Annotated in this window: 47 protein-coding genes (1 of these 47 running past the window's edge); 19 read left to right on the top strand and 28 right to left on the bottom strand. The window is 75.8% G+C overall.

Translation table 11 applies throughout. From position 1 onward, the window contains the following. A protein-coding gene (locus tag HL054_RS10970) for an SDR family NAD(P)-dependent oxidoreductase (RefSeq protein ID WP_369139022.1) crosses the window boundary here: on the bottom strand, positions 1 to 69 show its 5' end (the start). Its footprint begins 741 nt before the window's first position; 69 of the gene's 810 nt are visible here — the first part of the coding sequence; the start codon lies at positions 67 to 69; its stop codon lies beyond the left edge, outside the window. Between the two features lie 124 nt (positions 70 to 193). Between HL054_RS10970 and HL054_RS10975 the strand changes: the two genes are divergently transcribed. From HL054_RS10975 to HL054_RS10995, 5 genes are all read left to right on the top strand, one after another. Beyond that, positions 194 to 412: a hypothetical protein gene (locus HL054_RS10975; protein WP_369139023.1), complete on the top strand. Its 219-nt coding sequence runs from the start codon at positions 194 to 196 to the stop codon at positions 410 to 412. Between the two features lie 92 nt (positions 413 to 504). Then, entirely contained in the window at positions 505 to 1,719 is a 1,215-nt protein-coding gene (locus tag HL054_RS10980; protein ID WP_369139024.1) for an MFS transporter, read from the top strand. Between the two features lie 106 nt (positions 1,720 to 1,825). Continuing rightward, positions 1,826 to 3,490, top strand: a complete 1,665-nt coding sequence (locus HL054_RS10985) for an FAD-dependent oxidoreductase (RefSeq protein ID WP_369139025.1) — start codon at positions 1,826 to 1,828, stop codon at positions 3,488 to 3,490. Continuing rightward, on the top strand, positions 3,487 to 4,938 hold the full coding sequence (locus tag HL054_RS10990) for an ATP-binding protein (RefSeq protein WP_369139026.1): 1,452 nt from the start codon (positions 3,487 to 3,489) through the stop codon (positions 4,936 to 4,938). The genes HL054_RS10985 and HL054_RS10990 overlap by 4 nt, the downstream gene beginning before the upstream one ends. Before the next feature lie 11 nt (positions 4,939 to 4,949). Next, positions 4,950 to 5,225 (top strand): UBP-type zinc finger domain-containing protein, encoded by a 276-nt coding sequence (locus HL054_RS10995; protein WP_369139027.1) that lies wholly within the window; start codon positions 4,950 to 4,952, stop codon positions 5,223 to 5,225. A 239-nt stretch (positions 5,226 to 5,464) separates the two neighbouring features. Here HL054_RS10995 and larA read toward each other — a convergent pair whose 3' ends face one another. Further along, a complete protein-coding gene (gene larA, locus HL054_RS11000) occupies positions 5,465 to 6,733 on the bottom strand; it encodes a nickel-dependent lactate racemase (protein WP_369139028.1) in 1,269 nt (422 codons plus the stop codon). A 117-nt stretch (positions 6,734 to 6,850) separates the two neighbouring features. Here larA and HL054_RS11005 point away from each other — a divergent pair, with 117 nt between their 5' ends. After that, complete coding sequence (locus HL054_RS11005; RefSeq protein WP_369139029.1) at positions 6,851 to 7,222, top strand: PaaI family thioesterase; 372 nt, start codon at positions 6,851 to 6,853, stop codon at positions 7,220 to 7,222. A 9-nt stretch (positions 7,223 to 7,231) separates the two neighbouring features. Here the strand turns inward: HL054_RS11005 and HL054_RS11010 are convergent, their stop codons facing one another. Further along, a complete protein-coding gene (locus HL054_RS11010) occupies positions 7,232 to 8,902 on the bottom strand; it encodes a CocE/NonD family hydrolase (RefSeq protein ID WP_369139030.1) in 1,671 nt (556 codons plus the stop codon). A 68-nt stretch (positions 8,903 to 8,970) separates the two neighbouring features. Then, on the bottom strand, positions 8,971 to 9,426 hold the full coding sequence (locus HL054_RS11015; protein ID WP_369139031.1) for a hypothetical protein: 456 nt from the start codon (positions 9,424 to 9,426) through the stop codon (positions 8,971 to 8,973). A 215-nt stretch (positions 9,427 to 9,641) separates the two neighbouring features. On the opposite strand from HL054_RS11015, the gene HL054_RS11020 reads away from it, so the two are divergent. The 5 genes from HL054_RS11020 to HL054_RS11040 all read left to right on the top strand — a co-directional run bounded on the left by HL054_RS11020 (position 9,642) and on the right by HL054_RS11040 (position 18,816). Beyond that, positions 9,642 to 10,439: a TetR/AcrR family transcriptional regulator gene (locus tag HL054_RS11020; protein ID WP_369139032.1), complete on the top strand. Its 798-nt coding sequence runs from the start codon at positions 9,642 to 9,644 to the stop codon at positions 10,437 to 10,439. A 173-nt stretch (positions 10,440 to 10,612) separates the two neighbouring features. Continuing rightward, positions 10,613 to 11,452 carry a DUF2382 domain-containing protein gene (locus tag HL054_RS11025; protein WP_369139033.1) on the top strand — a complete coding sequence of 280 codons (840 nt, stop codon included), beginning with the start codon at positions 10,613 to 10,615 and terminating at the stop codon, positions 11,450 to 11,452. Positions 11,453 to 11,531: 79 nt separating this feature from the next. After that, a complete protein-coding gene (locus HL054_RS11030; RefSeq protein ID WP_369139034.1) occupies positions 11,532 to 12,191 on the top strand; it encodes a hypothetical protein in 660 nt (219 codons plus the stop codon). 188 nt (positions 12,192 to 12,379) lie between these two features. Then, the gene (locus HL054_RS11035; protein WP_369139035.1) at positions 12,380 to 12,619 is read left to right on the top strand and encodes a hypothetical protein; all 240 of its coding nucleotides are present in this window, start codon (positions 12,380 to 12,382) and stop codon (positions 12,617 to 12,619) included. 146 nt (positions 12,620 to 12,765) lie between these two features. Continuing rightward, positions 12,766 to 18,816, top strand: a complete 6,051-nt coding sequence (locus HL054_RS11040; RefSeq protein ID WP_369139036.1) for a DUF3320 domain-containing protein — start codon at positions 12,766 to 12,768, stop codon at positions 18,814 to 18,816. 120 nt (positions 18,817 to 18,936) lie between these two features. On the opposite strand, the gene HL054_RS11045 is transcribed toward HL054_RS11040, so the two are convergent. Genes HL054_RS11045 through HL054_RS11065 form a run of 5 tightly spaced genes read right to left on the bottom strand, consistent with a single transcriptional unit; the run spans position 18,937 to position 23,974 of the window. After that, positions 18,937 to 19,845, bottom strand: coding sequence for a phosphotriesterase family protein (locus tag HL054_RS11045; RefSeq protein WP_369139038.1), 909 nt, complete (start codon positions 19,843 to 19,845; stop codon positions 18,937 to 18,939). Further along, positions 19,842 to 21,035 carry a M20 family metallopeptidase gene (locus HL054_RS11050; protein WP_369139039.1) on the bottom strand — a complete coding sequence of 398 codons (1,194 nt, stop codon included), beginning with the start codon at positions 21,033 to 21,035 and terminating at the stop codon, positions 19,842 to 19,844. The genes HL054_RS11045 and HL054_RS11050 overlap by 4 nt, the downstream gene beginning before the upstream one ends. After that, positions 21,025 to 22,185: an NAD(P)/FAD-dependent oxidoreductase gene (locus HL054_RS11055; protein WP_369139040.1), complete on the bottom strand. Its 1,161-nt coding sequence runs from the start codon at positions 22,183 to 22,185 to the stop codon at positions 21,025 to 21,027. Before HL054_RS11055 ends, HL054_RS11050 begins: the two co-directional genes overlap by 11 nt. Further along, entirely contained in the window at positions 22,182 to 23,594 is a 1,413-nt protein-coding gene (locus HL054_RS11060) for an NAD(P)/FAD-dependent oxidoreductase (protein WP_369139041.1), read from the bottom strand. Before HL054_RS11060 ends, HL054_RS11055 begins: the two co-directional genes overlap by 4 nt. A gap of 17 nt (positions 23,595 to 23,611) precedes the next feature. Beyond that, complete coding sequence (locus HL054_RS11065) at positions 23,612 to 23,974, bottom strand: 2Fe-2S iron-sulfur cluster-binding protein (protein WP_369139043.1); 363 nt, start codon at positions 23,972 to 23,974, stop codon at positions 23,612 to 23,614. Positions 23,975 to 24,049: 75 nt separating this feature from the next. On the opposite strand from HL054_RS11065, the gene HL054_RS11070 reads away from it, so the two are divergent. After that, on the top strand, positions 24,050 to 25,078 hold the full coding sequence (locus tag HL054_RS11070) for a LacI family DNA-binding transcriptional regulator (protein ID WP_369139044.1): 1,029 nt from the start codon (positions 24,050 to 24,052) through the stop codon (positions 25,076 to 25,078). Here HL054_RS11070 and HL054_RS11075 read toward each other — a convergent pair. From HL054_RS11075 to HL054_RS11115, 9 genes are all read right to left on the bottom strand, one after another. Continuing rightward, a complete protein-coding gene (locus HL054_RS11075) occupies positions 25,042 to 25,953 on the bottom strand; it encodes an ATP-binding cassette domain-containing protein (RefSeq protein ID WP_369139045.1) in 912 nt (303 codons plus the stop codon). The two genes, HL054_RS11070 and HL054_RS11075, sit on opposite strands and share 37 nt — an antisense overlap. Then, the gene (locus tag HL054_RS11080) at positions 25,950 to 26,759 is read right to left on the bottom strand and encodes an ATP-binding cassette domain-containing protein (protein WP_369139046.1); all 810 of its coding nucleotides are present in this window, start codon (positions 26,757 to 26,759) and stop codon (positions 25,950 to 25,952) included. Before HL054_RS11080 ends, HL054_RS11075 begins: the two co-directional genes overlap by 4 nt. Beyond that, positions 26,756 to 27,691, bottom strand: coding sequence for an ABC transporter permease (locus tag HL054_RS11085; protein ID WP_369139047.1), 936 nt, complete (start codon positions 27,689 to 27,691; stop codon positions 26,756 to 26,758). Before HL054_RS11085 ends, HL054_RS11080 begins: the two co-directional genes overlap by 4 nt. Beyond that, positions 27,688 to 28,698, bottom strand: coding sequence for an ABC transporter permease (locus HL054_RS11090; RefSeq protein ID WP_369139048.1), 1,011 nt, complete (start codon positions 28,696 to 28,698; stop codon positions 27,688 to 27,690). Before HL054_RS11090 ends, HL054_RS11085 begins: the two co-directional genes overlap by 4 nt. Positions 28,699 to 28,804: 106 nt before the next feature. After that, on the bottom strand, positions 28,805 to 30,370 hold the full coding sequence (locus HL054_RS11095) for an ABC transporter substrate-binding protein (RefSeq protein ID WP_369139049.1): 1,566 nt from the start codon (positions 30,368 to 30,370) through the stop codon (positions 28,805 to 28,807). Between the two features lie 73 nt (positions 30,371 to 30,443). Next, positions 30,444 to 32,216, bottom strand: a complete 1,773-nt coding sequence (locus HL054_RS11100; RefSeq protein ID WP_369139050.1) for a hydantoinase B/oxoprolinase family protein — start codon at positions 32,214 to 32,216, stop codon at positions 30,444 to 30,446. Continuing rightward, positions 32,213 to 34,261, bottom strand: coding sequence for a hydantoinase/oxoprolinase family protein (locus tag HL054_RS11105; protein ID WP_369139051.1), 2,049 nt, complete (start codon positions 34,259 to 34,261; stop codon positions 32,213 to 32,215). The genes HL054_RS11100 and HL054_RS11105 overlap by 4 nt, the downstream gene beginning before the upstream one ends. Then, a complete protein-coding gene (locus tag HL054_RS11110) occupies positions 34,258 to 35,451 on the bottom strand; it encodes an amidohydrolase family protein (RefSeq protein WP_369139052.1) in 1,194 nt (397 codons plus the stop codon). The genes HL054_RS11105 and HL054_RS11110 overlap by 4 nt, the downstream gene beginning before the upstream one ends. Positions 35,452 to 35,787: 336 nt before the next feature. Beyond that, on the bottom strand, positions 35,788 to 36,384 hold the full coding sequence (locus HL054_RS11115) for an HD domain-containing protein (protein WP_369139053.1): 597 nt from the start codon (positions 36,382 to 36,384) through the stop codon (positions 35,788 to 35,790). Between the two features lie 94 nt (positions 36,385 to 36,478). On the opposite strand from HL054_RS11115, the gene HL054_RS11120 reads away from it, so the two are divergent. Next, positions 36,479 to 37,378, top strand: a complete 900-nt coding sequence (locus HL054_RS11120) for an SMP-30/gluconolactonase/LRE family protein (protein WP_369139054.1) — start codon at positions 36,479 to 36,481, stop codon at positions 37,376 to 37,378. 35 nt (positions 37,379 to 37,413) lie between these two features. On the opposite strand, the gene HL054_RS11125 is transcribed toward HL054_RS11120, so the two are convergent. Continuing rightward, entirely contained in the window at positions 37,414 to 38,280 is an 867-nt protein-coding gene (locus HL054_RS11125; protein ID WP_369139055.1) for an NmrA/HSCARG family protein, read from the bottom strand. Positions 38,281 to 38,352: 72 nt separating this feature from the next. On the opposite strand from HL054_RS11125, the gene HL054_RS11130 reads away from it, so the two are divergent. After that, the gene (locus HL054_RS11130; RefSeq protein WP_369139056.1) at positions 38,353 to 38,823 is read left to right on the top strand and encodes a MarR family winged helix-turn-helix transcriptional regulator; all 471 of its coding nucleotides are present in this window, start codon (positions 38,353 to 38,355) and stop codon (positions 38,821 to 38,823) included. A 28-nt stretch (positions 38,824 to 38,851) separates the two neighbouring features. Here HL054_RS11130 and HL054_RS11135 read toward each other — a convergent pair whose 3' ends face one another. Beyond that, the gene (locus HL054_RS11135) at positions 38,852 to 39,322 is read right to left on the bottom strand and encodes an NUDIX domain-containing protein (RefSeq protein WP_369139057.1); all 471 of its coding nucleotides are present in this window, start codon (positions 39,320 to 39,322) and stop codon (positions 38,852 to 38,854) included. Positions 39,323 to 39,435: 113 nt separating this feature from the next. Here HL054_RS11135 and HL054_RS11140 point away from each other — a divergent pair, with 113 nt between their 5' ends. After that, positions 39,436 to 40,599, top strand: coding sequence for an RtcB family protein (locus HL054_RS11140; RefSeq protein ID WP_369139058.1), 1,164 nt, complete (start codon positions 39,436 to 39,438; stop codon positions 40,597 to 40,599). 37 nt (positions 40,600 to 40,636) lie between these two features. Here HL054_RS11140 and HL054_RS11145 read toward each other — a convergent pair whose 3' ends face one another. From HL054_RS11145 to HL054_RS11155, 3 genes are read right to left on the bottom strand one after another with little or no spacing between them, the layout of a single operon-like run. Continuing rightward, positions 40,637 to 41,095, bottom strand: coding sequence for a hypothetical protein (locus tag HL054_RS11145; protein ID WP_369139059.1), 459 nt, complete (start codon positions 41,093 to 41,095; stop codon positions 40,637 to 40,639). Then, positions 41,082 to 41,696, bottom strand: a complete 615-nt coding sequence (locus HL054_RS11150; RefSeq protein WP_369139060.1) for an RNA polymerase sigma factor — start codon at positions 41,694 to 41,696, stop codon at positions 41,082 to 41,084. Before HL054_RS11150 ends, HL054_RS11145 begins: the two co-directional genes overlap by 14 nt. Positions 41,697 to 41,734: 38 nt before the next feature. Then, on the bottom strand, positions 41,735 to 44,341 hold the full coding sequence (locus HL054_RS11155) for a CHAT domain-containing protein (protein ID WP_369139061.1): 2,607 nt from the start codon (positions 44,339 to 44,341) through the stop codon (positions 41,735 to 41,737). A gap of 217 nt (positions 44,342 to 44,558) precedes the next feature. Here HL054_RS11155 and HL054_RS11160 point away from each other — a divergent pair, with 217 nt between their 5' ends. Next, on the top strand, positions 44,559 to 45,704 hold the full coding sequence (locus HL054_RS11160; RefSeq protein ID WP_369139062.1) for a S8 family peptidase: 1,146 nt from the start codon (positions 44,559 to 44,561) through the stop codon (positions 45,702 to 45,704). 105 nt (positions 45,705 to 45,809) lie between these two features. Then, complete coding sequence (locus HL054_RS11165) at positions 45,810 to 45,965, top strand: hypothetical protein (protein ID WP_369139063.1); 156 nt, start codon at positions 45,810 to 45,812, stop codon at positions 45,963 to 45,965. A 13-nt stretch (positions 45,966 to 45,978) separates the two neighbouring features. Here the strand turns inward: HL054_RS11165 and HL054_RS11170 are convergent, their stop codons facing one another. Then, a complete protein-coding gene (locus tag HL054_RS11170) occupies positions 45,979 to 47,805 on the bottom strand; it encodes a metallophosphoesterase family protein (protein WP_369139064.1) in 1,827 nt (608 codons plus the stop codon). 118 nt (positions 47,806 to 47,923) lie between these two features. Between HL054_RS11170 and HL054_RS11175 the strand changes: the two genes are divergently transcribed. Beyond that, positions 47,924 to 48,760, top strand: coding sequence for a hypothetical protein (locus HL054_RS11175; protein WP_369139065.1), 837 nt, complete (start codon positions 47,924 to 47,926; stop codon positions 48,758 to 48,760). A gap of 22 nt (positions 48,761 to 48,782) precedes the next feature. Here HL054_RS11175 and HL054_RS11180 read toward each other — a convergent pair whose 3' ends face one another. Next, entirely contained in the window at positions 48,783 to 49,841 is a 1,059-nt protein-coding gene (locus HL054_RS11180; RefSeq protein WP_369139066.1) for a DUF3048 domain-containing protein, read from the bottom strand. Positions 49,842 to 50,185: 344 nt separating this feature from the next. On the opposite strand from HL054_RS11180, the gene HL054_RS11185 reads away from it, so the two are divergent. Beyond that, a complete protein-coding gene (locus HL054_RS11185; protein WP_369139067.1) occupies positions 50,186 to 51,739 on the top strand; it encodes a M20/M25/M40 family metallo-hydrolase in 1,554 nt (517 codons plus the stop codon). Between the two features lie 63 nt (positions 51,740 to 51,802). Here the strand turns inward: HL054_RS11185 and HL054_RS11190 are convergent, their stop codons facing one another. The 3 genes from HL054_RS11190 to HL054_RS11200 form a co-directional block, all read right to left on the bottom strand. After that, complete coding sequence (locus tag HL054_RS11190; RefSeq protein ID WP_369139068.1) at positions 51,803 to 52,675, bottom strand: alpha/beta hydrolase fold domain-containing protein; 873 nt, start codon at positions 52,673 to 52,675, stop codon at positions 51,803 to 51,805. A gap of 10 nt (positions 52,676 to 52,685) precedes the next feature. Beyond that, positions 52,686 to 53,264 carry a GNAT family N-acetyltransferase gene (locus HL054_RS11195; protein WP_369139069.1) on the bottom strand — a complete coding sequence of 193 codons (579 nt, stop codon included), beginning with the start codon at positions 53,262 to 53,264 and terminating at the stop codon, positions 52,686 to 52,688. A gap of 132 nt (positions 53,265 to 53,396) precedes the next feature. Further along, positions 53,397 to 54,320 (bottom strand): HNH endonuclease signature motif containing protein (locus tag HL054_RS11200; RefSeq protein WP_369139070.1); only part of this gene is annotated, 924 nt, incomplete at its 5' end.

Raw genomic sequence — 54,320 nt, forward strand, 5'->3', positions numbered from 1 at the left:
GATGCCGCTGGAGGCACCGGTGACCAGGGCGAGCGGTCGGGACTGCGGCTCGGTGATGTTCTGTGTCATGGCCGTCCGGATACCCGGCCGACCGGCAGGACGAACGCCGGACCCGGGGGCAGGGGGCACGGCACCAGGACGGTCGCACGCCCCCCTGACAGTTCCCTGGACGCCGGCGGGGAGACTGCTGCACGTGGGCGGTGACACGGGCGGGGCCGAAGTCGTGACCGGGCCGGTCTGCTCGGCGAAGGGCTGCCGCGCACCGGCCGGCTTCGCGCTGGTGTGGAACAACCCGCGGCTGCACACCCCCGACCGGGAGAAGGTGTGGACGGCGTGCCCCGCCCACCGCGCGTCGCTGTCGGACCACCTGGCGGCACGGTCCTTCCTCCGCCGGGTCGACCCGCTCCCCTGACCCCGGCTGCGCCGACCTCGCTGTCCTCACCCGCCGGCGGGTCAGCCGGGCGCCGACGGCGGGCGCGCCCCGGCGTGTGAGGATCGACCCTCGTGCGACGACGCGGTGAGGACCTGCCCCTGCCGCGCGAGGTCCGAGTGCTGGCGATCGTCGCCTTCGTGGTGGCGCTGGGCTTCGGCGTCGTCGCCCCGGCGATCCCGCTCTTCGTCCGGGACTACGGCGTGGGCACGACCGCGGTGGGCTTCGCCGTCAGCGCCTTCGCCTTCTTCCGGTTCGTCTCCGCGTTCGGCAGCGGCAGCCTGGTCGAGCGGGCCGGGGAACGGGTCGTGCTGGCCGCCGGGCTGGTCGTCGTCGCGGTGACCACCGGCGCGGCCGGGTTCGCCGGCAACTTCCCGCTCTTCGTCGGGTTGCGCGCCGCCGGCGGGGTGGGCAGTGCGATGTTCACCGTCGCGGCGCTGTCGCTGCTGCTGCGCACCGCTCCGGCGGCGCAGCGCGGCCGGGCCGCGGCCACCTACCAGGGCGGCTTCATCCTCGGCGGGATCGCCGGCCCGGCCGCCGGCGGCTTCCTCGCCGAGATCTCCCCCCGGGTGCCGTTCTTCGTCTACGCCGGCTTCCTGCTGGTCGCCGGCGCGGTCGCGCTCGTGCTGCTGCGGCCCGCCGCGCTGCCCCCGGTGGGCACCCCGCCCGCCGCCACCGCCGCCGCGGACGAGGACCGCGCCCCGGCGCCCGGCCTGCGGTCGGCGCTGCGCTCGCGGGCCTACCTCGCCGCACTGGTGGCCAACCTCGGCGTCGGCTGGGTGCTCTTCGGCGTCCGCAACTCGCTCGTGCCGCTGTACGTCACCGAGGAGCTGGGCCAGACGGTCGCCTGGGCCGGCGCCGGGCTGCTCGCCGGGTCGGTGGCGCAGGCGGTCGGGCTGCTGCGCGCCGGCCGGCTGTCGGACAGCTGGGGACGGCGCCCGTCGCTGGTCCTGGGCACCGGGCTGGCCACCGCCTCGATCGCGGTCCTCGTGCTGCCGCCGTCCACCGTGGTGTTCCTGCTGGCGATGGCCACCTTCGGGCTGGGCGCCTCCCTGCTGGCCAGCGTGCCGGCCGCGGTCGTCGGCGACGTCAGCCCGGCCCGCGGCGGCCGGGTGGTCGCGGTGTTCCAGATGGTCGCCGACCTCGGCGCGGTCACCGGGCCGCTGGTGGCCGGCTGGCTCACCGACGCCTTCTCCTTCCAGGTGGCCTTCGCGGTCAGCGCCGGCGTCCTCGGGCTGGGCCTGCTGGCCGCGCTGGCGATGCCCCGCACGGTGCGGCCGGCCGCCTGAGCGGCACCGGGACTACCGCTGGCGCCGCTTCGCGGGTTGGATGGAGAGGCCGCCGGGAGCCTGCACCGTGGGGCGGCCACCCGCGACGGCACCGACCGGAGGTGCTGTGCCTGCTCGACCCGTCCTGCTCACCGTCGACGACGACCGCGCCGTCAGCCGCGCCATCGCCCGTGACCTCCGCCGCCGCTACGGCGACCGCTTCCGGGTGGTCCGCGCCGGGAGCGGCCCCGACGCCCTGGCCGTGCTCCGCGAGCTGACCGCCCGCGGGGAGATGACCGCCCTGCTGCTGGCCGACCACCGGATGCCGGGCATGACCGGGGTGGAGTTCCTGGAGCAGGCGATGGACCTCACCCCCACCGCCAAGCGGGTGCTGCTCACCGCCTACGCCGACACCGACGCCGCGATCCGGGCGATCAACGACGTCGACCTCGACCACTACCTGCTCAAGCCCTGGGACCCGCCGGAGGAGCTGCTCTACCCGGTCCTCGACGAGCTGCTGGAGTCCTGGAAGCGGGCCGCCCGGGCCCCCTTCGACGGGCTGACCCTGCTCGGCCACCAGTGGTCGGCGGAGACCCAGGAGCTCAAGGAGTTCCTGGCCCGCAACCAGGTGCCCTACCGGCACCTGCAGGGCGAGGACGCCGCCGGCATCCGCAAGGCCGCCGAGCTGGAGGACGACGCCGCACTGCCGGCCACCGTCTTCCCCGACGGCACCGTGCTGCGCCGGCCGTCGCTGCGGGAGCTCGCCGAGAAGTGCGGGCTGGCGACCACCGCGGGCAGCCCGTTCTACGACGTCGTCGTGGTGGGCGCCGGCCCGGCCGGGCTGGGCTCGGCGGTGTACGCCGGCAGCGAGGGGCTGCGCACCCTGCTGGTCGAGCGCACCGCCACCGGCGGCCAGGCCGGCACCAGCAGCCGGATCGAGAACTACCTCGGGTTCCCGCGCGGGGTGTCCGGCGCGGAGCTGGCCAAGCGGGCCCGGGACCAGGCGGTGAAGTTCGGCGTCGAGGTGCTCACCACCGCCGAGGTCACCGCGGTCGCGCCGCAGGGCGACGGCCGGGTGGTGCGCTTCGCCGACGGCAGCGAGGTGACCGCGCACGCCGTCGTGCTGGCCACCGGGGTCGAGTGGACCCGGCTGCCCGCGCAGGGCGCCGAGGAGTTCGCCGGCCGGGGCGTCTACTACGGCGCCGACCCGCACGAGGCGCTGGGCTGCCGCGGAGAGGAGGTGTACGTCGTCGGCGCGGCGAACTCGGCCGGCCAGGCTGCGCTGCACTTCGCCAAGTTCGCCAGCAAGGTGGTGATGCTCTGCCGCGGGCCGGACATCCGGCGGGGCATGAGCGAGTACCTGGTGGCCCGGATCGAGGCCTCCGAGGTGATCGAGGTGCGCACCTGCACGCAGGTGGTGGCCGTCGAGGGCGACGGCCACGTCGAACGGCTCGTGCTGTCCGACACCGTGTCCGGGGAGCAGGTCACCGTGCCGGCGTCCCGGCTGTTCGTCTTCATCGGCGCCCAGCCGCCCACCGAGTGGCTGGGCGACGCCTTCGCCCGCGACGCCCGTGGCTTCCTGCGCACCGGGCCGTCGCTGCTCGACGCCGAGGGCCGCCCGCCGGCGGAGTGGCCGCTGTCCCGCGCTCCCTACCACCTGGAGTGCTCCGTGCCCGGCGTCTTCGTCGCCGGCGACGTCCGCGCGGAGTCGGTCAAGCGCGTCGCGGGCGCCGTCGGCGAGGGCGCCATGGCCGTCACGCTCGTGCACCGCTACCTGGAGGCCACCACATGACCGCGACCACCCCGCAGCTCGGCAGCCCGGGCATCAGCACCGACGAGCTGCGCACGCTGTTCCTGTTCGAGTCGCTGCGGGACGAGGACCTGCAGTGGATCGCCGACCGCGCCGAGGTCCGGGTGTTCGACGGCGACACCGTCGTCTTCGCCCAGAACGACCCCTCCGACGCCCTCTACGTGCTGCTGGACGGCGGGCTGCGGCTGACCAAGACCGCCGACGGCGAGGACGTCCTGATCAACGAGACGACCCACCGCGGCGCCTACTCCGGCGCGACCCGGGCGTACGCCACCGGCCACCCGCAGGAGTACCAGTCGACGCTGAGCACCACCCGGCCCAGCCGGTTCCTGCGGCTGCCCGCCGAGGACTTCGCCGCCCTGGTGCACCAGCAGTGCCCGATGGCGGTGCACCTGCTCGACGGCCTGTACGAGGGCGTGCGGGCCACCGAGTCGGCGATGCGGCAGCGCGAGCACCTGGTGCAGCTCGGCCACCTGTCGGCCAACCTCGCCCACGAGCTGAACAACCCCGCGGCCGCCGCCGTCCGGGCCACCGAGCAGCTGCGCGGCCGGATGAGCTCGATGCGGCACAAGCTCAGCCTGCTGGCCAACAGCGGGCTGTCCCCCGAGCTGGTCACCCGGCTGGTCAAGACCCAGGAGCTGGCGGTCGAGCGGGCGGCGAAGGCCCGGCCCGACCTCACCGCGCTGGAGGAGAACGACCTCGAGGACGCGATCGCCGAGCGGCTGGAGGAGGTCGGCGTGGGGGTCGACCAGGCCAACGACCTCGCGCCGGTGTTCGCCACCTCCGGCATGGACGCGCAGTGGGTGGACTCCGTGGTCGAGGAGATCGACTCCGGCCTGGAGTGGAGCTCGGCGTTCGGCTGGCTGCGCTACACGCTGGAGACCGAGACGCTGATGGACGAGATCGAGGAGGCGGCCACCCGGATCTCCTCGCTCGTCGGCACGGTGAAGCAGTACTCGCACATGGGCCAGGCGCAGTTCCAGGAGTTCGACGTCAAGCCCGGGCTGGAGAGCACGCTGGTGATGCTGGCCCGCAAGCTCAGCGGCATCGAGGTGCGCCGGGAGCACGCCGCCGACCTGCCCGCCGTGCCCGGGTACCCGGCGGAGCTGAACCAGGTGTGGACCAACCTGATCGACAACGCCGCCGACGCCATGGCAGGGGGCGGTGTGCTGACCGTGCGCACCCGGGCCGACGACGAGGCGGTGTTCGTCGAGATCGGCGACGACGGGCCGGGCGTGCCCGAGCAGGTGCGGGCCACCCTGTTCGAGCCGTTCGTGACCACGAAGCCGGCCGGCGCGGGCAGCGGGCTGGGCCTGGAGACGGCCCGCCGGATCGTCGAACGCCGGCACGGCGGCTCGCTGACCTACTCCACCGGACCGGAGGGGACCACGTTCTGCGTGCGGCTGCCGCGCCGCCGACCCCGCGGGTGAGCTCCTGGGCGGTGGCCGAGGGGGCTGCCTGCGGCCACGCCGCGGACGCCCCGCCGTCGCCGGGCCCGGCGACGTCCTGCGTGGACTGCCTGCGGGTCGGTGGCCGGTGGGTCCACCTGCGGCGGTGCCTGACCTGCGACCACGTCGCGTGCTGCGACTCCTCGCCGCACCGGCACGCCGCCGGGCACGCCGCGGCGGCCGGCCACCCGGTGGCCGCCTCCGCCGAACCGCGCGAGCACTGGGCCTGGTGCTACCCCGACCAGGCCCTCCTGCTCCCCGCGCCCTAGCGCCCCGCCCGCGCTTTCGCGCGCCTTCCCACGCCCGCGCTCCCGCGCGCCTTCCCACGCGCCGCGGTTTCGCGCGCCGCGGTTTCGCGCGCCTTCCCACGCGCCGCGGTTTCGCGCGCCTTCCCACGCGCCGCGGTTTCGCGCGTCTTCCCACGCGCGGTTCTCACGCGTCTTCCCACGCGCGGTTTCGCGCGTCTTCCCACGCGGGGTTCGTGCGGTCGGGTGCGGCCGGTGGCGGGCTACGCCACGTACGGGATGGTCTGCGGGCCCTCGGGGAGGACGCACAGCCGCGCGCCGGGTCCGGCCTCCCCCATCGCCTCGGCCACCGTCGCGGCGATGTCCGTGGTCTGCTCCAGGTGCGCCTCGGCCAGCTGCGCGTCGCTGAGGTGGTCGGTGCGCATGACCACCCGGTGCGCGGACTGGATGCGCGCCTGGATCTGCACCTGCCACTGGTCGGGCACCGTCTGCTCGCGGGCGGAGATCAGCTCCAGCAGCGCCTCCGGGGAGGCGGCCGAGGTGAGCACCTCGCGGTAGGAGCCGTGGTCGGGGAAGCCGTCCTCGCAGGCCGCGGCGCAGACGATGAGCCCGCCGGGGCGGGTGACCTGGGCGGCGGCCGACATGCCCTTCACGGACTGGTAGAGGTTCTGGTCCAGCGGGAAGCCCGAGCCGGTGGTCACGACGACGTCGAACGGCGCGTCCACCGGGGCCATCGCCACCTCGCGGGCCCGCTCGATCGCCGTCGCGTGCATCTCCAGCACGTCGCCGCCGAACGCCGCGATGACCTCCTGCCGGGTGTTCAGCACGACGTCGAAGGCGTAGGTGACGCCGGTGGCCGCGGCGATGGCCCGGACGTCGTCGTGCACCGGGTTGCCCTGGGTGACGCCCCAGGTCGACCGCGGGTCACCGATCCGCTTCGCGTCGTGCAGCACCAGCACGGTGTCCAGGGCGGCGAGCCCGGGCGCCACCATCTTCGGCCCGCCGGAGAACCCGGCGAAGAAGTGCGGCTCGACGAAGCCGGTGGTCAGCCGGACGTCGGCGTCCACCCACTGCTCGTTGAGCCAGACCGGCACCCCGTCGCCGAAGGTGCCCACCCAGCGGTGCGTGTCACCGGCCCGGGAGTCGTGGTTGACGATCCGCACCGAGTCGACGACCTCGTCGCCGAACATGGCCCGCAGCTCGGCGTCGGTGTTGGCCCGGTGGGTGCCCGTGGCGACGAGCACGACGACGTCCTCGAGCGGCACGACGCCGTCGAGCTCCTCGAGCACCGCTGGGATCATCAGGTGCCGGGGCTGGGCGCGGGTGCCGTCGCAGGCGGAGATCGCGACCGTCTGGCCCTTCCGCACCCGCTCGCGCAGCGGCGGACCGGAGACCGGCTCGCGCAGCGCGCGGCGCAGTTCGGCCGGGACGTCGGGGGCGGCCGGGTGCTGCACGGGCGTGATCACCGCGGCGTCGTCGGGCAGGTCGACCGTCAGCCCCTCGCGGCCGTAGGCCAGCGTCACCTGCCGCACGGTGTCCTCCTCGACGTCGCGTGACCCATCAGACCACCCTGCGGTCGGCTCCGGGTGGCCGGGTCGGGATGTCGACCTGCGGGCATGTCGACATGCCGACCCGGGTAGCGGCAGCCGATGACGGACACCAGCTTCGTGGACACCCTCGGCGTGTCCAAGGACCTCCGTGCCCCCCGCCGCTCGCAAGCTCGCGACGGGCCCCTGCACGAAGGCCGAGACGAGGCCGGCACCGTGCACGGCGGGGTGCTGGCCACCCTCGCCGACACCGCGATGGGGCAGGCGGTGCGCAGCCGCACCGGCGAGGACGACGTCCCGGCGACCAGCCAGCTCACCGTCACCTACCTGCGCCCCGGGAAGCCGGGGCGGCTGGAGGTCACCGGGCGGGTGAGCAAGCAGGGCGAGCACCTCACCGTCTGCGAGGCCGACATCGAGCAGGACGGCCGCACGCTGGTGCACGCCGTCGCGACCTTCGCGGTGCTGCACACCTGAGCAGGCTCGTCAGCGCGGCCGCAGCACCGGCACCTGCAGGGCGGAGTCGTAGCGCCCGCCGGTGTGCACCACCGTGCGGCCGCGGTTGACCGTCTCCGCGTGCCGGGCGTAGGTGAGCGGCTCGGGGTAGCGCATCACGTCGCTGCCCTGCACGACCAGCAGCAGCTTCTCGCCCGCCTCGAAACGGGTGCCCGACGGCAGCACCTCGACGTCCAGCCGGGTCGGCCCGCCCTCCTCGAGAGGGAGCAGCCGCTGGTGCGCCAGCACCGGCAGGTACGCGGTCGAGCGCTCCGGGTCGAGCTCGCGGTGCGAGGCGCGCTGCCAGCCGACGGCGACCGGGCCGTCCTCGAACTGCCCGTAGTAGGGGAAGCCGACCTGCCGGCCGGCCGCGTCGAGCTTGAACACGGCGAGGAAGACGTCGACGTCCTCGGCGTCCTCGGCGGACACGTGCAGGACCGCGCGCATGTGCCCGACGAGTTCCACCGCCTCGGCGAAGGTGATCTCGAAGGTCGCCCGGCGCGGTGCCAGCCCGGAGCCCAGGCCGTCGTAGCCGACCTGCTCCTCGGCGGCGACCGGCTCCCAGCCCAGCGACCCGTCGCCGGCCCGCAGGTGCAGCCGCCGGTACTCGACGTCCTCGAGCGGCCACTGCTCCGCGTCCCGCCAGGTGCCCTGGTAGAACGACTCGCGCACCTCCGCGGTGACCCGCGGCCAGGAGTCCACGCCGGTGTCCTTGCCGAGCAGGAAGTGGTCGAAGAAGGCGCGCTGCCGCTCGACGTTCTCCGGCTCGTAGTAGTAGGCCCACTTCTTCCGGCCGTGCACGTCGAGCCACTTGTGCTCCGACGAGATCCGCCGGAAGCCCTCCAGCGTGCCCCGGCTGTGCAGCCCCTGGTCGGCCCAGCTGGCGACGACGAACGCCGGGACCCGGACAGCCTCCAGGTCGGGGACCTTGGACGCCCAGAAGTCGTCGAAGAAGGGGTGCTCGGCGGTCTCGGTCGCCAGGTCCTCGATCTCGGTGGTGCTGGCGCCCCACCGCTCCCAGATGTAGGGCCAGAACGACGTCTCCGGGATGCCGCCGTGCCGGGCGACCTCCCGGTAGGTGTCGTTCCACCCCTCCCACGGGTTGATCGCCGCCAGGTGCGGCGGGTTCAGCTCGGCGACCCGCCACTGCAGGCTGGCCAGGTAGGAGACGCCGGACAGCCCGACCTTCCCCGCGCTCCACGGCTGGGTGCCGGCCCACTCCACCAGGTCGGCGAAGGCCGCGCCCTCCTCGGCCGAGTGGTAGGTGGCCCGGCCCTCCGAGTACCAGGTGCCCGGGACGTCGGCCAGCACGAGGGCGTAGCCGTGCGGCAGCCAGTACTCCGGGTCCGGCGCCTCGAAGGTGGTGAGGTCCGACGTCCACTCCGGCCGCACCCCGCTGGCGGGGTAGATCTGGCCGATCGGCGCCGGGTTGTGCTTGCCGTAGGGCGACCAGCTGACCAGCGGCGCGGCCGGCACGTCGGTGTCGGGTCGGTACACGTCGACGTACAGCACCTCGCGGGCCGACCCGAACGGGACGGCGACGTCGCGCTCGATGACCATCCCGGGCCGCCGCTCCACCCGCGGCCGGGGCGGCTGACCGCCCCGCGACTCCGGCGTGCTCCGCGGCGGGCGGAACAGGTACTCGACGGGCTTCTCGGCCACGGGGCTCCTTCGACGGTCCGCGGAGCCGGCCAGCGGCGCGCGACGGTGGGTGTCGGAGGAGTCCTACCTCATGGCCGGCGGCCGGCCGCCTGGCGGGCTGCGGCGAGCTCCTCGTCGTCCAGGGCGGTGACGTCGCCGGCGCGGCGGGCGGTGGCCTGCTGCTCCAGCCAGCCGACGTGCCGCTCCCAGGCGGCGCGCGGGGAGGCACCCATGGCCCGCCCGATGGCGGTCCAGTCGGCGCCACCGCGCAGGGCGGCCCGGATGCCCAGCTGGCGGTGCTCGTGCGCCTTGCGCGCGACGACCTCACCGAGGGCGAGCAGCTCGAGCGCCTCGTCCACGTCCAGGGTGGTGGTGACGTCCTTGATCCGCATCCAGTCGTCGTCGTCGTCCGCGCCGTCGTCGGTCTGCTCGACGGCGACGTTGTCGCGGCGGCTCAGGAAGTCCAGCCGGGTCACGGCGGTCAGGAGCGAGAACTCGCTCTCCAGCACCTCGGGGGTGGTGGCGACCTCGGGCAGCATGGTCATGACCGTCAGTATCTCCGGATGTGTCCCTGATGTAACGCAACGTGAGGTTCCTCTCGCGCCATGCCGGATCGCGCTCGCCCACCGTGCCCGGGCGGGGACGCCCGGCGAGCAGCGGCGGGGGCGGGCGCCTACCTCACCCGGGGTAGGGGCTCAGGGCACCCTCACCACGTCCGGTGGACGGCGAGGACAGTGTGGGGTCACACGAAGGGTGGACCATGGCGACCACGAGCGACGACGCACGCGATCCAGACCTGGTGGCCGTCACCGACGGCCCGCAGGCGGCGCTCGAGCTGACCCGGCCCGCCGGCCTGGACCGGGACCGGATCCTGAAGGCCGCGATCGACTTCATCGACGACCAGGGGCTGGCCGCGCTGACCATGCGCCGGCTGGGCTCCTCCCTCGGCGTGGAGGCGATGGCGCTCTACCGCTACGTCCCCGGCCGCGAGGACCTGCTGGACGGCGTCGTGGAGCGGGTGGTCGAGACGCTGTTCGACAACGACGACGGCGACGACGTCTACATCGGCGAGCACAGCGGCTGGCAGGACTACCTGGTCCGGCTCGCCCACGGCATGCGGCGGATCGCCCTCGCGCACCCGGCGGTGTTCCCGCTCATCGCCAGCCGCCCGCCGGCGGCGCCGTGGGTGCGGCCGCCGCTGCGCAGCCTGCGGCTGGTCGAGTCCTTCCTCGGCACGCTCACCGAGGCCGGCTTCTCCGACCCGGCCGCCGTCGCCGCCTACCGGGCGTACTCCAGCTTCCTGCTGGGCCACCTGCTGCTGGAGGTCACCCAGATCGGCGCGCAGGTCAGCCTGCTCGACCAGCCCGAGGGCGACCCGGAGGCGCAGGCCAGGACCGACATGGGCGAGTACCCCAACCTCGACCGCACCGAGTCCCTGCTCGGGCAGGACAAGTCGGCGGCGGAGTTCGAGGAGTCGCTGGAGAACCTGCTCGACCGCCTCGAGCGGGTGCTGCACGAGGCGCAGAACAACGACGGCGAGGTCGGCGACCTCGCCTGACCCCCTCCCGGGGTCCCCGCGCCTCGCGGTGGCCACCGGGTGTTCGGCGAGCCGACCTCAGGAAAGCCGTTTACGGCGTAAACGGCAGGGCACAGAGGTGTCTGACGGACACGGCGCACCAGCGCTGGTCGTCCGCAGAGCACCCAGACCAGACCCCCCTGGAGGACATCCCCGTGATCAGCACGCAGGACATCAGCAACATCATCGGCAGCAACGCCGTGGACAACGACGGCGACAAGCTCGGCAAGGTCGGCCAGGTGTACCTCGACGACCAGACCGGCAACCCGGAGTGGGCCACGATCAGCACCGGTCTGTTCGGCACCTCGGAGACCTTCGTCCCGCTGACCGACGCCACCGTCAGCAGCGGCACCCTCCGCGTGCCCTACGAGAAGGCCAAGGTCAAGGACGCCCCCCGCGTCGACGCCGACTCCGGCCACCTCTCCCCCGCCGAGGAGGAGGAGCTCTACCGCTACTACGGCATCGGCACCGGCACCGCCGGCTACACCGACACCGACACCACCACCGGCACCGCCGGCTTCGTCGACACCGACCGCGACGGCACCAACCGGCACGGCACCGTGGGCCACGACACGTCCGGCCCCACCACGGACAACGCGATGACCCGCTCGGAGGAGCAGCTCCGCGTCGGCACCCAGCAGGTCGAGGCCGGCCGCGCCCGGCTGCGCAAGTACGTCGTCACCGAGAACGTGACGACGACCGTCCCGGTCTCCCACGAGGAGGTCCGGATCGAGCGCGAGCCGATCACCGACGCCAACATCGGCAACGCCCTCGACGGCCCGGCCATCTCCGAGGAGGAGCACGAGGTCGTCCTGCACGCCGAGCGCCCCGTCGTGGCCAAGGAGGCCGTCCCGGTCGAGCGCGTCCGGCTGGACACGCAGACCGTCACCGAGCAGGAGACGGTGACCGAGACGGTCCGCAAGGAGCAGATCGAGGCCGACACCGACGGCATCACCGGCACCAACGGCATCGCCGACGCCGACCGCCGCCGCTGATCTCCCCCTCTTGACCCGGTGCGGCCGGCGAGCGGCTGCTCGCCCGCCGGCCGCACCGCCCTCCACCCAGAAGGACGTCATGGCCACCAGCTCGACCCCGGAGTCCTCGAGCGCCACCGGCGCCCGGGAGACGACGTTCCGCAACAACACGGCCGGCGCCCGCGCCAGCAAGGGCGCGGCCCGTGACGCCGTGGACGCCCAGCACCAGCGCTTCGGCGGGATCAAGTGGGGCGCGGCATTCTTCGGCTGGCTGTCCGCCAACGGCCTGGCCGTCCTGCTCATCGCGGCGCTGTCCGCCGCCGGGGTGGCCCTGAGCCTGACCGACGTCGTCCCGTCGCCGGACCAGGCAGCCGACGCCGCGGCCGGCAACGCCGGTGGCATCGGCATCGGCGGCGGCATCGCGCTGCTCGTGGTGCTGTTCCTGGCCTACCTCGCCGGCGGCTACGTGGCCGGTCGGATGGCCCGCTTCGACGGCGCCCGGCAGGGCGTCGCCGTGTGGCTCGTCGGCCTGCTGGTGGTCGTGGCCCTCGCCGTGCTCGGCGCGGTGCTGGGGGCGGAGTACAACGTCCTGTCGCAGCTGAACCTGCCGCGCATCCCGATCGACGAGGGCACCGCCACCACCGCCGGGATCGTCGCGCTGGTCGCCGTCCTGCTGGTCACGCTGCTCGGCGCCGTCCTCGGCGGCAAGCTCGGCGAGCGGTTCCACCGCAAGGTCGACCGGGCGGGCTTCACCGCCTGACCGGTTGCACGGCCGAGCCGTGCCGTCACCGTGCGCCTGGGGGAAGGCGCACGGGGGCGGCACGGCTCTTGCACGTCCCCGTCGCTGTGGGTCCGACCGCTGTGACGGCTGGGGACGATGGGGCACCAGCACGGGCGCGGTGAGCGTGTTGCGCCGACCTTGCCCCCGCCGCCTCCCATGGTGGGGGCATGGGCTTTCCGTACCGCACGGCGCGCGCCGTGATGATGGTCGGGTCGCTGAGCGATCCCGCCGGCCAGACGGCCCGGCTCATCGGACCCGCGCACGCCACCCTGGGCCTGTCCGGCGTCCGCGGCCGCAAGGCCCTCTGCGGCGCCTACGTCGCCCGCGACGAGCAGGTCGCCTGGCCGCCGCAACCCGACGTCGGCGACGCGCTCTGCCCGGACTGCGACCAGCTCGCCCGGCTCTGACCCGGCTGCCCTGATCGGCGGGCCGGCAACCCGCCGCGACCGCCTCCCGGGCGGATCCCGCCACTCCCGGTCCCTGCTGTCCCAGCAGTCCCACCCGACCGCCCGGCCTGACGGGAACGGTCCGTCCGACCGGGTAGACAGGCTCCATGGGGAACGCCGCAGACCTGCAGTGGGCCACCGAGGGCCCGGTCCCGCCGCCGGCTCCGACCGTCGCGGTCGAGGTCACGGTGGCGCCGGTGGTGAGCTGGGCACTGGCCCGCACCGCCGTGCCGGTGGTCTCCCGGCTAACCCTGACCAGCGGTGACAGCGCCGTCCGCGGCGCCACCCTGCGGCTGACGGTGACCGACGCCGAGGGCGCCATCGGCGCCGGTGTCGAGCGGCTGGTCGACCTGGACGCCGGCCGGACGACGGTGCTCGACGACGTCGGCCTGGCGCTGGACCCCTCGGCGATGCTCCAGGTCGAGGAGCGCCGCCCGGGGTGGGTGCGGGTCGAGCTGGAGGCCGACGGCCGGCTGCTGGCCCAGCGCCGCGTCCCGGTGCACGTGCTGGCCGCCGACCAGTGGCTGGCCACCCCGCTGCCGCTCGCGCTGGAGCTGCTCGCCGCGCACGTCCAGCCCCGGCACCCCGCCGTCGGAGCGCTGCTGGCCGAGGCCGCCGAGCTCCTCGAGGAGGGCACCGGCAGCGCCGCCATGGCCGGGTACGCCGACGACGCCGAGCGCATCGACGAGGTGGCCGAGGCGCTGACCTGGGCCGTCCGCCGCCGCGGCGTCCGCGCCGCGGAGGCGCCTCCCAGCTGGGTCGAGGTGGGCCAGCGGGTCCGCACCCCCGGCGAGGTCCTGGACGGCCGGGTCGGCACCAGCCTGGACGTCGTGCTGACCCTGGCCGCCGCCTTCGAGCAGGCCGGCCTGCGCCCGCTGGTGTGGCTGGTCTCGGGGGGCCGCGAGAGCCGCGAGCACGCCTTCCTCGGCTACTGGCGGGAGGAGCGGACCGCGGAGACCGCGGCCACCACCGACGCCGCCGCCCTCGCCGACCTGGTCGCGCAGGGCGTCATGCGGCTGGTGGAGACGACGCTGCTCACCGACCGCGGCGACACCCGCACCGACCTGCACGGCCCCGCGGCCGCCTGGCTCTCCGGCGGCCCGTCCGCGGTCGTCGGCGTCACCGACGTGCACCGCGCCCGGCTCGACGGCGTGCTGCCGCTGCCCGTGCGCACCCGGGACGACGAGGGCGCCGTGCACGTCGTCGAGCCCGTCCCCGCAGCGCTCCCCGAGGACGTCGCTGCCGATGACGCCGAGGAGGGAGCCGCGGCCCCCGCAGAGGACGACGCGGACGGTGCGCGGCCGCCCGCCCGGGTGCAGCAGTGGAAGAACGCGCTGCTGGACCTCAGCCTGCGCAACCGGCTGATCAACTACACCGAGCGGGCCGGGCTGCCGCTGGTCGTCCCGCCGGACGCCCTGCCCGCGCTGGAGGACCTGGTCGGCAACGGCGCCACGCTCACCCTGCTGCCCGGTGACCGGCCGGTGGCGGAGCCCGGCGCCCGGTCGGCCCGCGACCTGCCGCCCCGGCAGCTCACCGACCTGCTGGCCGAGCACCGGTCGGTGCACGTCGACGTCCCGGCGGCCGGCTACCCGGCCCGGCTGCGCGGTCTGGCCCACCGGGCCCGCACCGTCGTCGAGGAGACCGGCGCGAACAACCTCTACCTGGCCCTGGGCAGCCTGTCCTGGGAGCTCGACGGCCGCGCGCTGCGCTCGCCGCTGGTGCTCGTGCCGGTCGTCCTCACCCCGTCGCGCGGCGGCGGCTACCGGCTGACCGCCGACGAGTCCGGTGCGGCCACGCCCAACTGGAGCCTGCTGGAGAAGCTGCGCCAGCTGCACGGCCTGACCGTGCCCGGCCTCGCCGCGATGGCCGCGGACGGCGCCGGCGTCGACCTGACCGCGGCGCTGCGCGCGGTGCGCGCCGTGCTGGCCGAGCACGAGCTGCCCTGGCGGGTGGAGCCGACCGCGGACCTGGCCGTGCTCCAGTTCTCCTCCTACGCGATGTGGCGGGACCTGGACGAGCACTGGCCGGAGTTCGCCGCCAACCCGCTGGTCGCGCACCTGCTCGGCTCACCCACCGAGCCGTTCGCCGACCCGGCGCCGGACACCGCCGGCGGCGTCGACCTCGACGAGCTGGCCGCCCGGTGCCCGGTGCCCGCCGACGCCTCGCAGCTGCGGGCGGTCGCCGAGGCCCTCGCCGGCCGGACGTTCGTGCTGGAGGGCCCGCCCGGCACCGGCAAGTCGCAGACCATCACCAACCTGCTCACCCGGGCCGTCGCCGAGGGCAAGCGGGTGCTGTTCGTCGCCGAGAAGCGCGCCGCCCTGGACGTCGTCGCCCGCCGGCTCGACGCCGTCGGCATGGGCCCGTTCGCCCTCGACCTGCACGACAAGGGCAGCCGGCCGGCCGTCGTCCGGGCGCAGGTCCGGGCGGCGCTGGAGCACGCCGTCGAGGTCGACGAGCAGGGGCTGGCCGCCGACGCCGAGGACCTCCGCTCGGCGTCCCGCAGCCTGGAGCGCTACGCCGAGCGGCTGCACGCACCGAGCCCGGCCGGGCTGTCCTACTACTCCGCCCGCACCGCGGTCCTGGCCGCCGGGGACGACGTCGACCCGCTGCCGGTCACCCCGTCCTTCGCCGGCCGCGCCGACGCCGACATGGTCACCGCCGTCCGCCGGGCGCTGGCACTGCTGCCCGACATCGCCGGCCTGGCCCGGCCCGCCGCCGGGCACGCCTGGGGCTTCCTGGACACCATCGACATCGACATCACCGCGGTGCAGCAGGCGGCGGTCGCCGTCGACACCGCGATCCGCGAGGTCCCCGGCGACGGCGGGCTGGCCGCCGCGGTCCGCGCCGCCCGGACCGTCGCCGACCTCGACGCGCTGGTGCACGTGCTCGCCGGCCCGCGGGTGGGGCTGGACGTGCTCGACGAGGTGCGCACCCACCGCTGGGCCGCGGCCACCACCGACGTGTCCGGCGAGGTCGCCGCGCTGGTGGGGGCGCCGCACCCGGCGTTCGAGGTGGTCACCCCCGAGGCGCTCGCGATGCCGCTGACCGACCTGGCCGCGCAGGTGGAGGCGGCCGGGTCCGCCGGCTGGTGGGCCCGGCGCGCGCAGCTCAAGGCGGTGCGCGAGCAGCTGGCCCCGGTGCTGCGGCCCGACGTCCTGCTGAAGACCGCCGACGTCCCGGCGCTGGTGGACGCGCTGGTCCGGGTGCAGGCCGCGGTGCGCGGCATCGCCGCCCGCGCGGCCACCGTGCCCGGCCTGCAGGTGCCGGCCGGCTGGAACCCGTTCCTGGACGGCGGCCGGTTCGTGCTGGACGCCGAGATGCGCTGGCTGCGCCGGGCCGCCGCCTCGGTCGACGGGACGACCGGTGTGCCCGGCGCGCTGCGCCGGTTCCTCGCCGCGGGCCCGGTCGCCGACCAGGCGAGCGCACGGACCGTCATCCGGCTGCGCGACGCCCTCAGCCACCTCCTCGAGGTCTGCGCCAGCGACGCCGAGCTGCTCACCGCCTGGTGCGGCGAGCACGGGCTGGTGCTGCGCTGGACGATGACCCGCCCCGAGCGCGGCGTGGAGTACGTGCACCCCATGTCGCTGCGCCGCTGGGTGAGCCTGCTGGACACCCTGGAGCCGCTCCGGCTCGCCGGGCTGACCGAGGCCCGCGAGCGGCTGCGCAACGGCCTGGTGCCCGCCGACGACGCCGTCCGGGCGTTCGACCGGGGGCTGGCCGAGGCGGCCGTCGCCGAGCGGTCGTCGGCCACCGGCCTGGGCGCCTTCGACGCCGGGCAGCACGAGCGCACGATCAACCGCTTCGCCGCCGCCTCCCGCGCCGTGCGGTCGCACCTGACCGCCGCGGTGCCGGCCGGCGTGCTCGCCGCCCGGTCGTTCGACCCGACCTCCGCCGACGGGCCGGTCGGGGCGCTGCAGCGCGAGCTGGGCAAGCAGCGCCGCGGGCTGGGCGTCCGCGGGCTCCTCGCCGCCCACGGCGACGTGATCACCGCCGTCCTGCCGTGCGTGTTGGTCAGCCCCGACTCGGTGGCCCGCTTCTTCCCGGCGACGGCCGGTCTGTTCGACCTGGTGGTGTTCGACGAGGCCTCGCAGATCAGGGTCGCCGACGCCGTCGGGGCGCTGGGCCGGGCCACCGCCGCGGTGGTCGTCGGCGACAGCCGGCAGCTGCCGCCGACGTCCTTCGGCGAGCCGGCCGGGCCGGACGACGACGCGCTCGCCGACGCCGCGGGCGCCGACGCCGCGCCGGACGAGGAGAGCATCCTGTCCGAGTGCGTGCAGGCGCGCGTGCCCCGGCAGTGGCTGTCCTGGCACTACCGCAGCCAGGACGAGTCGCTCATCGCCTTCAGCAACGCCCGGTACTACGAGCACCGGCTGTCCTCCTTCCCCGCGCCGGTGCACGGGCCCTCCTCGCCGGCGCCCGGGGGCCGCGGCGTCTCGCTGGTGCGGGTCGACGGCACCTTCGTGCGCTCCGGTCCGGGGCTGCGGACCAACCCGGTCGAGGCGCAGGCCGTCGTGGCCGAGGTGCTGCGCCGGTTCGCGTCGGCCGGCTCCGCGGTGCCCTCGATCGGCGTGGTCACCTTCAACGCCCCGCAGCGGACGCTGATCGAGACGCTGCTGCGCGACGCCGGCGACGAGCGGGTGACCGAGGCGCTGGACCGCACCGACGGCGAGGGGCTGTTCGTCAAGAACCTGGAGAACGTGCAGGGCGACGAGCGGGACGTCGTGCTGTTCTCCACCGGCTTCAGCCCCGACGGCTCCGGCCGGGTGCCGCTGCACCTGGGCCCGCTGAACCGCAGCGGCGGTGAGCGCCGGCTCAACGTGGCGGTCACCCGCGCGCGGCGGCAGGTGGTGGTGTTCAGCTCCTTCGACCCCGAGCAGCTGCACGCGGAGGAGACGGCGTCGGTGGGCGTCCGGCACCTGCGGGCCTACCTGGACATGGCGGCGCTCGGCTCCGACGCGCTGCCCCACCCCGCGCGGGCCACCGGTGGCCGCGACCGGCACCGGGACGAGATCGCCGCCGCACTCCGCGAGCGCGGGCTGGTCGTGCGCACCGACGTCGGGCTGTCGGACTTCCGCGTCGACCTGGCCGTCGCCCGCACCGAGGCGCCGGACGCACCGCTCATGGCCGTGCTGCTCGACGGCCCCGCCTGGGCCCGGCGGAAGACCGTCGGCGACCGGGACGGGCTGCCGGTGGAGGTGCTGGGCGAGCTGCTGCGCTGGCCCGCCGTCGAGCGGGTGTGGCTGCCGACCTGGCTCGCCGACCGGGACGACGTGCTGGACCGGCTGGTCGCGGCCGTGCAGGCGGTCACCCCGGTCGCGGACGGGCCGCGGTCGGAGCTCACGCTCGTGGCGCCGGAGCCGGAGTACGACGGCCCTCTCGCCGACGTCATCCCGTTGCGGCCGCACGCCGTCCAGCCGGAGCCGGAGGTCGAGGTGGAGCCCGAGGTCGAGCCCGAGGTCGAGCCCGAGGTCGAGCCCGTCGCCGAGGTCGAGCCCCAGCCCGCGCCTGAGCCCGAGCCCGTCGTCGCGACAGCGGCGGCCCGGCCGGCGCCGGCCAAGCCCGCGGTGCCGGCGGCGGCCAAGCCCGCGGTGCCGGCGGCGACGCCGCTGGACGAGGAGCTGCCCTTCTTCCCCTGGGCCCCGAAGCCCGCCGGGGAGAAGAAGCAGCTGGACCAGCTCGCCGACCCCGCCGTCGCCCGGGTGGTGCGCCGGGTGCTGGCCGCCGGGCTCAAGGCCGAGGGCCCGGTGCACCGCGACCGGCTCGCCCGGCTGACCGCGGGCGCCTTCGGCTGGACCCGGGTCACCGAGGCCCGCCGCGACGCGCTGCTGGCCCTGCTGCCCCGGACCGCCGTCACCCACGGCGACGTCGTGTGGCCGGCCGGCCTGGACCGGGAGAGCTGGACGTTCTTCCGGCGCCAGACCAGCAGCACCGACCGGCCGCTGGAGCACGTCGCGCCGGAGGAGGTCGGCAACGCCATGGCCGCCCTCTGCCGGGCCGGCGGCGGGCTCCAGCGGGAGGAGCTCCACCGCCGCACCGCCGAGGTCTTCGGCCACCGCCGCCGCACCCCCGCGCTGCTCCCCCTGCTGGACGCCGCGTTCACCGCCGCCGTCGCGCGCGGCCGCCTCACCGAGCAGCCGGACGGCCTCGTCACCGCCTGACCCGCCGCCCCCGGAGACGTACCCGCACGAGTAGAGCCCTGCCCACACCTGTGGGCAGGGCTCTACTCGTGCGGGACCCCTTCCCCGGCCGGCACGCCGGGCGCGGCCTCGACCGGGGCGTCAGTGCGCGAGGGCGCGGGCGGGGTTGTCCACGGTGAGGACGTCGAACTCCTCCGCGGTCAGCCCCAGGGACAGCAGCTCGGCGCGGAAGCCGGTGAGCACGTGCGCGTAGCCGGGCCCGCCGAAGGCGACCAGGTCGCTGCGGAAGCAGCGGTCGCTGGACACCAGCAGCCGGTGCAGCCACCCCTCCTGCACCAGGCCGACCAGCGCCCGGGCGCGGCGCGCGTCCGGGTTCATGTGCGGCCGGCCGGCGGTGTCGAACTGCACCCACGCCCCGCGGCGGAGCAGCTCGCGGTGGTAGCCGGCGTCGAGGTGGCTGTCCGCGTGCCCGACCACCACCTGCTCCGGTGCCAGGTCCTCCTCGGCCAGCACGTCGAGCTGGGCCAGGCCCACCGGGTGCATCGAGGCGTGCGTGGTCACGGTCGCCCCGGTCGCCCGCCCGGCCCGCGCGGCCGCCCGCAGCACCCGCTCCTCGACGCCGGTCAGGAAACCGGCGTCGCAGCCGATCTCGCCGATCACCCCCGCGCGCACGCCGTCGACGCCCTCGGTGAGCTCCTGCACCATCGCCTCGGCCAGCGCAGCGGTCGGCGTCCGGTCCAGGTGCCCGGGGTAGAACGCCCCGCGGTACCAGCCGGTCCCCATCACCACGTGCACCCCGCTGCGCCGGCTGATCTCGGCCAGCTTCGCCGGGTCCCGGCCCAGGTCGGGCGGGGTCACCTCGACGACCGCGGCGCCCCCGGCGGCCCGGAACAGCAGCAGCTCGTCGACGGCCAGCTCGACCTCGTTGAGCACGTGGTCCAGGTCGCCGGTCAGCGGGGTGAAGTCGCACACCAGGTGCTCGTGCGGCAGGCAGCGGCCGAGCTCCGCCGGAGCCACCGGACCGAGCACGGTCACCACGGTCCCGGTCATGCCGGACCGGCGCAGAGCACGTCGGTGAGCACCTCGATGCTCTGCTCCAGCGAGGGCAGGTCGACCCACTCCCCCGGTCCGTAGAACCCGCCGGCCAGCGCACCGAAGCCGACGGCGGGCACGCCCAGGCACCGGATCGGGAAGCGGATGTCGCTGGCGCTGTGCCAGCGGTAGTCCCCCGGCACCGCCCCGGTGCGCCGGGCGAGCACCGCGGCGACCTGCTCGGCGAACGGGCTCCCGGCGCAGTCGGCCGGGTTGGCCCGGACGCCGACCGGCGTCACCTCCAGCGGGTGCGCGGCCGGCCACCCGGTCCGCTCCTCCGCCGCGGCCAGCCTGTCCCGCAGCTCGTCGACGACCTGCTCGACCGTGCCGGCGGAGAACCAGCAGGCCACGTCCAGCTCGGCGGCGCCGGGCACCTCGTAGGGGGCGCCGCCGGCCCGCAGCCCGACCACGCCCCACACCCGGTCCCCCGTCGGCCAGCCGGCCACCGCGGTGGCCAGCCGGGCGGCGCGGACGGCCGCGTTGACCCCCGCCGTGGGGTCGGCGCTGACCGGGGTCCGCTCCTCGACCGGCGGCGGGGTGCGCCCCGGCACCCGCACCCGGCACTGCACGATGCCCCGGGAGGCGACCTTGAGGTGACCGAGCCCGGCACCGCTCTCCGCCGGGTGGCTGTAGACGGCCGCCTGCGCGCCGGCGGCCGCGGCGACGCCGGGCAGCGTGCCCAGGGCGCCACCCTGCTTGCCGGCGCCCAGCACCAGCCGCGGCCGCCAGCCCGGCCGGCCGCGGCGCTGCCACCGGTCGACGGCGGCGAGCACGGCGACCACACCGGCCTTGTCGTCGGCGACCCCCAGCCCGACCGCCCGCGCGCCGTCGACCTGCAGGTCGAGCGGGTCGGTCTGCCAGCCGGGGTGCACCGGCTCGGTGTCGGTGTGGGCGAAGAGGACCAGCTCGGGCTGGTCGCCCGGGAAGCCGGCGAGCAGCACCGGCGGCTGCGGCCCGTCCACCGCGGACGGCGGCGAGTACTCCGGTGAGTCCTGCGCGGTCCCCGGGCCCACCGGCAGCAGCGTCACCTCCCCGCCCAGCGCGGTCACCTCGGCGGCCAGCAGGTCGACCACCGTGCTCGGCGTCCCGGTGGTGCTCGGGCACGCGACGAGGCGGCGCAGCAGGTCCAGCTGGTGGTCAGGCGACACGTCCGGCTCCTCCGGTCATCAGGCGGTCGACGCCGAGGTCGGCGACCTCGACCTGCGGCGCCCGGCCGAGGACGAGGTCGCGCAGCACCCGGCCCCACAGCGGGGCGAAGGTGAACGCGTACGTGCCGCCGGCCAGGAACAGCCCCGGGCACCCGGGCACCTCACCGACCACCGGCATCTCGTCCGGGGTGGCGGCCAGCGGCCCGGCCCAGGCCCGCAGCAGGGCGACGTCGGAGAGGAACGGCAGCAGCCGGACCGCCTGGGCGACGTTGCCGAGCACCGACCGCACGCTCACCGGCGACCGGCCGTCGGGCTCCAGCCGGGCGGCCGGCCAGCCACCGCCGATCAGCACCTGGCCGGCCTGCACCTGCTTGACCGACAGCCCCTCGCTCATGTGCTGCACCAGGTGCGGCAGCACCGGTGGCAGCCGCACGGTCACGTGCATCTGGATCGCCACCGGGCTGGCCGCCACCTCGGCACCAGCCAGCCTGACGACCTGCTGGATCCACGGTCCCGCGGTGACCACGACCGCACCGGCGCTCCACCTGCCGTCCGCGGTGTCCACGTCCCAGCCCGCCCGGGAGGCCCGCAGGCCGGTGACCGCGGCGTCCTCCAGCACCCGCACGCCGGCCCGCCGGGCCGCCGCCAGGTACGCCGGGGTGACCTTGAGCGGGTTGGCGTACCCGTCGTCGGCGCACCAGGTCGCCGCCCGGACGGTGGGCCCGAGCAGCGGCAGCATCGACCGCGCGGCCTCCCCGTCGAGCAGCTCGGTGCGGATGCCGTGGGCCGCCTCGTGGCCCAGCTTGGCCCGCAGCTCCGCCTCGTCGGCGGCGCTCTCGGCCACCATCAGCCCGCCGCTGCGGCGCAGCTCGACGTCGGCGTCCAGCTCGGCCGGGACGTCGGTCCACAGCCGGGACGCCGCCGCCTGCAGCGGCAGGAAGCGCACGTTGTCCAGCGGCACCTGCTGCCCTGGCCGGCGCGTGTGCACGGCCTGGATGTGCAGGTTGCCCGCCGTCGTCCCGGACCCCTCCCGGTTCGCCGAGCCCCGCTCCAGGACGACGACCGACCGGTCGGCCGTGGCCAGCGCGTGCGCGGTCGCCGCACCCAGGATCCCGGCGCCGACCACGACGACGTCCGCCGTGCCGCTCACCGCCCGGTCCGCCCGGCCACCGGCGTGGGCCCCGCCCCGGACCCGGGCACCGCGGAGTCGGCCGGCCCGTGCGGGGGTTCGAGCCGCGGCAGCGCCCGGCCGGCGGCGGCCAGCACACCCAGCGGCACCGGGCGCACCGGCATCCGCGCGGGGAAGGCCGCCGGCCGCCCGTCGAGCAGCCCGAGCTGGGCCAGCGCCGGCAGGCACTGCCGCCCCTGGCAGGGGCCCATGCCGGCCCGGGTGAGGCCCTTGACCGCGTCCGGGTCGGCCGTCCCGGCGCCCACGACCTCGGCGACGGTGACCGCCTCGCACCGGCACAGCACCGCGTTCCCGGCCGGCCGCGGCGGGGGGTCGACCGCGAACCGCGCCCTCGTCCAGTCCGCCGCCCGGCGTTCCGCGCGCACCGCCCGCGCGGCGCGGGCCGCACCGGCCGCGGGGACGTCGAGCCCCAGCCGGCGCGCCGCGGTGACGGCCACCTGCGCACCGCGGGCGGTGGCCAGGCCGACCCCGCCGATGCCGGCGACCTCCCCGGCGACCAGGACGTCGGGGCGGCTGGTGCCGCCGTCGTCGTCGGCGCGGACCAGCCGGGCACCGCTGACCGGGTCCAGCGCGGTGGCGCAGCCGAGCAGCCCGGCGAGCTCGGTGCTGGGCCGGAAGCCCCAGCCCAGCGCCAGCGCGTCGACCTGCTCGCGGTGCTCGCCGCGCGGGCCGGTGACCGTCACCGCCTCGACCCGGTCGGTGCCGTGCACGGCCAGCACCCGCCGGCCCTGGCGCACCGGCACGCCGGCCGCGGCCAGCCGGGCCCGGTAGCCGGCGAACTGCAGCACCCGGGCGGGGTGCCGGACGGCCCCGAGGGCGCCGGCGTCCACCCGGTAGGGCCGGCCGGCCTCCAGCACGCCGGCCACCTCCACGCCGACGTCCAGCAGCGCCACCGCCACCGGCAGCAGGAACGGCCCGCTGCCGGCCACCAGCACCCGGCGGCCGACGGCGACCCGGTCGATGGTCGCCAGGTGCAGCGCGAAGCCCGGGGTGACCACACCGGGCAGCTCCCAGCCGGGCACCGGCAGCACCCGCTCGTGGGCGCCGGTGGCCAGCACCACCAGCCGCGCGGTCACCTCGCCGGGCTCGCCGGCCCGGTCGGTGAGCAGCGTCCGCCCGTCGTCGGCCACGCCCCACACCAGGGTCCGCGACCGCACGTCCACCCCCGCGGCGTGCACCTGCGCGGCCAGCGCCGTGCCGCGGCGGCGCAGGTCGCCGGCCTGGGCGAGCACCGCCCCCGACCGCCGCTTGTAGTACTGCCCGCCCAGCTGCGCGGACTCGTCGACCAGCACGGTGCGGGCGCCGGCCCCGGCGAGGTCCCGCGCGGCGACCATCCCGGCCGGCCCGCCGCCCACGACGACCACGTCCACGGCACTCCCGACAGCCGTCACCGGGACCGCTCCCGTCCGGCCGCGGTGGTCACCTGCAGGCCGTCCTCGACCTCGGTGCCGCACGCCCGCACCGCACCCCGGCCCGCGACCGTGACCACGCACGCCTGGCAGGTGCCCATGCCGCAGATCCCGGCCTCCGGGCGGCCGGTCACCGGGTGGAGCCGCTGGCTCCACGCACCGGCGGCCACCAGCGCGGCGAGCAGGCTCTGCCCCGAGGTCGCCGGCACCGGCCGGCCGTCCACCTCGAGCGCGACGTCGGGCACCAGCGCGGTCGCCCGCGCGCCGCGCAGCGACCAGCGCCGCCGGGTCGGCGCGGGCGGGGGACCGTGCCGGTCCGCGGCCGGACGGGAGCCAGACATGCGGGGTCCTCCTGGAGGGGTGGTGCGGTCGGTCGGAGTGGGGTCGACGTCGACGGCGGGCGGTAGCGTCTGGGTGTGGCCGCGGTGACCCTCAGTGCCGTCGCGCAGCTCGCCGGGGTGTCGATCAGCACGGCGAGCCGGGCGCTGACCGGGCACCCGAGCGTGCTGCCCGACACCCGGGAACGGGTGCAGGCCGCGGCCGGGGCGCTGCGCTACCACCCGAACCGGATGGCCAAGGCGCTGCGCACCCGGCGGACCGGGCTGCTCGGGCTGGTGGTCAACAACCTGTGGAACGGCACCTTCTCCACGATCGCCGAGACCGTGCAGGCCTGGGGCGCCACGGCGGGCTACCAGGTGCTGGTGTGCAGCACCGGCGGCGACCCGGCGCGCGAGGCGGCGTTCCTGGGCACGGTGGCCGAGCACCAGTTCGACGGGGTGGTGATCGCCGGCTCCGGCGGCAACGCCGACCGGGTGAACCGGCTGCTGGAGAACGGCACGGCCGTGGTGACGATGAACCGCGAGGTCGCCGGGGGGCACGCGCCGGCGGTCATGCCGGCCTACGACCTGGCGGCCCGGCTGGCCGTGGAGCACCTGCTCGGGCTGGGGCACACCCGGATCGGCGTCGTCGGCGGCCTGGACCGCTTCACCTCCGGCCGGCAGCACCACCTGGGCTACGTCGAGGCGCTCGGCGCGGCCGGGCTCCCGGTCGACCCGGCCCTGGTCCGCCGCGGCCCGTTCACCCAGGACTTCGGCCGGACGGCGGCCGGCGAGCTGCTGGACCTGCCGGTGCCCCCGACCGCGCTGCTGGTGAGCAACCACGAGGCGTCCTTCGGCGTGCTCGCCGTGCTCAGCGAGCGGGGCGTGGACCTGCCGGGCCGGCTGTCGCTGCTGCTCACCGAGGACGAGCCGTTCTTCGCCTGGTGGAACCCGCCGCTGAGCGTCGTCGACACCCGGGCGGCGTACATGGCCTCGACCGCCGTCCGGCTGCTGACCGACCAGCTGCGGGACGGCCCGCGGGCCGTGCCCGACCCGGCCGCCGCCGGCGAGCTCGTGCAGCCGGTGCTCGTTCACCGGTCCTCCACCGGTCCTCCCGCGGCCGGCTGAGCCGCCTGCGCGGCGGCCCGGGCCGCCGCCCGCCGAGCGCGCTCGCGGGGCGGGTCGGGGACGGGGACCGCGGCCAGCAGCGACCGGGTGTAGTCCTGGGTCGGCCGCAGGTAGACGGCGTCCCGGCTGCCGCTCTCGACCACCCGGCCGTCGTGCATGACCGCGACCCGGCTGCACAGCGACCGGACCACCGCCAGGTCGTGGGCGATGAACAGGACGGCGAGGTCGTGGCGCCGCTGGGTCTCCCGCAGCAGCTGGACCACCTGCGCCTGCACCGAGACGTCCAGCGCGGAGACCGGCTCGTCGCAGATCAGCGCGGCCGGTCGCAGCACCAGCGCCCGGGCGATGGCGATCCGCTGCCGCTGCCCGCCGGAGAACGCCCGCGGGTGCCGGTCCAGCACGTCGGCGTCCAGGCCCACCTCGGCCAGCGCGGTGACCGAGCGCTCCCGCCGGCCGGCCCGGTCCAGGCCGCGCTCGTGCACGACCAGACCCTCGCCGACGATCTCCTCGACCGTCATCCGCGGGTTGAGGCTCGAGTAGGGGTCCTGGAACACCATCTGGACGTCGCGGCGGTACGCCCGCAACCGGTCCCCGCGCAGCCCGGCGACGTCCTCGCCGCGATAGCGGACCGTCCCGGCCTCCGGCCGCAGCAGCCGGACCAGCGTGCGGGCCAGCGTCGACTTCCCCGAGCCGGACTCCCCCACCACGCCGACGACCTCGCCGGCGGACAGCTCCAGGGACACGTCGTCCACGGCCCGGCGGGACGGCGTCCCGGAGGCGGCCGGGTGGGAGTAGCAGACCCCCTCGGCAGCCAGCAGCGGCGCGGTCACGCCGTCGCCGGTCACGCCGTCGCCGGTCACGCCGTCGCCGGTCACGACGTCGTCCCCGGGAGGTCGGCGTCGATCCGCGGCACCGCGGCCAGCAGCTGGGCGGTGTAGTCGGCCTGCGGGGCGGCGAACAGCTGGTCCACCCCCGCCGTCTCCACCAGCCGGCCCGAGCGCATCACCGCGACGCGCTCGGCGAAGCCGGCGACGATCCCCAGGTCGTGGGTGATCAGCAGCACCGCGGTCCCCCGTTCCCGGGTCAGGTCGTCGAGCAGGGTGAGCACCTGCTCCTGCACGCGCACGTCCAGCGCCGTCGTCGGCTCGTCGGCGATGAGCAGCCGCGGTCCCGCGACGATCGCCATCGCGATGCCCACCCGCTGCCGCATCCCGCCGGACAGCTGGTGCGGGTAGCCGTCGCCGCGGGGCAGCCGGCCGAGCACCCCCAGCCGGTCGAGCACCTCGCGGGCCCGCAGCCGGGCGGCCCGCCGGCCCTCGCCGTGGACGACGAGCACCTCGGCCACCTGGTCGACGACCCGGACCACCGGGTCCAGCGCGGTCAGCGGGTCCTGGAACACCATGCCCACCTCGGCGCCGCGCACCCGGCGCAGGTCCCGGGGCCGCATGCCCAGCAGCTCCCGGCCGTCCAGCCGGATCGAGCCGCCGAGCCGGGCCTCGGTCATCAGCTGGAGCACGGCGGCCGCGGTCACCGACTTCCCGGACCCGGACTCGCCCACCAGCGCCACCCGTTCGCCCGCGGCCAGGGTCAGGTCGAGGCCGTGCACGACGCGGCGCAGCTCGCCGTCGGCACCGGGCAGGTCGACGGTCAGGCCGGCGATCTCCAGCAGCGGCCCGCTCATCGCCGGTTCCGCAGCGTCGGGTCCAGCCGGGTGCGCAGCGCGTCGCCGAGCAGCTGCGCGGCGACCGCGGTCACCGCGATCGCCAGGCCCGGCACGACGACGATCCACCACGCGGTCACCACGTAGGACCGCCCGTCGGCGACCATGGCGCCCCACTCGGCCGACGGCACCTGGGCCCCGACCCCGATGAAGGACAACCCGGAGATGACCAGGATGACCGCCGCGACGTCGACGGTGGTCTGCACCAGCAGGGTGTCGCCGATGCTGGGCAGCAGGTGCCGGCGCACCAGCCGCGCCCGGGAGACGCCCAGCACCCGCGCCGCCGCGACGTACTCCAGCTGCAGCGTGTCCCGGACGACCGAGCGGACCAGCCGCGCGTACCCCGGCCACCAGGTCACCGCCAGCGCGATCACCGCCGAGGACAGCGACGGCCCGAGCACCGCGGCCACCCCGAGGGCGAGCACCAGCGACGGCACGGAGAGGAAGACGTCGCAGATGCGCATCAGCACCTCGTCGACCCACCGCGGCCCGGACGCGGCGGCCAGCCCGATCGCCGTGCCGACCAGCGCGGCCACCGCGATCACCAGCAGCGTCGACAGGACCGTCTCCCGCCCGCCGGTGAGCACCCGGGACAGCACGTCGCGCCCCTCGGCGTCGGTACCGAACAGGTGGCCGCCCGTGCCCGGTGCCTGCAGCCCCGCCGTGACGTCGACGCGGTAGGGGTCCGCGGGCGCCAGCCAGGGGCCGACCAGGGTGACCAGCACGACCAGCCCGACGACCACCGCGGCGCCGACCTCGACCACCCGGGCGGCGAGCGAGCGGCGGCCCCGGCGGGCGGTGGGCACCGCGGCCGGGCCGGCCGCGGCCGGGACCGCGCCGACGCCGGCCGCCGGCCCGGACGGCACCCCGGGGGACAGCTCGGGCGCGCTCACCGGGCCGCCGTCCGGAGCCGGGGGTTGAGCCACAGCTGCAGCAGGTCCACGACCAGGCTGGCGATGCAGAAGACCACTCCCACCACGAGGACGACGCCGATGACGGCGAAGGTGTCGGTCTGGACGACGGCCGCGGTCGCGTAGGACCCGATGCCCTGCCGGGCGAAGATCGACTCGACCAGCACGGTGGAGCCGAGCATCCAGCCCAGCTGGAGCCCGACGATCGTCGTCGTCGGGATGAGCGCGTTGCGCAGGCCGTGCCGGACGACGACCCGCAGCGGCGAGGCGCCCTTGGCCCGGACGACGGTGATCGACTCGGCCTCCAGGACGCCGATGAGCGTGGAGCGCAGCGTGCGGGTGACCACCGCGATGAACGGTGCGGCGAGCACGACGGCCGGCAGCACCAGGTGCTGCAGCGCGTTGCCGAACGCCGCGGGGTCGCCGGCCAGCAGCGCGTCGACGGTCCGGGCGCCGGTCACCGTCGGCACCCGGTGCTCGCGGTCCAGCTGACCGGAGATCGGCAGCAGCCCCCACCGGGCGCCGACCAGGAACTGCAGCACCAGGCCGAGCCAGAAGACCGGCACCGCGTTGCCGAGGATCGCCACCAGCCGGGCGACCAGGTCGCCGAGCCGGCCGCGGTGCACCGCGGCGAGCACGCCGAGGGGCAGCGCGACCACCAGGTTGACCAGCATCGCGGCGACGACCAGCTCGATCGAGGAGGGCGCCACGTCGGCCAGGTCGGAGGTGATCGGCTGGGTGGTGAACACCGAGGTGCCGAGGTCGCCGTGCAGCAGCCGGCCCAGGTACAGCACGTACTGCACCGGCAGCGGCTCGTCCAGGCCGAGCCGCTCCCGCACCGCCTCGATCTGGGCGGCGCTGGCGTTGCGGCCGGCGGCGGTCCGGGCGGCGTCCCCGGGGAGGAGCTGGATGAGCAGGAACACCAGCGTCGCGAGACCCCAGAGGACGACCAGGGTCAGCCCGAGACGGCGGAGCACGAAGCGGAGCAAGGACCACCTCCTGGCGGGCGGGGACCCGGGCGAGCCGGGTCCGGTCGGGTCGGGCCGGGGTGCCGGCGCGCGGTCGGCGCCGGCACCCCCTCGCGCGGGTGGCGGGTCAGGAGACCTTGATCGAGTAGACGTCGACCGTGCTGGTGTGGGCCGCCCGGTAGCCGAAGTCCTCCAGGCCCGAGCGCATCACCGCGACCGCCTTGGGGTCGGCGACGTTGATGGCGACCATGTCGGCCTCGATCTGCTCCTGCACCTGGGTGTAGAGGTCGCACCGCTCGGCGTCGTCGGTGCTCGCCCCGGCCTGCGCGAGCAGCGCGTCGACCTGCGGGTTGGAGTACCCGGAGAAGTTCTGCCCGCCGATGCTGGCGGTGGCGAAGCCCGGGTACAGCAGCGCGGCGGCGTCCGGGAAGGCCGGGAAGGCGTAGATCACGCCGATGTCGGGACGGGTGGCCCCGGTCGCGGCCTCCTCGGCGTAGTCCGGGTAGGTGACGCTGGTCAGGTCCAGCGTCACGCCGATGTCCCGCAGCGAGGACTGCAGCGAGGCCGCGGCGCGGTCCATCTCCTCGATGGCGGACAGGTAGTGCAGCTCCAGCTGGGTGACCCCGGCCTCGGCGAACAGCTGCTCGGCCCGGTCGAGGTCCTGCTCGCCGGCCGGGATGTCGGCGTGGCAGCTCATCGCGATCGGCAGCGGGCCCTGGGCGATCTCGCCGTTGCCGGCCAGGATCGAGTCCACGTGCGCCGGGTAGTCGTAGGCCAGCCGCAGCGCCTCCCGCACCCGCGGGTCGGTGGTCGGGCCCTCCTCCATGTCGAAGTACATGTAGAGCTGCACGAGGGTGTCGGCCTTGTCGACGACGAAGCCGTCGTCGGACTCGAAGGAGGCCAGGTCGGCGGTGGCGATGTCCATCGCGATGTCGACGTCGCCGGCCCGGAGCTCGTCGCGCTGGGTGCCGGACTCGGGCAGGTAGCTGATCACCACCTCCTCGGCCTGGCCGTCGAAGCCCTGCCAGTAGTCGGCGTACTGGGCGAAGACCGCCTCCTGGTTGGAGGTGTAGCTCTCCAGCGTGTACGGGCCGCTGCCCGCCTCGTGGGTGGCCAGCCAGCTCTGCCCGTCGTCGTCGCCGGCGTTCTCCTCGACCAGCGCGGAGTTCAGCACGTAGACCCGGGACAGCGCCGGCACCATCGTCGCGTCCGGCGCGGTCAGGTTGATGGTCAGCTCGGTGTCGCTGGTGACGTCGGTGGAGTCGTAGGAGGTCAGGTTGGAGTTCACGCCCAGGCCCAGCCGCTTGACCCGGTCCAGGGTGTACGCGACGTCGGTGGCGGTGAGCGGCGCGCCGTCGTGGAAGGTGACGTCGTCCCGCAGGGTCACCGCGATCGACAGGCCGTCGTCGGCGACCGTGACGTCGGTGGCCAGCTCGTTGTAGAGCTCGTTGGCCGCGTCGTAGTCCACCAGGGTGTCGTAGAGCGGCAGCACCACCTCGTCGACGGTGGAGTTGTCCGCCTGGACGGGGTCGAAGGTGGCCGGCGGCTCGTTCTGCGCGATGACCAGCGAGGAGCCGGAGGCGGAGCCGCCGCCGGAGCCCCCGTCGTCCCCGCCGCCGCACGCGGCGGTCAGCAGGACGGCGGCCAGGCCGAGGGCGGCGGCGCTGCGGCGCCGGCTGCGGGGAAGGGTCACGGGGACTCCAGGGGTGCGGCCACGGGCGTGGCGGGGACGGCGGGGGCGGACGGCGGAGCGGGGTGCTGCGGAGTCACGGCGTCGTGACCGGGGGCTCGGTGGGTGTGGGCGTGGCTGCCGACCGGGCCGGGGTGGGTGACCAGCCGCCGTCCTCGGCGACCAGCACGCCGTAGACGTCGCGGGCCTGCGCCGGGCTGACGTAGCCGTCCAGCACGTCGTCGACGACGGCGAGCGGGTCGCGGGACAGCGGGTCGCCCCAGCCGCCGCCGCCGGCCGACCGGTTCACGAAGACCTCGCCGGTGCGCATCGAGACCCGGCGCATCCGGACGTCGCGCTCCTCCGGCGTCCCCGGGAAGACGGTCATCCGGTTGGTCATCGGCTCGTGGCCACCGGCCAGCGCCCACGGGTTGGTCGTCGTCTTCTTCTTCATCGACAGCATCTCGCCGTCCTCGAGCCACCGGATGCGCCGCTCCAGGCCGACGCCGCCGCGGTGGGTGCCCGCGCCGGCGGAGTCCTCGATCAGCTCCAGCCGCTCGTGGAAGAGCGTGGACCGCAGCTCGAGGACCTCGATCGGGGTGTTGCGGACCACCGACTGGGAGGGGTTCATCTGCGCGTTCGCGCCGTCGTGCGCGGCGCTGCCGCCCCAGCCGACGCCCTCGTTGTTGCTGATCACGAAGTCCCGGCCGGTCCGGCTGTCCCGGCCCAGCGCCATGAAGCCGGGCTCGTCGCTGCCGCTGGAGGCCGACAGCTCGCGCAGCGCCGGCGCGACCGCCTTGTGGAACAGCTCGAAGGCGACGGTCGTCGTCCAGAGCGTGAAGGTGGCCGAGGGGTAGGTGGCGTGGAACAGCGTGCCCGGGTCGGCCAGCACGGTCAGGCAGGCGTAGTGCCCGGCGTTGGACGGCTCGTCCGGGGTGGTGATCGCCTTGAACGCGGTCTTGGCCATGCTCTCGGTCGACCCGAAGGGCACGTTGACCGGGCCGAGGACCTCGCCGGACCCGCCGTTGTAGTCCACGGTCATCTGGTCGCCGTCGATGGTGACGGTGACCTTCATCAGCAGCGGTTCCTCGGTGATGCCGTCGTCGTCGAGCCAGTCCTCCGCGGTCCAGACGCCGTCGGGCAGGGCCGCCACCGCGCGCCGGGCGGCCTGCTCGCCGTGCTCCATGACCCGCTGCACGCAGGCCTCGACGACGTCGAGGCCGAACCGCTCCCAGACCGCGGTGAGCTCCCGCTCCCCCACCCGCAGCGCGGCGTACTGGGCGTGGAAGTCGCCGATGGTCTGCTCGGGCAGCCGGGAGTTGAACCGGATGAGGTCGACGACCTCCTCGTCGACCACGCCGCCCTTGACGATCCGGGTGCCGGGGAAGAGCAGCCCCTCCTGGTGGACGTCGGTGGAGTCCAGGACGTAGGCGGGGTCCTTGGCGCCGAGGTCCATCCAGTGCGCCCGGACGGCGAGGTACGCGCTGGGCTCGGTGCGCGCCGATGCGGGCGCGAACACCGGCATCATCAGCATCGCGTCGTAGGCGTGCGCGGAGTTCCAGTACGGGTAGTTGAGCAGCAGGACGTCGCCGGGGCCGATGCGCTCGGCCGGCACGTGCTCCAGCAGCTTGGGCAGCGCGTAGTCGTTGGCGCCGATGAAGCTGGTGATGCCGGCGGCCTCGGCCATCAGCCGGCGGTGCACGTCGTAGACGCTGATGCCGAAGTCGAGGACCTCGTAGATCACCGGGTTGAACGCGGTGCGCACCAGCGTGCGGCGCATCTGCTCGGCCACGCTCACCAGGTGGTTGCGGACCACCTCGACGGTGCCCCCGTCGAGCTCGGCTGCGGTCCCGGCTGCGGTGTCGGTCATCGGGGGGCTCCTGTCACCACGAGGTGGCCGTGGGAGTCGACGGTCAGGTGCTGGTCGGAGGCGAGCACGGTGGTCGAGGTCGGCTCGCTCACCACGAGCGGCCCGCTCAGCCGGGTGCCGGCGCCGAGGGAGTCGCGGTCGTAGACGGGGGTGCGCACGACGGTGTCGGTGGCCAGGTCGTAGACGTCCCGCTCGGCGGCCGGCGTCGCCGGTCCGGTGGCCTCGGGCACCGGCGGCAGCTGCGGGCGGGGCAGCAGCCCGACCCCGCGCACCCGCACGGTGACCACCTCGGCCGGCTCGGTCAGCCGGTGCCCGTGCCGCTCGGCGTGCAGCTGCCCGAAGCGGTCGGCCAGCGCGGCGGCGGAGTCGCCCTCGCCCAGCTCGACGGTGAGGGTGTGCTCCTGGCCGCGGTAGCGGAGGTCCAGCCGCGGCACGACCCGGCGGTCGGCCTCGGGCACGCCCTGCTCGGCCAGCGTGCCGCCCACCTCGGCGGCGAGCTCGTCGACCAGCGGCGCCAGCCCGGCCAGCCCCTCGTCGTCCAGCGGGGTGAGCACGGTGGCGGCGGCGTCGTACTCGAGGTCGGTCATCAGCATGCCGAGGGCGGAGAAGGCGGCCGGGTAGCGCGGCACCACGACCTCCGCGCCCAGCTCGCGGCCGAGCGCCGGGGCCAGCAGCGGCCCTGCGCCGCCGAAGGCCAGCAGCCGGAACGTGCGCGGGTCCAGCGCCTTCTCCACGGTGATCTCGCGCAGCGCGCTCATCGTGCGGGCCACCAGCACCCGGATGACCGAGGCGGCGGCCCGGGTGGTGTCCAGGCCGAGCGGCTGCCCGATCCGGTCGGCGACGGCCTTCTCCGCGGCCGCGGCGTCGATCTGCATCGCCCCGCCCAGGAAGGAGCCCGCGTCGAGCATCCCGAGCACCAGGGCGGCATCGGTGACGGTCGGCTCCTCGCCGCCGTTGCCGTAGCAGGCCGGGCCCGGCACCGCGCCGGCGCTCTGCGGGCCCACCCGCAGCAGCCCGTCGTCGGCCCGGGCGATCGACCCGCCGCCGGCGCCGATGGTCCGGATGTCGAAGACCGGGATCTGCAGCGGCAGGCCGTCGATGTCGGCCTCGTAGGCGTCCCCGGCGCGGCCGCCCTCGAGCACGCAGGCGTCGACGCTGGTGCCGCCGACGTCGAAGCTGATCACCCGGTCCCAGCCCATCTGCCGGGCCAGGGCGCTCGCGCCGGCGATGCCGCCGGCGGGCCCGGACAGGACGGTCAGGAGCGGCGCGTCGCGGGCCAGCTCGGCGGTCATCGCGCCGCCGCCGGAGCGCAGCACGTGGAAGGCACCGCCGAAGCCGGCCGCCCGGAAGGAGGCCTCCAGCCGGACGACGTAGTCGGCCAGCAGCGGCTTGACGTAGGCGTCCAGGACCGCGGTGCTGGTGCGCTCGTACTCGCGGTACTCCCGGCTGATGTCGACCGAGGCGGTCACCGACACGTGCGGGTGGCGGGCCCGGATGAGCTCCGCCGCCCGCCGCTCGTGCACCGGGTTGCGGTAGGAGTGCAGGAAGCACAGCGCGATCGAGGCCAGCCCGTACCGCTCGACCAGCTCGTCGGCGGCGGCGAGGACGGCGCCCTCGTCGAGCGGCACGACCTCCACGCCCTGGGCGTCCAGCCGGCCGGGCACGCCCAGCCGGTGCCGGCGGCGGACCACCGGCGGCGGCGGGGCGTACCCGAAGTCGTACATCGCGCGGTCGGGCACGTTGGCCCGCGCCACCTCGAGCACGTCCCGGAAGCCCTCGTTGGTGATCAGCCCGACCCGGGCGCCGCGGCGCTGCAGGATCGCGTTGAGCCCGAGGGTCGTGCCGTGCACGAAGGTCTCGACGTCGGCCAGGGACACCGGCAGCCCGGCCACGGCGTCGAGCACGCCGGTGCTCGGGTCGGCCGGTGTGGTGGAGGCCTTGTGCAGGTCGACCCGGCCGGTGCGCGGGTCGAAGGAGATGCCGTCGACGAAGGTGCCGCCGATGTCGACGGCCAGCCGGTGCCCGCCGTCCGGGCCGGCGCTCACGCGGCCACCCCGGCGGGCAGGTCGTCGCGGACGATCCGGCCGGCCTGCACGACCAGCCGGATGCCGCGCAGCGCCGAGACGTCGGAGGTCGGGTCGGCGTCGGTGACGAGCAGGTCGGCCGCGGCCCCGGTGCTCACCTCGCCGACCTGGCCGGAGAGGCCGAGCAGCCGCGCCGCCGTGGAGGTGCCGGCCTGCAGCGCCTTGAGCGGCTCGAGGCCGGCGTCGGTGAGGAACTCCATCTCCCGGACGGCGCATACGGTGTCCTCGATCGGCTCGCCCGGCGGGTAGTCGGTGCCGGCGACGATCGTGACGCCGGCCTCGACCGCGCGCCGGATGCTCTCCAGGTGCCGGGGCCCCACCTCCATGGCCGTCTCGATCTGCGCGGCGGTGAACGAGTGGTCGGCCATCCACTCCGGGCAGCGGGTGACGCACAGCGTCGGGGTCAGGAAGACCTCCCGGCGGGCCATCTCCGCGGCCACGTCGGCGCTGAGGTCGTAGGCGTGCTCGAACGAGCGCATGCCGGCGTCCATCGCGGTGGCGATCGCCTCGCCCTGGCCGGCGTGGGCCACGACGTAGGTCTCGAACTCCTCGGCCGCCCGGACGACGGCCCGCATCTCCTCCGCGGTCATCTGGCCGCCGAGGCCCTCGTCGGGGTCGGCGATGCCGCCGGTGATGAAGACCTTCACGTGGTCGGCGCCGGCGGCCAGCTCGGCGCGGGCCAGCTCGTAGAACTCGTCGGGCCCGGTGGCGTAGACGCTGCCGGTGCCGGTGCCGTGGCCACCCGCGGCCGAGACGGCGCGGCCGGCGCCGACGATCCGCGGCACGTCGATCCAGCCCTCGCGGGAGGCGGTGCGCAGCAGCAGGTCGGCCCGGTGGATCTCGTGCACGCTGCGCACCGTCGTCACCCCGGCGTGCAGGGCGTCGCGGGCCCGGCTGAACGAGCGGAGCAGGGTGGCGCCGGGGTTCTCCGCCTCGTCGGTGGCCGAGAACGGGTAGACCACCGACAGGTGGCTGTGCACGCTCACCAGCCCCGGCAGCAGGTAGCGGCCGCCGAGGGACCGGGTCGGCTCGCCGTCCGGCGCGGCGTCCAGGACGCGCCCGACGAGCCCGTCCGCGGTCAGCTCGACGGCTCGGCCGCGGGCGATGGACCCGGTCAGCACGTCGACCACCGACGCGTCGGTCAACCACATGGTCGTCAGCTCCTCATGCGAGTGCGCGAGACGTGTCCCGTCTCACGTGCAATCGATTCCATGAGGAACGTAGGGGTCCCGGCGCCGACCGGACAAGGGGGTGCGCCGACTGGAATGGCGAGTTTCCACGGCTGTAACGCAACCCGTTGCGCACCACCGAAAGCCGTCCCCGCCCACCGCCCGCCACCCCGTCCGGCCGGCCGCGGACCGGCCCCGGTCAACCGCCGTGAAAACGTTCCCGGCCGAAGATGGCCATGTCCGCCGCGCCCTCCGGCGCGAAGATGGCCATGTTCGCCGCGCCCTCCAGGGCGAAGATGGCCATCTTCGGCCGGGAGGTCAGCGGTCGAGGGGGTTGGCGCGGGCGCGGGCGGCGAAGCCGGTGGCCACGAACCGGCCGGCCAGGGACGACGGCTTGCGGCGCGCCTGGCCCTCGAAGCAGCCGACGAACTCCTCGATCAGCCCCAGCCGCGGGTACCGGGCCAGCACCTCCGCGCGCAGCTCCGCGGGCCAGTCGCCGGGGTTGCGGCCGGAGATGTCCAGCCCGGTGGCCAGCTCCAGCAGGTGCCCCTCGGGGTCGGCGGCGACGTCCACCTCGTCGGCCATGTGCGCGACGATCACCTCGCCCGCCCGCCGGCGCCGGTCGGCGTCCCAGCCCGCGCCGGCGCCGAACACCCACGCGACCGCGCCGCCGGCCTCCTCGAACGGCAGCGTCGTGCTGTCGAACGCCGGCACCAGGCCCAGGTCGTGCAGCATCGCCGAGACGAACAGCAGCTCCGCGTCGAAGGCGATGCCGCGGTCCCGGCCGTACGACGCGGCCCACAGCCAGGACCGCCGGCAGTGGTTGAGCATCGCCGGCGAGTGGAAGTGCCCGGCGACCTCGGCGGCGGTCCGGACGGCGGTCGAGTCGGGCGGGAGCAGGTCGTCCAGGGTCACCGGCGCAGTGTGTCCCGGCGCCGGCCGGGGACGGGCCCGGGGACGGCGATGTGGCAGGAAGCCGACGGAAGTCGGCAGGCCCTAGGGTCCGCACATGACGACGAGGTCGCTGGCCACCCTGTTCACCGGCGGGTCCTTCTTCGAGGGTCCGCGCTGGCACGACGGCACCTGGTGGGTGTCGGACTTCTACCGGCAGCAGGTGAGCCGGATCGGCACGGACGGCACCGAGGAGGTCGTCGCCTCCGTCGAGCACCAGCCCTCCGGCCTGGGCTGGCTCGCCGACGGGTCGCTGGTCGTCGTCTCGATGACCGACCACCGGCTGCTCCGCGTCGCCGACGGCGAGGTGTCGGTGCTGGCCGACCTCACCGAGCACTGCGGCGGGCACCTCAACGACCTGGTCGTCGACGAGGCCGGCCGCGTCTTCACCGGCGACTTCGGCTTCGACCTGATGGCCGGCGGCGACGCGCGGACGGCGTCGCTGAAGCGGGTCGACCCCGACGGCACGGTCACCGTGGTCGCCGAGGGGCTGCAGTTCCCCAACGGCATGGTCATCACCCCGGACGGCGGCACGCTGGTCGTCGCCGAGACGCTGGGCAACCGCTGCACCGCCTTCGACCTGGCCCCCGACGGCTCGCTGACCAACCGCCGGGTGTGGGCGGAGCTGGGCCCGGAGGTCACCGGCACCACCACCCCCGAGGTGCTCGGCCAACTGGTCGTCGCCCCCGACGGCTGCACGCTCGACGCCGAGGGCCACCTCTGGATCGCCGACGCGGTGGGCGGCCGCGCCGCGCGGGTCGCGCCCGGCGGCGAGGTCGTCGACGAGGTGCACGCCCCCGAGGGGCAGGGCGTGTTCGCCTGCCAGCTCGGCGGGGACGACGGCCGCACCCTGCTGCTGTGCTGCGCGCCGGACTTCTACGCGCACAACCGGGCGCCGGTGCGCGAGGCGACGCTGATGACCACCACCGTCGACGTCCCGCACGCCGGCCGCCCCTGACCCCGCCCGGCCAGGGGTCGCTCAGGCGCCGCCGGTCAGGAGGCGGGCGCCCAGCCGGTGCTCTCGAGCCAGCCGGCCAGGTCGTGCACCCCGGGCACCAGCGCGCGGGTGCCGGCCAGGTCGGCCCGGTAGGCCGGCAGCTCGGTGAACCACCGGAACATTCGGGTCATGTCCTCGTCGCCACCGAGGACGGACAGCGGCAGCTCCTCGTACCGGGCGGGCAGGCCGGCCCGGGCTCCGAAGGCGGCGGCGACCTGGTCACCGGTCCGCTCGTCCCCGCCGAGTTCGATCGAGCCCCCCGCCACCCGGGCGGGGTCCAGCAGCACGCGCGCGGCGGCCGTCCCGATGTCCTGGACGGCGACCATCTGCAGCGGGACGTCCCCCGGGAACGGCAGCCGGACGACGACGGTCCCGTCCTCCACGGTGGCGCCCAGGTTCTCCATGAAGAAGACCGGCCGCAGGAAGGTGTGCGGCAGGCCCAGTGACCCGATGTGCTCCTCGACCCGGCGCTTGCTCTCGAAGTGCGGCACGCCGGTGTGCCGCTCCGCGCCGCCGACGCTGCTGTAGACCAGGTGCCGCACCCCGGCCCGGGCGACGGCGTCGGCCAGGGCGCGGCCGTCGGCGACCTCGCCCGCGACGCCGCGGTCGCCGGCGAACGTGGTCATCCCGAAGACCCGGTCGACCCCGGAGAAGGCGCCCTCCAGCGAGCCGGGGACGGTGAGGTCGGCCCGGACCAGCTCCGCGCCGGCGCCGGCGAGCTCGCGGGCGGCGGGCTTGGCGGGGTCCCGGACCAGTGCCCGGACGCGGGCGCCGGCGTCCAGCAGCGCCCGTGCGGTGGCGCCGCCCTGCTGACCGGTGGCGCCGACGACGGCGACGAGCGGGGTGTCCTGGTGGTCGTCCATGGTGTGCTCCCTCGAGTGGGTCCGGCATTTACATAGCCGACTAACTGATAGCCGGCACGGTACATTCCCGACATGGACGAGGGGACCGGGGGCCCGGTCGAGCAGGTGGGGCCGATCAGCGCGCTGGTCCCGGCGGTCGCGCGGGCGCACCGCACGCTGGCCGGGCAGCTGCTCCGTGAGGTGGGGCTCTACCCCGGTCAGGAGCTGCTGCTGATGCGGCTGTGGGCCGCCGAGCCGCGCACCCCCGGGGAGCTGGCCCGGGAGCTGGGTGTCGAACCGCCCACTGCGGTCAAGGCCGTGGCCCGGCTGGAGGCGGCCGGGTTCGTGACCCGCGAGCGGTCCACCGACGACCGGCGGGTCGTGCTCGTCTCCCTCACCGCGGCCGGGCGGGCCCTGCGCGAGCCGGTGGAGCGGATCTGGGCGGAGCTGGAGCGGCGCACGGTCGGAGACCTGGGCGCCGACGACCGGCGGCGGCTCACCGAGCTGCTGTCCGCCGTCGCGCGCAACGTCGGGGACGTCGGACCGGACCCCGTCGGCCCCTGAGGCGCGGGCCGGCGCGGGCCGGCGTGGCTCAGCGGCCGAGCGCCGCCAGCAGCCGGTCGAGGAACGGCACCTGCCCCTTCACCAGCTTCTCCCGGGCGGTGGCCACGGGGAACCACGCCGACCGGTCGATCTCCGGGAACTCCTGCACCCGGCCCGACCGCGGCGGCCACTCCAGGCTGAAGGTGTTGCTCACGCAGGCGTCGGCGTCCAGGTCGCCCTCGGCCGCCCACACGGTGAGCAGCTTGCCGCTGGAGACCCGCAGCTCGCCGAGCGCGCGGAACTCGGTGGCCGGCACCGGCGAGCCGAGCTCCTCGGCGAACTCCCGCCGGGCCACGTCCAGCAGGTCCTCGTCCGGCCCGGCCTCGCCCTTGGGGATCGACCACCCGGCGGCGTCCTTGCGCGCCCAGAACGGGCCGCCCATGTGCCCGATGAGCACCTCGACCGTGCCGTCGCCGGCGGTGCGGTGCAGCAGGACCCCGGCGCTGCGGATGGGTGGCACCCGCGCAGCGTGCCATGCGGGGGGCCGGGTAAAGCGGGTGCGGCGACGACGGCGGTCGCGTTGACTGCACCGGCCGCGCGGCACCCCACCCCTCCCACAGAAGCGAAAGGACCATGGAGAAGATCAACGGACGCCTGCTCAGCTGGGCGTCCATCCTCGAGCCCGTCACCCGGGAGCAGGCCGAGCGCACGGCGGCGATGCCCTTCGTCTTCCCGCACCTGGCGCTGATGCCCGACGCCCACCTGGGCAAGGGCGCGACCGTCGGGTCGGTCATCCCGACCGAGGGCGCGATCATCCCGGCCGCGGTCGGGGTGGACATCGGCTGCGGGATGATGGCCGTCCGCACCCAGTTCTCCGCCGCCGACCTCGCCGGCACCGACCTGGCCGTGCTGCACGGGCAGGTGTCCCGGTCGATCCCGCTGTCCGCCGGCGGCCGGAACGCGAAGATCCGGCACACCGCCGAGCCGCGGGTCGCCGAGCTGCGCGCCCTGCCCGGCGCGGACCAGGCCGACACCGCCGTCCGGCACTGGCCGCAGCAGCTGGGCTCGCTCGGCTCGGGCAACCACTTCATCGAGGTGTCGCTGGACGAGACCGACCAGGTCTGGCTGTTCCTGCACTCCGGTTCCCGGGGCGTGGGCAACAAGCTCGCCCAGCGGCACATCCGGAAGGCGCAGGAGCTGTGCCGGCAGCGGTTCATCGCCCTCGCCGACCCCGACCTCGCCTACCTGGTGGAGGGCGACCCGGAGTTCGACGCCTACCTCGAGGCGCTCACCTGGGCGCAGCGGTTCGCCTACCTCAACCGCGAGGAGATGATGGACCGCGTCGTCGACCAGCTGGGTGGGTTCCTGCGCACGGACGTCGAGCGGCTCGAGACGGTGAACTGCCACCACAACTACACCGAGCGCGAGCGGCACTTCGGGCGCGAGGTGTGGCTGTCCCGGAAGGGCGCCATCTCCGCGCGCGCGGGCCAGCCGGGGCTCATCCCGGGGTCGATGGGGACGGCGTCCTACGTGGTGGTCGGCAAGGGCAACGTCCCGTCGCTGACGTCCGCACCGCACGGCGCGGGCCGGAACCACTCGCGCAACGCCGCCCGGCGGCTGTTCAGCCGGGCGGACCTCGACGCGCGGATGGACGGCATCGTCTGGGGCCGCTCCGACGCCTTCCTGGACGAGCACCCCGACGCCTACAAGCCGATCGACCAGGTGATGGCCGACGCGGCCGACCTGGTGGAGGTGCGGCACACGCTGCGCCAGGTCGTGAACGTCAAGGGCAACTAGCCGGGGAGCCGGCGTCCCGCCCGGGGACGCCGGCTCCTCAGGTGTCCAGCCAGGGCGTGACGACCGGCGGGGCGTCGTCCGGCTCGCAGCGCACCCGGACCCGGCCGGCCGGGACGTCGGCGACGAGGAAGCGGCCCAGCTCGTCGGCCTGCTCGGTCAGCGTGCCGCCGGGGTGCTCGACCACCACCCGCGCCGGACGACCCGGGGTCAGCTCGCCCACCAGCCGCCGGGCGGCGCCGTCGGCGATCAGCTCCAGGTCCAGTTGCTGCTCCCCCGCGGTGAAGGTGAGCAGCCGGACGTCGGAGGCGCCGCGCAGGCCGGCGCCGGCCGTCTCCAGCGAGTCGGCGACCAGCTCGGCCAGCTCGGCGTCGACCGTCCGCCAGGTGAACGCCTCCCGGGCGAAGTCGAGCAGCGCCGGCGGCACCGGGTCGTGCACGGCGACGGCCCGGGCGAGGGCGCGCACCAGCTCGTCGTCGGAGGCGTCAGAGGTCGACATCGACACCCGCCTCCTCCAGCCGCTTGCGCAGCTGCTCCAGGCAGCGGCGCCGGGTCGGCCCGATGCTGCCGATCGGCATCTCCAGCACCTCGGCGACCTCCGTGTAGCTCAGCGGTGGATCGGCGACCAGCACCCGCAGCAACCGCCGGCACCGGTCCGAGGAGGTCTGCAGGTGGTGCCACAGCGCCTCCCGCTGCTCGGCGCGGGCCAGCGTCTCGTCGAAGGCCGGGACGTCGTCGGGCACCGCCTCCAGCACCTCGGCCTGGCTGACCGTCTCCCGGCCGGAGCGGCGGAGCACCCGCAGGCACTCCCGCCGGGCGGTGGTGGCCAGCCACCCGCCGACCCGGTCGGGTTCGCGGATCCGCGGCAGCTGCTCGACCAGCCGCAGCCAGGTCGTCTGGAAGACGTCGGCGGCGTCCTCCCCCTGCAGGCGGTAGCCGCGGGCCACCGACCAGACCAGGCCGGCGTAGCGGGCGACCAGCGCGTCCCAGGCGGCGCGGTCGCCGGCGCCGGCGGACCGGACCAGCTCCGCGACCGGGACCTCCGCGCCGGTCACGAGGCGGCGCGCCGCGGTCGGCGGCCGGCACAGGAGGGTGGGCACACTCTGAAGAGCGCCGGGCGGGGCGGTTGATACACGGCTCAGGCACCCACACAGATGAAGGCGGCCCCGGTGGCCGCGTCGGCGTCCGAGCCGCCGGCCGCCTGCCGGATCGCGGCCGCCAGCGCCGCCGCGGCCGGCCGGCCGGCGCGCAGCCCGCGGTGCAGCTCGACCATCAGCGGCGCGGTCTCCGCGTCGGGCACCTGCAGCACCGGGGCGATGACGGTGCGGACGCCGATGGCCAGCAGCGAGGCGGCCAGGCCGAGCAGCTCCCCCCCGGCCAGGACGGCGGTGGTGCCGGTCTCGCAGGCCGACAGCACGGCGCACCCCGGCGCCCGCGGCAGCCGCTCGACGTCGTGCCCGGTGAGCGGGCCGTCGGCCAGGTCGATCGCGGAGAACTGCGGCGCGTCCGCGCGGAAGCGGCCGTGCGCGGCCAGGTGCACCAGCCCCGCCCCCGCCATCGCACCGAGGACGTCGGACACCCGGGCCTGCTCGCCGCTGAACACGGTGGCCCCGGGGTGCAGGTCGGACAGCTCCTTCAGCTCCAGCTCGGCGTGCACCAGGTCCGGTCCGGCGGCCAGCACGGTGCGGCCGGTGGGCTGGGCCGGACGGCGGGCGGCGGTCAGCCAGAGCGCGGCCGACGGCGCCACCGACACCGCGCGCCCCCGGCAGGAGGGCAGCACCGACCAGGGCAGCGCGTGCAGCGGCTCGGTCGGGACGACGACCAGGTCCCGGCCGCTGATCGACGCGGCGAGCGGCGCGAGGACGGCGGCGTCGATCCGGGCGGCCGCGGCGTCCAGCCGGTCGCGCAGCCCGCGCCCACCGCCCGCCCCGGCCATCCGGCGCAGCGCGAAGAACAGGTGGTGCATCTCCCGGGCGACGTCCGCGGCCGGCCCCAGCGGGTGCAAGCGCACCCGGCCGTCGACGGCGACCACCGCGCTCAGCCGGCCGTCGACGGCGGCGAACTCGACCAGCGCCCGCTCGCCCAGCGCGGCGAGCACCTCGCGCGGCCGGAACGGCTCCTCCGGCCCGCCCCCGCCGTCGGTCCGCCGCGGCGCCCGCCGGATGCGCTCCTCCAGCTGCACCTGCCGGCGCACCAGCGCCGGGTCGGGCTCGGCGGCCTGGGCGGCCTGCTGGCGCTGGCGGACCAGCGACCGCAGCTCCGCGAGGTCCCGTTCCACGTCCGCGCCGTCCCGGGGCTGCGCCGGCGGCCGGAGCAACGCGGCGGCCCGGGTGCGCTCGGCCCAGGACCACACCGTCCCCGGCCGGCCGGCGGCCACCGCCAGCTCCAGGCCCAGCGCGGCCAGCGCCGCGGCCCGGCCGGACGCGGCGGCGCGCAGGTCGGTGGCGCCCAGCGTCGCCCGGTGCTCGTCGACCAGCGCCATGCCCCGGGCCGCGGCGCGCAGCGCGCCGGTGCGGTCCCCGGCCGCGAGCCGGTGCAGCGCCTCGGCGTGCCAGCCCAGCTGCCGGTGCCAGACCGGTCCGGTCGCGCGGGCCGCCCGGACCGGCGCGAGGTCGGCGAGGGCGGTGTGCCGGCGGCCCCCGGCGAGCGCGACCTGCCCGGCCAGCAGCCGGGCCTCCAGCGCGGTGCCCGGCCAGCCGGCCCGTTCCAGCCCGGCTGCGGCGCGGCGCACCAGCCGGACGTCGACGCCGGCGGGCTGCTGGCCGACGGTGGCCTGCAGCCGGGTCCAGGTCGCCAGTGCCGCCCAGCCGGGGCGCCGCTGCCGGGACAGCGCGCGGGCGGCTTGGTCGGCGAGGTCCGCGGCCGCCGCCGGGTCGCCGTCGGCCAGCGCGGCCTGGGCCAGCCGCAGCCGGGCCTCGGCGAGCTCGGCCGGTTCCCGCCGGGCACGGGCCAGCTCGACCGCGCGGTGCGCCGCGGCCCGCGCCTCGGTGCTCAGCCCGGCGGCCAGCAGCAGCTCGCAGCGGTCCATCCAGAGCTCCAGCGGCACCTCGCGGTGCTCGAGGTAGCCCCGCTCGGCGTCGTCGTAGCGGGAGAGCGCGAGCGGCACGTGGCCGCGGAGCGCGGCGACGTAGCCGAGGTTGTGCGCGACGATCGTGCGGTGCAGGCCGGCGCCGAGGTCGGCGAGCAGCCGGTCGGCCTCCAGGAAGTCCCGCTCGGCCGCGTCGGCCCGGCCCAGCCGGACGTGCAGCACCCCGCGGTTGCCCAGCAGCAGCGCGAGCTCCCGCTGGTCACCGGCCCGGCGGGCGACCGGGAGCGCGCGCTCGTAGGCGTCCAGGGCGGCGGTCCAGCGGCCCAGCGTCTCCAGCACCAGCGCGCGCTTGGCCAGCAGCGGCCCCTCGTCGGCGCCGGCGACGGGCGGCACCCGGTCCAGCTCCCGCAGCGCCGCCTGGGTCCGGCCGCAGCGGGCGTGCACGTAGGCCAGGTCGGCCCGGGCGAGGGCGACGGCCGGTGCGTCGCCGGCCCGCTCCCCCAGCCGGACGGCGGCCCGGCCGTGCCGCTCGGCCGCGTCGCTGTCGGCCAGGTGCCCGGCGATCAGCGCCAGCACCCGCTCGGCGAGGGACGCCGTCGACCCGTCCCGCTCCGCCAGCGCGGCCGTGCGCGCCCGCTCCGCCGCGTCCCGGCCGGCGGCCGGGTCGGAGAGGTAGTCCCGCAGCGCCTCCTCGGCGAGCGTGCGCGCTGCGGACATCACCTCTCCAGGGGCTCGGGGTGCTGCCGAGCGTAGGGGGCGCGCGCCCGCAGGTCACCGGTGTATCAGCGGACGTCCTCGTCGCTCCACCTCACGCACACCCCGGTCTGCGCCGCGTTCCCGGCACGTGCCGCGCCGCCGTTCCCCCGGCGGCGGGGCTGCCGGTGACACGGTGGCAGCCGACTGTTCCCGCTCGTCCAGACCCCGGAGGTCCGCTGTGCCCACTCTCCTCGTCGTCGACCGCGCCGTGCCGCTGGTCCGGGACCTGATCGGACGGCGGCACGGGTGGACCGACGTCGGGGCGGGCCGGCTGCAGCGCATCGACCTGCCCGAGGCCGAGTACGACTCGGCGCGGGAGCGGTGCACCGGCGTGGACGCCGACCGGGTGATGGCGGTGCCGGTCTCCGGCGCACCGATGCACTTCCGCGGCGAGGGCGCCCCGATGCCCACGCGCGCGCAGCTGCGCGACCGCCGCGACGAGCCCGGCGGCAGCTGGACCGGGGAGGGCGTGCTGGTCGGCACGGTGGACACCGGCGTGCAGCCGCACCCGTGGCTGGCCGGCGGCTACCTCTCCGCGCCGTCGGACTTCGAGCCGCACCCGGCGACCGGCAACGGGCACGCCCCCACCGACCGGCTCGAGGTCGGGCACGGCACCTTCATCGCCGGGCTGGTGCTGCAGCAGGCCCCGGCGGCGGGGGTGTGGGTGGAGCGGGCGCTCGGCCCGACCGGGCGGGCGCTGTCCAGCGAGGTCGCCGCGGCGGCGATGACCCTGGCCCGGCGCGGCGTGCAGGTGCTCAACCTGTCGCTGGGCTGCTTCGCCGACGACCCGAACTCCCGCGAGGTGATGCAGCAGCTCGTCGACGACCTGCACGACGTCAACCCGGAGATGGTGGTCGTGGCCGCGGCCGGCAACCTCGGCGGACCGGGCGAGCCGGAGACGCCGGAGGACTTCTGGCCGGCCGCGCTGCGCGACGTGGTGTCGGTGGGCGCGGTGGAGTCGCCCCGCTCGACGGGCTGGGCCCCGTGGAGCAACCGCGGCCGCTGGATCGACCTGGCCGCGCCGGGGTCGCAGCTGGTCAGCACCTTCGTCGAGGGGACCGTGTCCGCGCCGGACGGCGAGCAGCTCGCCTTCGAGGGCTGGGCGCGCTGGTCCGGGACGTCGTTCGCCGCCGCCGTCGCGGCCGGCGCGATCGCCCGGCTGATGACCGGTCGCCGGCCGCTGACCGCGCGGGAGGCGGTGGCGGCGCTGCGCAGCGGGGCCTACGCGTCCGGCTGGACCCGGCCCGATGGCGCGGTGCCCGCGGTGCCCGTCGTCCGGCTGGCCACCTGGGACCAGCAGCAGGCCGCCGCGACCGCGAGCTGAGGGAGTTCCGCCTCCGCTGTATCAGCGGGGGCACCTCGGCGCTCTCCTCTGCAGCGCGGCCCTGACCCCGCCGCGCGTCCGTCCCCACGACCGAGGAGACCGACCGTGCAGCTCGAGCACCGCCTCGTCCGCCCGACGAGGCCCACCCCTCCGCCGCCCGCCCGTGCGGAGGCCGCCGCGCCGCCCGCCCGCGAGCCGAGCGCTGCCCGGCCCACCCGGTCGCCGGTCGACGAGCCGGTGCGGATGACCGCGCTGCCCTGACCGGGGGCGGCGCTCACCCCTCCCCCGGCCAGGGCTCCTCGTCGCCGATGCCGAGCTGGGTGCCGCACGTGCGGTCCGGGTCGACGTCCTGCGGCCGGAAGTAGACGGTCGAGGCGGTGACGTCGTCGCCGTAGGCCTGCGGGGTGTCCCCGCTGGTGGCGCCCTCCACCAGGATCGCGGCGTCCGCCTTGGGGGCGATGGAGAACCGGATCACCCGGGTGAACTGGCAGTCCTCCGCCACCGAGCCGATGCTGAACTCGACCGGCGGCCGCTCGACGCCGCGCACGATGTTGTCCAGCCCGCCGGCGCCGGTCGAGCCCTCGACGAGGTCGATGCCGTCGTCGGACTGGATGTCGGCGGTGTCGTTCTGCGCGTGCACGTGGCCGGAGACCGTCTGCCGCACCAGCCCGGGCAGCTCCTCGCGCACCGCCTCGGCCTGCACCGGCTCGTGCACGGCGAAGACGTCGACCGGGTCCGGCGGCTCGGTCGCGTCCCCGTCCCCGCCGTCGGTGCCGCCGTCCGCTCCGCCGTCCGCGGGGGTGGACGTCGTCTCGTCGGCGTCCCCGTCGGGCTCGTCGTCCGGGTCCGGACGGCCGACGGCCAGCTGCACCGACTCCCGCTCCAGCGGGTCGGTGACCGCCTTGTCGTCGGCGCCGTACGCGCCCGGCGCGCCGTAGACCCGCGGGTCGCTGAGCCCGGCGATGGTCAGCCCGTAGGCCTCCACCACGCCCGCGGTGACCGAGTAGCCGTCCGCGGTGGCCGTCTTCGTCCCGAGCACCGTGACGCCGGGGACGGTGGCCAGGATCTCCGCCGTGGCCGGGGAGTCGTGGTTGCCGGCGATCCAGAGCATCGGGGTGGTCGCGGTGACCGCGGCGATGCTGTCCAGGTAGGCCGGGGTGAGCTCCTCCCGGGTCCCGAACGCGCTCTCGTCACCGGTGTTCAGGATCAGGTCGACGTCGTAATTGGCGGCGTACTGCCCGACCAGCGGCCAGTTCGCCGCCAGGTGCATGTCCGACACGTACATGATCCGCAGCGCGGTGTCCGGGGTCTGGTCGTCCTCGATCTGCGCCTGCAGCGCGGCCTGGATGCCGACCACCGAGCCGAGCACGTCCAGCGCCTTCGACTGCTGGGAGTAGTAGGCCGACAGCTGGTCGGGGAACAGCTGGGCGGCGGCGAGCGTGCCGGTCAGCCGGGAGTCGCGCACCCAGTCGGGGTTGTAGGTGAGCACGCCGTAGGCGGCGACGGCCACGGTGACCAGCACGGCCACCCCGGCCTCGACGGCGCGGTACCGGAGCTCGCGCTCCCGCCGTGGCCGGCCGCGCAGGTAGCGCACCGACATGTTGATGGCCGCGGCCACCGCCAGGCCGATCGCGAGACCGAGCAGGAACTCGGCGACCAGCCAGGTGGCGATCCGCGGCAGCTGGGCGGTGAAGTCGGCCTGCAGCCGCTCGACGAAGCCGGGCAGGTCGCCGTCCGCCAGCCGGGTCAGCTCCAGGACGTCGACGTCCTCGGGGCTGATGTGCACGCCGAACGGGACGCCGCTGACGTCGGGGAACTCCCAGCTGCCCAGCGTGGTGTCCGCCGACAGCCCGGGCCGGTGGAACAGCGTGCCCTGCACCTCGAACGGCACGCCCTGCACGGTCGCGTGGTACGGGAAGGCCTGGAGCACCCCCGCGGCCGCCAGCAGCGGCAGCGCCAGCCGCAGCAGCCACCGCACCGCCACCTGCAGCACCCGGCCGAGCACCGCGGCGGCCCGCCGGGCAGCCCGCCGCACCCGGTCGGCGCGGGCGTCCGGGAAGGGCAGGGAGAGCTGTTCGCCGTCGCCGGGGGTGCGTGCCATCGCCCACCATCGTCCCAGCCGTGCACGCCGTTCCACGGCACCGACCCCGGGCGTGGGACCCTGGTGTCGACCGACGACGACGCGCTCGCTGACTCGTCGCCGACGAACGGGGCTCCCTTTGGCACTGATCAACTGCCCCTCCTGCTCCTCCGAGGACATCAACGGCACCCCGCAGCCGGACAGCCGGCTGCTCATCCACTGCAACGAGTGCGGCCACGAGTGGCTGCGCGGCGAGGCCCGGCGCGACCCGGCCCGCCCCGCTGTCCGCACGGTGGAGTCGCTGCACGCGGCCTTCCCGACCGTCGCCGACGTCCGGCCCGAGGTCCGGGAGCGGGTGATGCTGCTGACGTCGGAGTTCCTGATGGACCGCCCGGAGCCCGACCCCGACGTGGAGGCCTACCGGTCGCGCTACGCGGCGCTGTTCACCCGCGAGGAGCTCCGCTCGGCGACGCCGGAGCAGCTGCTGCACTTCGCCAACTCCACGACGGTCGCCGACCCGGCGAACATGTCCGGCTTCAACCGGGCGTGGAAGACCGCCGGCCCGGACAAGGCCGCCACCCAGGTGCGGGCCACGATCGAGTACCTGCTCTTCGGGCCGGAGAGCCTGACCCTGGAGGACCGGTTCACCCACCTGGTCGACGGCAGCAAGAAGGGCCTGGGCTTCCCGTCGTTCAAGGAGTCGCTGCTCACCAAGGTGCTGTGCGTGGTGGAGCCCGAGCGCTTCCTGCCGGTGGTGAAGTACACGGCGGCCGCCGGCGGCAAGAAGGAGCTGGCCAAGCTGGTGTTCGACCTCGACCTGCCGCCGGTCGAGAAGAGCGCCTACACGATCGGCCGGCTGGCGGTGTGGAGCAACGACCTGCTGCGGTCGCTGGTCGGCAACGACATCCCCGACCTGCAGCAGGCCGCGCGCTTCCTGCACTGGGCCAAGGCCCGCCCCGCGATGTCGCGCAGCTGAGTCCGCCGGGACGCGGCGCCGGTCACCCGACGGTGACGGCGCCGCCCCCGTTGGGCACCAGCTCGACCCACGTGTTGCCCGGTGCCAGCCGCACCGGGTTGCCGTCGGCGCCGAGCAGCACGAGCCGGTCGGTGGCGCTGTTCTTCACCCAGGTGACCGGCAGCGTGGCGCCGCCAGTGGCGACGAGCGCCTCGCCGCGGCCCTCGAGCACCGTCTCCGGGACCGGGTTGCCGGCCGGGTCGACCGCGCTGGTGGCGACCACGTCCACCCGGACGACGACCACGTTGGCCGCCCGCAGCGGGCTGCCGTCGGCCTCGACCGCCGGCGTGGTGCCCTCGGCGCGCACCCAGGTGAGCCCGACCGGGTCCCAGGTCCAGTTCGGCCGGGCCGACGGGGACAGCTTCAGGTCCAGCACGTTCGCCAGCGCGCCGCCGGTGACGGCGCTCGCCTCGGCGATGGTGGGCGCGAGGTCGAACTGCGCGACCGGGTCGGCCTGGTGCGCGGCGTCCGCCTGCGCGATCAGGGTCAGCGGGGCCGCGTAGACGTTGTGCGGGGCGTCGCGGCTGTCGATCCGGTAGAAGCCGTCGTTGCCCGCGTCGAAGCTGAGCACCTGCATCCCGGCGTCGCCGACCGCGCCGACGTAGCCGGGCTGGCCGCCGGAGAAGGCGAACAGGCCGTGCATCGGCGCGGCGATCGCCGGGTCCATCGGCCGCACCGAGCGGACCGGGCCGACCTCGGCCGGCAGCACCGAGTGGTAGACCGCCACGAAGCGCGAGATGCCGCCCTCGACGACCTGCTCCCAGACGACGTCGGCGGAGTTCAGGCCGGTCTGCGGGCGGGCGTCGGGCGAGTTCTCGATCTTCACCGCGAGCGCCGGGTGCGGCAGCTGCGGGCCGCTCTCCAGCCCGGTCAGCGGCCAGAGCACCGGCGGCGGGGGCGGGGGCGGCGGCGGGGTGGACGAGGTCGCCGGGGCCGCGGACGCCGCCGGGACGACGTCGGCGCCGCACCCGGCCGCACCGCTCAGGGCGACGCCGACCAGCAGGGCCGCAGCGAGGCGGCGGCGGACGGGGCGGGTGCGCACGTGCGCCTCCTGCGTCGGTGCGGGACGCGGCTGCCGGGCAGTCGCGCGACCGGGGTCGGTCAGCGGTCGTCATCGGCAGGCCGGAGGTCGATGCGTACCGGCCGGCGCGACCGACCCATGGCAGATCGCGCATGCTGCGGCGTGTCGTCACCCGGCGTGTCCCGGGGTCAGCGGCCGACCGAGTGCCGCCGCGACCTGCGGGTTCACAGCCGGCGTGCGGGGAGCGCACAGCGTCGGCCGGTGGCCGGGGTGCGCCGCTCGCCCTCGACGGCGGCGCGCAGGCCCGCTTACGTTGCCGGGACGGGCCGCAGGAACGGAACCCGCGGCCAGACGAGAGGACGACGATGTCACTCCGTACGCACAGAGCCGGCCTGACCCTGGGCACGGCAGCGGTCACGCTGGTGGGCTCGGTCCTGCTGGCGCCACCGGCCGGCGCCGGTGGCAACCCCGACCCCACCGGGTTCGCCCACCGGGTGCACACCGACGACGTGGTCGAGCACCTGGAGGCGTTCCAGGCGATCGCGGACGAGAACGGCGGCACCCGGGCCAGCGGGACGCCGGGCTACGACGCCTCCGGCGACTACGTGCAGACCCTGCTGGAGGACGCCGGGTACGAGGTCGAGCGGCAGGAGTTCGACTTCGTGTCCTCGACCACGCTGACCCAGACGCTCGCCGTCGGCGGGGCGCCGATCGACGTCATCGCGCTGGAGTACTCGCCGTCCGGGGCGGTGTCCGGGCCGCTGTCGGCCGTGGCCGCCGACGACGCGACCCCCGGTTGCGAGGCGACGGACTACCCGGCGACCGTGGCCGGCACCGTCGTGGTGGTCTCCCGCGGCGTGTGCACCTTCACCCAGAAGCAGGCGCTGGCGACGGCGGCCGGCGCACTGGGCATCGTCATCTACAACAACGTCCCGGACGAGCCGCTCAACGGCACCCTCGGCGGCGACGTCGGCGGCATCCCGGCCGGCGGCGTGACCCAGGCGGTCGGCCAGTCGCTGGTCGCGCAGGCCGGTGCGACGGCGGCGCTGGACATCGCCGTGGAGATCACCGCGACCTCGACGTTCAACATCATCGCCCAGACGCCGTACGGCGACCCGGACAACGTGGTCATGCTCGGCGCGCATCTGGACTCCGTCGCCGAGGGCCCGGGCATCAACGACAACGGCACCGGCTCGGCCGGGATCCTGCAGACCGCGCTGGAGCTCGCAGAGACCAAGCCGACCCAGAACGCCGTCCGGTTCGCCTGGTGGGGCGCCGAGGAGTCGGGGCTGATCGGCTCGACCGAGTACGTGGCGTCGCTGACCGAGGCCGAGCTCGGGCAGATCACCGGCTACCTGAACTTCGACATGATCGGGTCGCCGAACTACATCATCGGCGTGTACGACGCCGACCAGTCGACGTACGTGGCGCCGGTCGCCGTCCCGGAGGGGTCGGCGTCGCTGGAGCAGGTGTTCACCGACTGGTTCGACGGCACGCAGCAGCCGTGGGTGGACACCGAGTTCTCCGGCCGGTCGGACTACCAGGCGTTCATCCTGGCCGGCATCCCGGCGAGCGGGCTGTTCACCGGTGCCGACGACGTGAAGACCGAGGCCGAGGTCGCGCTCTTCGGCGGGACGGCGGGGATCACCCACGACCCGAACTACCACTCCGCCGCGGACGACATCACCAACGTGGACGAGACCGCGCTGGGCATCAACGTCCGGGCGATCGCCTACGCCACGCTGTCGCTCGCCCAGGACCCGACGCCGCTGGACCCGACCGACAACGCCCCGGGCAACGGGCACGGCAACGGCAACGGCCACGGCAACGGCCACGGGAACGGGCACGGCGGTGGCCACGGCAACGGTGACGGGCACGGCCACGGTGGTGGCTGGGCGGGTCACGACGCGGCCGCCTGACCGCACGCAGGGCACGACAGCGGGGCCGGACACCGTCGGTGTCCGGCCCCGCTGCCGTCGGGGTCAGCCGGCGATCGTGCGGACGACGGCGCGAGCGGCCGCCCGGCCCTCGGGCACCGGTACGAGCGGGTAGACGTGCACGGCCCCCTCGCAGACGGTGACGTCCACGTCGACGCCCTCCTCCTGACCGCGGGACTGCAGCGCGAGGGCGTCGGGCAGGCAGAGCTCGTGGGTGCCGACGTACACGTGCACCGGGGGCAACCCGGTGAGCGGCCCGTTCAGCGGGCTGAGCCGCGGGTCGGTGGGGTCGTCGCCGCCGGCCCAGGCCTCCCCGACCACCCGGAGGCCCACGCTGCTGAGCCAGGGGTCGCGGGCCTCGACGGCGGGCAGGTCGGGGTGGCTGAGCGTGAGGTCGAGCCACGGCGAGAGGAGCACGAGCTGCCGGGGCTGCGGCAGGTCGGTGAGCGTCCGGGCGACGCCGAGGGCCAGCCCGCCCCCGGCGGAGTCGCCGGCGAGGGTGACGTCGGCGGGGGCGACCTCGTCGAGCAGCTGCCGGTAGACGGTGGTGACGAGGGGGTACGCGTCGCGGTGGGTGTGCTGCGGGGCGAGGCCGTAGTGCGGCACCTCGACCCGGACGCCAGCGTCGGCGAGGGCAGCGACCAGCGCCCAGTGCTGCGGGGCGATGGCGCTGACGTACGCGCCGCCGTGCAGGTAGACCGCCGCCCGGGTGGCCGGCCGTCCGCGCGGGGCGACGGTGTGCACGGGGAAGCCGCCGACCTCCCGCCGGCGGACCTCGTGCCGCTCCCGCAGCCGGGCGGGCGGTTCGGTGCTGCCCTTGGCGGCGGCGAGGCGCTGCTGGGCGCGCTCGGCGGTGGCCATCCGGGGCTTGTAGGCCAGCCGGAGGAAGACCTCGGCGGCGCGCATCTGCAGGCTCACCGGGTCACTGTCACGGCTGGGGTGAGGACAGCGCGAGCCGGACGACGGGCCGGGCCTTGCTGGGGCGGGCCACCTCGGTGAACCCGAGCCGGAGGAAGACCGACAGCGGTCCGTGGAAGAGCTCGGCCGCCGAGGCGGTGCGCACCGTGGTGTCGAGCGGGTAGCCCTCGACGGCTCGGGCGCCGTGCCGGCGGGCGAGGTCGACGGCGCCGTCGAGGAGGACCTCGGTCAGACCCTGCCGCCGGCTGCCGACCCGGACGACGAAGCAGGTGACAGCCCAGAGCCCGGGCTCGTCCGCGGTCGCGGCGGCCACGGGGTAGCTGCTGAGGCGCGGGTAGTCCGCGCGGGGGGCGATCGCGCACCAACCGGCCGGGTCGCCGGCGTCGTCGTAGCCGAGCACCCCGGGCGGCGGCGGCCCGGCCAGCTGCGTCTGCAGGTCGTCGTGGCGCTGCTCGGCGGTGGTGGCGTAGAAGCCGGGGCGCTGGTGCCGGAACCACTGGCACCAGCAGCGGGAGGCCTCACCCCGGGTCCCGAAGACCGCGGCGAGGTCGTCGGAGCGTTCGGCGGTCGCGTCGACGACGGTGGGCACGCGGCGATCCTCGACCGGCCGCCCGGCCCCCACAAGCCGTGGCCGAACGCTGCCGGCCGCGCTGGTCCGTCCGGGCAGGCGTCGTCGGGGACGCCTGCCTGATGGTGCCGTGCCATGGGTGCGGCTGGCCGCTCAAACGAGCAGCGGTGTGCCGATCAGGATCTCGGTGCCGTCGGGTCGCCAGGTGCGCCATCGCCCGCCGGGTTGTCGTTCGACGCGGAAGCCGTGGTGGACCTTGGTGTGGTGGCGTTCGCACAGCAGCGCGGAATTGTCGAGGCTGGTCTCGCCCTGGTCGGCGACCCACTCGCGTAGGTGGTGGACGTCGCACCAGTGCGTGGGTGCGGCGCAGCCGGTGAACACGCAGTGCCCGTCGCGCTGCTCGACTGCCCGGCGGAGGTGCGGTGGGACGACCCGCTTGTCCCGGCCGACGTCCAGCGGCAACCCGCCCGGACCCATGACGAGCCGGGAGATGGTCGCGTCGCAGGCCAGCCAGCGAGCCCGGGCGGCGGAGATACGGGCACCGAACCCGGTCCGCGCCGCCGCCGGCCCCGTCGTGTCGGTGTCGGCCAGGTCGTCGACGTCGATGGTCACCACCACGTGCGGCTTCACCGTCCGCAGGGTCGGCAGGCTGCCGGCGGCGAGCTGGTTGTCACACAGCTGGACCAACGCGTCGGCATTCTGCTGCGCCCTGGTCCGGGTATCACCCTGGGGCCGGTTGGCCTGCACGATCGACTCGATCGCCGCCTGCACCTTCTCCCCGCCGACCGCATCCAGGTCGAACCGCCCGGTGACGCTGCCATCCGCGTGCTTGGCGATCGACAACCGGCGCCCCTCGGTCGGGTCCGGCTCCACACCGTCCGGGTCGAGCGCCTCGAGGTAGTGGTGGACGGCCTGCGCCAGCCGCTCGTGGGCGGGGCTCTGCGCCACCTCGGTCAGCGCCCGGTCCACCGCACCGAGGTCAACTCCCTGAGCCTCGGCCGCCGCCCGCTGCTCCTCCCCCGTGATCGGGGCGATCGTCGCCACCTGACCAGCGGTCAGCGCACCGTCGGCGAAGGC

Origin of the sequence: Modestobacter versicolor, assembly GCF_041028285.1 — a bacterium.
Lineage (GTDB): Bacteria > Actinomycetota > Actinomycetes > Mycobacteriales > Geodermatophilaceae > Modestobacter > Modestobacter versicolor_A.

Bases quoted from the DNA above. Each gene is read 5' to 3' on its own strand.
- HL054_RS10990 (WP_369139026.1), top strand. From the start codon at position 3,487: ATGACCGCGACCACCCCGCAGCTCGGCAGCCCGGGCATCAGCACCGAC.
- HL054_RS11005 (WP_369139029.1), top strand. From the start codon at position 6,851: ATGACGGACACCAGCTTCGTGGACACCCTCGGCGTGTCCAAGGACCTC.
- HL054_RS11015 (WP_369139031.1), bottom strand. From the start codon at position 9,426: ATGACCATGCTGCCCGAGGTCGCCACCACCCCCGAGGTGCTGGAGAGC.
- HL054_RS11020 (WP_369139032.1), top strand. From the start codon at position 9,642: ATGGCGACCACGAGCGACGACGCACGCGATCCAGACCTGGTGGCCGTC.
- HL054_RS11030 (WP_369139034.1), top strand. From the start codon at position 11,532: ATGGCCACCAGCTCGACCCCGGAGTCCTCGAGCGCCACCGGCGCCCGG.
- HL054_RS11035 (WP_369139035.1), top strand. From the start codon at position 12,380: ATGGGCTTTCCGTACCGCACGGCGCGCGCCGTGATGATGGTCGGGTCG.
- HL054_RS11040 (WP_369139036.1), top strand. From the start codon at position 12,766: ATGGGGAACGCCGCAGACCTGCAGTGGGCCACCGAGGGCCCGGTCCCG.
- HL054_RS11045 (WP_369139038.1), bottom strand. From the start codon at position 19,845: ATGACCGGGACCGTGGTGACCGTGCTCGGTCCGGTGGCTCCGGCGGAG.
- HL054_RS11065 (WP_369139043.1), bottom strand. From the start codon at position 23,974: ATGTCTGGCTCCCGTCCGGCCGCGGACCGGCACGGTCCCCCGCCCGCG.
- HL054_RS11080 (WP_369139046.1), bottom strand. From the start codon at position 26,759: ATGAGCGGGCCGCTGCTGGAGATCGCCGGCCTGACCGTCGACCTGCCC.
- HL054_RS11100 (WP_369139050.1), bottom strand. From the start codon at position 32,216: ATGACCGACACCGCAGCCGGGACCGCAGCCGAGCTCGACGGGGGCACC.
- HL054_RS11110 (WP_369139052.1), bottom strand. From the start codon at position 35,451: ATGTGGTTGACCGACGCGTCGGTGGTCGACGTGCTGACCGGGTCCATC.
- HL054_RS11120 (WP_369139054.1), top strand. From the start codon at position 36,479: ATGACGACGAGGTCGCTGGCCACCCTGTTCACCGGCGGGTCCTTCTTC.
- HL054_RS11125 (WP_369139055.1), bottom strand. From the start codon at position 38,280: ATGGACGACCACCAGGACACCCCGCTCGTCGCCGTCGTCGGCGCCACC.
- HL054_RS11130 (WP_369139056.1), top strand. From the start codon at position 38,353: ATGGACGAGGGGACCGGGGGCCCGGTCGAGCAGGTGGGGCCGATCAGC.
- HL054_RS11140 (WP_369139058.1), top strand. From the start codon at position 39,436: ATGGAGAAGATCAACGGACGCCTGCTCAGCTGGGCGTCCATCCTCGAG.
- HL054_RS11145 (WP_369139059.1), bottom strand. From the start codon at position 41,095: ATGTCGACCTCTGACGCCTCCGACGACGAGCTGGTGCGCGCCCTCGCC.
- HL054_RS11155 (WP_369139061.1), bottom strand. From the start codon at position 44,341: ATGTCCGCAGCGCGCACGCTCGCCGAGGAGGCGCTGCGGGACTACCTC.
- HL054_RS11170 (WP_369139064.1), bottom strand. From the start codon at position 47,805: ATGGCACGCACCCCCGGCGACGGCGAACAGCTCTCCCTGCCCTTCCCG.
- HL054_RS11185 (WP_369139067.1), top strand. From the start codon at position 50,186: ATGTCACTCCGTACGCACAGAGCCGGCCTGACCCTGGGCACGGCAGCG.